At 65.9% G+C, this 57,671-nt stretch carries 48 protein-coding genes and 1 tRNA gene (1 of these 49 running past the window's edge); 28 read left to right on the forward strand and 21 right to left on the reverse strand.

Translation table 11 applies throughout. From position 1 onward, the window contains the following. Positions 1–469: 469 nt before the first annotated feature. The 4 genes from IFT87_RS17125 to IFT87_RS17140 all read right to left on the reverse strand — a co-directional run bounded on the left by IFT87_RS17125 (position 470) and on the right by IFT87_RS17140 (position 6,251). Positions 470–1,714 (reverse strand): multidrug effflux MFS transporter, encoded by a 1,245-nt coding sequence (locus IFT87_RS17125; RefSeq protein WP_446740635.1) that lies wholly within the window; start codon positions 1,712–1,714, stop codon positions 470–472. Between the two features lie 318 nt (positions 1,715–2,032). Then, a complete protein-coding gene (locus IFT87_RS17130; RefSeq protein WP_192191362.1) occupies positions 2,033–3,277 on the reverse strand; it encodes a PQQ-dependent sugar dehydrogenase in 1,245 nt (414 codons plus the stop codon). Positions 3,278–3,440: 163 nt separating this feature from the next. Continuing rightward, positions 3,441–5,198, reverse strand: coding sequence for a GH39 family glycosyl hydrolase (locus IFT87_RS17135; RefSeq protein ID WP_249403424.1), 1,758 nt, complete (start codon positions 5,196–5,198; stop codon positions 3,441–3,443). 183 nt (positions 5,199–5,381) lie between these two features. After that, positions 5,382–6,251, reverse strand: coding sequence for an alpha/beta hydrolase (locus IFT87_RS17140; RefSeq protein ID WP_342211187.1), 870 nt, complete (start codon positions 6,249–6,251; stop codon positions 5,382–5,384). A gap of 607 nt (positions 6,252–6,858) precedes the next feature. Here IFT87_RS17140 and IFT87_RS17145 point away from each other — a divergent pair. The 8 genes from IFT87_RS17145 to IFT87_RS17180 all read left to right on the forward strand — a co-directional run bounded on the left by IFT87_RS17145 (position 6,859) and on the right by IFT87_RS17180 (position 14,171). Beyond that, the gene (locus IFT87_RS17145; protein ID WP_192191364.1) at positions 6,859–7,662 is read left to right on the forward strand and encodes a hypothetical protein; all 804 of its coding nucleotides are present in this window, start codon (positions 6,859–6,861) and stop codon (positions 7,660–7,662) included. A 255-nt stretch (positions 7,663–7,917) separates the two neighbouring features. After that, positions 7,918–8,157, forward strand: a complete 240-nt coding sequence (locus IFT87_RS17150; RefSeq protein ID WP_192191365.1) for a hypothetical protein — start codon at positions 7,918–7,920, stop codon at positions 8,155–8,157. Continuing rightward, on the forward strand, positions 8,154–8,390 hold the full coding sequence (locus tag IFT87_RS17155) for a helix-turn-helix transcriptional regulator (protein WP_192191366.1): 237 nt from the start codon (positions 8,154–8,156) through the stop codon (positions 8,388–8,390). The genes IFT87_RS17150 and IFT87_RS17155 overlap by 4 nt, the downstream gene beginning before the upstream one ends. 330 nt (positions 8,391–8,720) lie before the next feature. Further along, positions 8,721–9,734 carry a sigma factor-like helix-turn-helix DNA-binding protein gene (locus tag IFT87_RS17160; protein WP_052149008.1) on the forward strand — a complete coding sequence of 338 codons (1,014 nt, stop codon included), beginning with the start codon at positions 8,721–8,723 and terminating at the stop codon, positions 9,732–9,734. Between the two features lie 33 nt (positions 9,735–9,767). Beyond that, positions 9,768–10,226, forward strand: coding sequence for a hypothetical protein (locus tag IFT87_RS17165; protein ID WP_042467030.1), 459 nt, complete (start codon positions 9,768–9,770; stop codon positions 10,224–10,226). Between the two features lie 41 nt (positions 10,227–10,267). Further along, positions 10,268–10,660 carry a hypothetical protein gene (locus IFT87_RS17170; RefSeq protein ID WP_042467029.1) on the forward strand — a complete coding sequence of 131 codons (393 nt, stop codon included), beginning with the start codon at positions 10,268–10,270 and terminating at the stop codon, positions 10,658–10,660. A gap of 404 nt (positions 10,661–11,064) precedes the next feature. Beyond that, on the forward strand, positions 11,065–12,798 hold the full coding sequence (gene mqo, locus IFT87_RS17175; RefSeq protein ID WP_342211188.1) for a malate dehydrogenase (quinone): 1,734 nt from the start codon (positions 11,065–11,067) through the stop codon (positions 12,796–12,798). A gap of 221 nt (positions 12,799–13,019) precedes the next feature. Continuing rightward, on the forward strand, positions 13,020–14,171 hold the full coding sequence (locus IFT87_RS17180) for an acyltransferase family protein (protein ID WP_192191367.1): 1,152 nt from the start codon (positions 13,020–13,022) through the stop codon (positions 14,169–14,171). On the opposite strand, the gene IFT87_RS17185 is transcribed toward IFT87_RS17180, so the two are convergent. Next, positions 14,168–15,010, reverse strand: coding sequence for a glycosyltransferase family 4 protein (locus IFT87_RS17185; RefSeq protein ID WP_206757236.1), 843 nt, complete (start codon positions 15,008–15,010; stop codon positions 14,168–14,170). The two genes, IFT87_RS17180 and IFT87_RS17185, sit on opposite strands and share 4 nt — an antisense overlap. A 517-nt stretch (positions 15,011–15,527) precedes the next feature. After that, positions 15,528–15,601, reverse strand: a tRNA-Gly gene (locus tag IFT87_RS17190). Positions 15,602–15,761: 160 nt separating this feature from the next. Here IFT87_RS17190 and IFT87_RS17195 point away from each other — a divergent pair. Then, entirely contained in the window at positions 15,762–17,066 is a 1,305-nt protein-coding gene (locus tag IFT87_RS17195) for a methyltransferase family protein (RefSeq protein WP_192191369.1), read from the forward strand. 11 nt (positions 17,067–17,077) lie between these two features. Here IFT87_RS17195 and IFT87_RS17200 read toward each other — a convergent pair whose 3' ends face one another. From IFT87_RS17200 to IFT87_RS17210, 3 genes are all read right to left on the reverse strand, one after another. Continuing rightward, on the reverse strand, positions 17,078–18,466 hold the full coding sequence (locus IFT87_RS17200) for a glutamate--cysteine ligase (protein ID WP_037532766.1): 1,389 nt from the start codon (positions 18,464–18,466) through the stop codon (positions 17,078–17,080). Positions 18,467–18,530: 64 nt separating this feature from the next. After that, entirely contained in the window at positions 18,531–19,304 is a 774-nt protein-coding gene (locus tag IFT87_RS17205) for a 16S rRNA (uracil(1498)-N(3))-methyltransferase (protein WP_192191370.1), read from the reverse strand. Between the two features lie 79 nt (positions 19,305–19,383). Further along, positions 19,384–19,539: a hypothetical protein gene (locus IFT87_RS17210; RefSeq protein WP_166746254.1), complete on the reverse strand. Its 156-nt coding sequence runs from the start codon at positions 19,537–19,539 to the stop codon at positions 19,384–19,386. 84 nt (positions 19,540–19,623) lie between these two features. On the opposite strand from IFT87_RS17210, the gene ubiA reads away from it, so the two are divergent. From ubiA to IFT87_RS17225, 3 genes are read left to right on the forward strand one after another with little or no spacing between them, the layout of a single operon-like run. Beyond that, positions 19,624–20,547 (forward strand): 4-hydroxybenzoate octaprenyltransferase, encoded by a 924-nt coding sequence (gene ubiA, locus IFT87_RS17215; RefSeq protein ID WP_192191371.1) that lies wholly within the window; start codon positions 19,624–19,626, stop codon positions 20,545–20,547. Positions 20,548–20,562: 15 nt separating this feature from the next. Further along, on the forward strand, positions 20,563–21,909 hold the full coding sequence (locus IFT87_RS17220) for a TldD/PmbA family protein (RefSeq protein WP_192191372.1): 1,347 nt from the start codon (positions 20,563–20,565) through the stop codon (positions 21,907–21,909). Beyond that, complete coding sequence (locus IFT87_RS17225) at positions 21,902–22,699, forward strand: 3'(2'),5'-bisphosphate nucleotidase CysQ (protein ID WP_342211189.1); 798 nt, start codon at positions 21,902–21,904, stop codon at positions 22,697–22,699. The genes IFT87_RS17220 and IFT87_RS17225 overlap by 8 nt, the downstream gene beginning before the upstream one ends. A 151-nt stretch (positions 22,700–22,850) precedes the next feature. Here IFT87_RS17225 and typA read toward each other — a convergent pair whose 3' ends face one another. Continuing rightward, entirely contained in the window at positions 22,851–24,695 is a 1,845-nt protein-coding gene (typA, locus tag IFT87_RS17230; protein WP_031441243.1) for a translational GTPase TypA, read from the reverse strand. A 260-nt stretch (positions 24,696–24,955) separates the two neighbouring features. Here typA and IFT87_RS17235 point away from each other — a divergent pair, with 260 nt between their 5' ends. The 4 genes from IFT87_RS17235 to IFT87_RS17250 all read left to right on the forward strand — a co-directional run bounded on the left by IFT87_RS17235 (position 24,956) and on the right by IFT87_RS17250 (position 27,779). Continuing rightward, complete coding sequence (locus IFT87_RS17235) at positions 24,956–26,179, forward strand: toxic anion resistance protein (RefSeq protein ID WP_192191373.1); 1,224 nt, start codon at positions 24,956–24,958, stop codon at positions 26,177–26,179. Positions 26,180–26,182: 3 nt separating this feature from the next. Beyond that, positions 26,183–26,896 (forward strand): hypothetical protein, encoded by a 714-nt coding sequence (locus IFT87_RS17240; RefSeq protein ID WP_037529683.1) that lies wholly within the window; start codon positions 26,183–26,185, stop codon positions 26,894–26,896. A gap of 155 nt (positions 26,897–27,051) precedes the next feature. Then, positions 27,052–27,426: a hypothetical protein gene (locus tag IFT87_RS17245; protein ID WP_031393114.1), complete on the forward strand. Its 375-nt coding sequence runs from the start codon at positions 27,052–27,054 to the stop codon at positions 27,424–27,426. Positions 27,427–27,515: 89 nt separating this feature from the next. Beyond that, a complete protein-coding gene (locus IFT87_RS17250; protein ID WP_037529686.1) occupies positions 27,516–27,779 on the forward strand; it encodes a DUF3297 family protein in 264 nt (87 codons plus the stop codon). Between the two features lie 181 nt (positions 27,780–27,960). Here IFT87_RS17250 and IFT87_RS17255 read toward each other — a convergent pair whose 3' ends face one another. The 7 genes from IFT87_RS17255 to IFT87_RS17285 form a co-directional block, all read right to left on the reverse strand. Next, a complete protein-coding gene (locus IFT87_RS17255; protein ID WP_037529689.1) occupies positions 27,961–29,829 on the reverse strand; it encodes an ABC-F family ATP-binding cassette domain-containing protein in 1,869 nt (622 codons plus the stop codon). Between the two features lie 158 nt (positions 29,830–29,987). After that, entirely contained in the window at positions 29,988–30,785 is a 798-nt protein-coding gene (locus IFT87_RS17260) for a LytR/AlgR family response regulator transcription factor (RefSeq protein ID WP_031393111.1), read from the reverse strand. After that, on the reverse strand, positions 30,782–31,924 hold the full coding sequence (locus tag IFT87_RS17265) for a sensor histidine kinase (protein WP_056407257.1): 1,143 nt from the start codon (positions 31,922–31,924) through the stop codon (positions 30,782–30,784). Before IFT87_RS17265 ends, IFT87_RS17260 begins: the two co-directional genes overlap by 4 nt. Positions 31,925–32,085: 161 nt before the next feature. Further along, positions 32,086–35,439 carry a TonB-dependent receptor gene (locus IFT87_RS17270; RefSeq protein WP_031440650.1) on the reverse strand — a complete coding sequence of 1,118 codons (3,354 nt, stop codon included), beginning with the start codon at positions 35,437–35,439 and terminating at the stop codon, positions 32,086–32,088. Between the two features lie 216 nt (positions 35,440–35,655). Then, complete coding sequence (gene ligA / locus IFT87_RS17275) at positions 35,656–37,800, reverse strand: NAD-dependent DNA ligase LigA (RefSeq protein ID WP_192191374.1); 2,145 nt, start codon at positions 37,798–37,800, stop codon at positions 35,656–35,658. Positions 37,801–37,841: 41 nt separating this feature from the next. Beyond that, positions 37,842–39,506 carry a DNA repair protein RecN gene (gene recN / locus IFT87_RS17280; protein WP_192191375.1) on the reverse strand — a complete coding sequence of 555 codons (1,665 nt, stop codon included), beginning with the start codon at positions 39,504–39,506 and terminating at the stop codon, positions 37,842–37,844. Between the two features lie 218 nt (positions 39,507–39,724). Then, entirely contained in the window at positions 39,725–40,693 is a 969-nt protein-coding gene (locus IFT87_RS17285) for an outer membrane protein assembly factor BamD (RefSeq protein WP_056407265.1), read from the reverse strand. Between the two features lie 236 nt (positions 40,694–40,929). Between IFT87_RS17285 and IFT87_RS17290 the strand changes: the two genes are divergently transcribed. Beyond that, positions 40,930–41,754, forward strand: coding sequence for a phosphoheptose isomerase (locus tag IFT87_RS17290; RefSeq protein WP_192191376.1), 825 nt, complete (start codon positions 40,930–40,932; stop codon positions 41,752–41,754). On the opposite strand, the gene IFT87_RS17295 is transcribed toward IFT87_RS17290, so the two are convergent. Beyond that, positions 41,730–43,310, reverse strand: coding sequence for a glycerol-3-phosphate dehydrogenase (locus tag IFT87_RS17295; protein WP_249403425.1), 1,581 nt, complete (start codon positions 43,308–43,310; stop codon positions 41,730–41,732). The genes IFT87_RS17290 and IFT87_RS17295 overlap by 25 nt on opposite strands. Before the next feature lie 92 nt (positions 43,311–43,402). Between IFT87_RS17295 and glpK the strand changes: the two genes are divergently transcribed. Next, positions 43,403–44,896, forward strand: a complete 1,494-nt coding sequence (gene glpK, locus IFT87_RS17300) for a glycerol kinase GlpK (protein WP_192191378.1) — start codon at positions 43,403–43,405, stop codon at positions 44,894–44,896. Between the two features lie 17 nt (positions 44,897–44,913). Here glpK and IFT87_RS17305 read toward each other — a convergent pair whose 3' ends face one another. Both IFT87_RS17305 and IFT87_RS17310 read right to left on the reverse strand, forming a co-directional pair. Further along, a complete protein-coding gene (locus tag IFT87_RS17305) occupies positions 44,914–45,294 on the reverse strand; it encodes a hypothetical protein (RefSeq protein WP_031395863.1) in 381 nt (126 codons plus the stop codon). A gap of 317 nt (positions 45,295–45,611) precedes the next feature. Beyond that, positions 45,612–46,940 (reverse strand): MFS transporter, encoded by a 1,329-nt coding sequence (locus IFT87_RS17310; RefSeq protein WP_031395864.1) that lies wholly within the window; start codon positions 46,938–46,940, stop codon positions 45,612–45,614. A 319-nt stretch (positions 46,941–47,259) separates the two neighbouring features. Here IFT87_RS17310 and IFT87_RS17315 point away from each other — a divergent pair, with 319 nt between their 5' ends. The 10 genes from IFT87_RS17315 to IFT87_RS17360 all read left to right on the forward strand — a co-directional run bounded on the left by IFT87_RS17315 (position 47,260) and on the right by IFT87_RS17360 (position 56,743). After that, entirely contained in the window at positions 47,260–48,372 is a 1,113-nt protein-coding gene (locus IFT87_RS17315) for a ubiquinol oxidase subunit II (protein ID WP_426290845.1), read from the forward strand. A 10-nt stretch (positions 48,373–48,382) separates the two neighbouring features. Beyond that, positions 48,383–50,383: a cytochrome o ubiquinol oxidase subunit I gene (gene cyoB, locus IFT87_RS17320; protein WP_031395866.1), complete on the forward strand. Its 2,001-nt coding sequence runs from the start codon at positions 48,383–48,385 to the stop codon at positions 50,381–50,383. Positions 50,384–50,387: 4 nt separating this feature from the next. After that, the gene (gene cyoC, locus IFT87_RS17325; protein ID WP_042467557.1) at positions 50,388–51,032 is read left to right on the forward strand and encodes a cytochrome o ubiquinol oxidase subunit III; all 645 of its coding nucleotides are present in this window, start codon (positions 50,388–50,390) and stop codon (positions 51,030–51,032) included. Next, positions 51,029–51,430, forward strand: a complete 402-nt coding sequence (cyoD, locus tag IFT87_RS17330) for a cytochrome o ubiquinol oxidase subunit IV (RefSeq protein ID WP_031395868.1) — start codon at positions 51,029–51,031, stop codon at positions 51,428–51,430. The genes cyoC and cyoD overlap by 4 nt, the downstream gene beginning before the upstream one ends. After that, positions 51,430–52,146, forward strand: coding sequence for an SURF1 family protein (locus IFT87_RS17335; protein WP_192191379.1), 717 nt, complete (start codon positions 51,430–51,432; stop codon positions 52,144–52,146). The genes cyoD and IFT87_RS17335 overlap by 1 nt, the downstream gene beginning before the upstream one ends. A 36-nt stretch (positions 52,147–52,182) precedes the next feature. Continuing rightward, the gene (locus IFT87_RS17340) at positions 52,183–53,532 is read left to right on the forward strand and encodes an ATP-binding protein (RefSeq protein ID WP_107045234.1); all 1,350 of its coding nucleotides are present in this window, start codon (positions 52,183–52,185) and stop codon (positions 53,530–53,532) included. Next, a complete protein-coding gene (locus IFT87_RS17345) occupies positions 53,529–54,077 on the forward strand; it encodes a response regulator transcription factor (protein WP_197975339.1) in 549 nt (182 codons plus the stop codon). Before IFT87_RS17340 ends, IFT87_RS17345 begins: the two co-directional genes overlap by 4 nt. Before the next feature lie 66 nt (positions 54,078–54,143). Next, positions 54,144–55,181 (forward strand): spore photoproduct lyase family protein, encoded by a 1,038-nt coding sequence (locus IFT87_RS17350; RefSeq protein ID WP_320481400.1) that lies wholly within the window; start codon positions 54,144–54,146, stop codon positions 55,179–55,181. Positions 55,182–55,314: 133 nt separating this feature from the next. Next, the gene (locus tag IFT87_RS17355) at positions 55,315–55,881 is read left to right on the forward strand and encodes an NADPH-dependent FMN reductase (protein ID WP_192191380.1); all 567 of its coding nucleotides are present in this window, start codon (positions 55,315–55,317) and stop codon (positions 55,879–55,881) included. 1 nt (position 55,882) lies between these two features. Next, positions 55,883–56,743, forward strand: a complete 861-nt coding sequence (locus IFT87_RS17360) for a pirin family protein (protein ID WP_037529717.1) — start codon at positions 55,883–55,885, stop codon at positions 56,741–56,743. Positions 56,744–56,865: 122 nt separating this feature from the next. Here the strand turns inward: IFT87_RS17360 and IFT87_RS17365 are convergent, their stop codons facing one another. Continuing rightward, positions 56,866–57,671 carry the end of a CocE/NonD family hydrolase gene (locus IFT87_RS17365; RefSeq protein WP_031439855.1) on the reverse strand. The gene runs 1,138 nt beyond the window's last position, so 806 of the gene's 1,944 nt are visible here — the last part of the coding sequence; the start codon falls outside the window, past its right edge; its stop codon occupies positions 56,866–56,868.

Genomic DNA, 57,671 nt, shown 5'->3' on the forward strand with positions numbered 1-57,671 from the left:
CATGGCCTCGGCCGGTTACGTGAACGAACGGCCGATTCTGGGATGCCGCGTTCGGGCACTGAACGATCGCTCGTGGGTCTAAAGGCCCGCCGGTCGCCAAGCAGAAAGCGTCGGTATGAAGGCAAGCCGCGATCACGGCAAAAGGGGCACCATCGACATAATTGAGCATTTCGCACCTGACTCTTATGGCCTCCTTATCCTAGCACCTGCGGTTGCGCTTGGCAGTGGCTGGCTTGGCGGCGATAGGGTTGTTGGTCGTGCAGCCATACGTGGCCTAGTGAAAAAGGCTGCTCGCTTTAAGGAAGCTGAACGGCAGAGACTAACCATCCATTTGCCCAGCAGAGCACTTACGCGCCGGTTGGATTAGATCGAACGATATTGTAGAGCGCAGCACTGCTCTGCAATGTCCGTTAAATGGGGGTCTGGCTTAAAATGGAAATTCTATTAGGCCTAGTGGCCGGAATTTAGTCTATTCGTGTCCCGAATTCTGTGTGCCACTAGCATGTCGAGCCTGGAACAGCCTTCGTCCTTCCGTGAAGTACACGACGCACAGAACTGCAACGCCGATCGCCAGGTAGCCGAAGGCCAGCGGATAGGTTGTTCCGTCATAGGCCTGCCCGATGATGGAGCCGACGATCACCGCACCGACGCTGGTGATAAAACCCTGTATCGAGGACGCGGTACCGGCGATGTGTCCGACAGGCTCCATCGCCATCGCACCGAAATTCGACCCGCATAGTCCGATGCAGGTCATGCTGAGCGCTTGGAACAGCATGTACGTCTCCAGCGACTCCCGTCCGACGCCGATTACGACGAGGTGGAGAAGCGACAGCATGATCAACGCGAGCAATGCGGACTGGGAGATGAGGCGGGTGCCAAGCCGCTCGACGAGGCGGCTGTTGGCAAAGGATGCACAGCCCATCGAGAAGGCGCAGACGGCGAACAGAATCGTGAAGCGTTCACCGGCATGGAATTCATCGACGAAGATCTGCTGCGCGGACGAAACGAAGGCGATGATGCCGCCGAATGTCATCGACGCCGCCACGGCATAGCCCGCGGAGAAGCGGTTCGTTAGCGTCAATCGGTAGGCGCGGCCGAGCGACGCCCGCGACAAGGGCGACCGACGTTCCACCGGCAGGGATTCGCGTAGACGGACCGTCGACCAGGCAAGGACGACAGCCGCAAAGGCCGCCAGCGCATAGAAGATGAACCGCCAGGGTCCGAAAGCCAGCAGGACCTGGCCGAGACTGGGCGCCATGATCGGTACCAGGAAGAAGATCATCTGGGCGACGGAGAGCGTGCGCGCCATCTGGCGACCCGAATAGCGGTCACGCACGATCGCGACCGCAAGTACACGCGTCGATGCCGACATGAGGCCCTGGAGTGCGCGTGCGCCGAGAAGGGCGGGGAATGTTTGCGAACCTGCGGCGAAGATGCTGGCTGCCACGAAGCCCGCAATGGTGACGAGCAAGATCGGCCTGCGGCCAAATCTGTCTGCAAGCGGGCCGTAGACGAGCTGTCCAGCACCGAAGCCAAGCATGTAGACCGTGATGATCCACTGTCGGTGGTTGGCCGTCGTGACGGCAAGCTGATGGCCGATGTCGGCGAGCGCAGGCAGCATCAGGTCCACGCCCAATGCGTTGACCGCCATCAGCGCGGCGACGAACGCGACGAATTCACCGGGGGGCATGGAGGAGGTCCGCTTATCGATCATCGCCGCCATCTAGGTCGACAATCTGCTGATGACCATGCCCACCAGTACGCTTAAACGGCGGCTCACGAGCAGTGATTTACGGGGAACCTTGGCTTTTCGCAGTGCCGACAAGTTTTGAAGAATTTTGGCGCAACTCTCGTTCGTTGGCAGTGGCCGCGGGCCTCTTGGACAAGCGTCTGAAGTTGCAGAGCGCCAAGGACCAGCTGACCGTCCATTCGGGCGTCCGTGCGGCGTTAACATGGCTTCTCAAGCCATAAGCCACGCGTCGGAGCTGGCGCCTCTTAGCAGATTTGGTTCTGCTCCCCCCCTGTCGAACTCTCAACCCGCGCGATTGGAATGCAGGCGGAGCAGCCGCCCGCCAGGTCCGTCTTCCAGCAGCCATAGCGCCCCGTCCGGGCCGGCCATGACCGCGCGGATCCGCGCACCCATGCTCCACCGCTCGACTTCGCTGGGGACCGCGCCGTCGAACGCGATGCGGATCAGCGCTTCCGATGCGAGTCCGCCGACAAAGGCGGAGCCTCGCCACTGCGGAAACATCGTGCCGTCATAGAAGGTGAGCCCGGCCGGCGCGATAATCGGGCTCCAGTACAGCGCCGGCTGCTGGAATTTCGTCTTGCCGGCGGGCGAGGCGATCGGCGTGTCGTCGTAGTTCTTGCCGTAGGATACGATCGGCCAGCCATAGTTCCTGCCGGGCTCGATCAGGTTCAGCTCGTCGCCGCCCTGCGGACCCATTTCAGTCGACCAAAGGCGACCCTTGGCATCGAACGCCAGTCCGTAGGGGTTGCGATGACCCGTCGTCCAGGTCTCCGCCCGAGTCAGGTTCGGGCCGGGAATCGTGACCTGGCGTACCGGCGCGGTGGCGGCGCCGCCGGTATTTTCCGGCGGATCGATGATGCCGATCGTGGTCGCGCCGATCTTGCCGGCGCCGGGATTGCCGGGCGCTGGCGTGCCATCCAGCGTCAGCCGCAGGATCTTGCCGAGCGCCTGATCAGGGTCCTGCGCGGGCGTGAAACGCTGGCGTTCGCCGGAGGTGAGGAAAAGATAGCGGCCGTCGGGCGAGAATGCGATGTAGCCGCCGAACTGCCCGCCATTGCCGCGGGGCAGTTGCCGCCACACAACCCGAAGGTCTCTCAGCACCGGTTGCGCCGCGCCGGGATCGAGCGTCGCGCGCGCCAACGCCAGACCGTCGCCACCCGCGCCGGGTTCGGCATAGGTGAGGTAGACGTGCCCGCTCTGCGCGAAGTCGGGCGCGGCGGCGACGAATAACAGACCGCCCTGTCCCTCGAAGTGGACGCGCGGCACCCCGCCGACCGGCGTCTTCACGCCCGCCGCGCTGACCAGCCACAGCCGGCCGGGCTTTTCGGTCACCAGCATCCTCTGGTCCGGCAGAAAGGCCAGCGCCCAGGGGGAGTCGAACGCGGCGACGGGATCGACCTTGAACGGCTTGGACGACGCGGGGGTCGCCGCGCCGTAGTTCACCGGTGGCGCGGGCGCCTCCGAGCCGGCCGGTGGGGCGGCGCGGTCCGTCGGTCCGCAGCTGATCAGCAGCGACAGCGCAGCCATGGACAGTCTAGGATAGGCAGGCACAGGCGATCCTCTCAATACAGGCGGCCGGTGTGTCGCAAACGCGATCGAGCGACCAGCCGATTATCGCGTCGAACGCGTGATGCGTCGGCGTTGGACGTCCGTCCACATTGCCGGGCTCGGATAGCATTTGCGCGGCGTCTCATTGGCTGCTGCCACCGGTCCGCCGATGCCCGGCGTCGCGTGACGTGGGCGTGATGACCAGTAGCGACACGCCCTGCCGCGGCAGATCGAACGCCAGCGTGGCGTCACCCCTGCGAGCCGTCAGGCGGGTCGGCGCGGCATCCATGGTCGTGAGTTCGGCGGCCTTCAGCAACGTGGCACGCTGTTCGTTCGTCGGGGCGAGCGGCGATCCCATGGCGCGCCATGCGGCGAAGCTGTTCGAGTGGCTGGCGTCGATCCGGTAGTGGGTCACTGTCGCGCCCTTGGCAAAGGCGCGCGGTAATCGGCGCAGCTGCAGTCGCACCGCGGCTTTCGGCCCCGGCAGATCGTCGTCATGATAGTGCCAGACGAGCACAGCAAGCTTGTCGCCGTCGAGGCTGGCGACGCTGCCGACGTCCGCGGTGCCGCGCACGCCCTCGGTCATCACTGTGTCTAACGCGACTTGATGGTCGGACATGGCGGGGACGTAGCGACCCTTCATCTGCGCGAACATCTTGAACATGTTCATGACGGGCAGGTCGATGCCGTTTGAGGTGAGTTGGCGAAAGCCCGCGAACGGTGCCTGATCCTCGAACTCGAACGCCCACGACAGGATGCCCTCCAGATCGAGGCGATGGCGGTCGGCAAGCGCCAGCAGGCGGGGAAAGGATGCCGCGGTGTAGCTCGAGTACATGGTACCGTTGCGGTACGCATTGGCCGGCCCCTGACAGGCCGCGCAGCCTTCCGGATCGGATTCGCCGATTACGATGGGCTTGTTGCGGAATGCCGGGTTGGCGCTAATCGCTGTGAATTCATGCTCGGCGGCTTTGAGGTGGGTGTTCAGGCCCATGCGCACATGGCCACCCTTCGCATCCTGGACCAGCTCGGGCTGGCCCTTGGCATGGAAGGAGAGAAAGTCGGTCGGTGTGCCCGCCGCCTGTACGTGAGCCATGAATGCCGTCAGGAAGTCGTCACCGGCGCCGGCATTGTCCGGTCCTCCGACCCGCGCGCCGGGTAGCGCCCGCCGGACACCGCGCACCGCGGCATCGTGCAAACGGAAGAACTCCTCGCGCGTCCCGCCCCAGTAATATTGCGGCAGATTGGCTTCGTTCCAAGTCTGGAAATACCAGCTCGCGACGTCTTCGCGGCCATAACGGTCGACGCAATGACGCACCCACTGGTAGATCAAGTCTTCCCAACGCCCATAGTCGCGTGGTGGATAGGCCCAGCCGGTGCGCAACGCGCCGCTGCCCGGCCGCCAGTCATGCTGATAGGGGACCGGCCTGGTCGACATTGCCTCGGGCATGAAGCCGAGCTCGACATAGGGTTTGACGCCGCGCGCGCGGTACGTGTCGAAAATCCGGTCTATCACGGTCCAGTCGTAGAGCGGGCGACCGCTCGCATCTTCCGAATAGATACCAGTGGACCCCCATTTCAGCGCAGGGGTGCCATCGCCCGAGGTCAGAAGGTTATGGGTGCGGAAATACACGTGGTCGGGCGCGAGTTTGCCCAAGGTCGACAGCGTGGTTCGTCCGTCCTTCATCGTCGCATAGTTTGGCTCGTCAGCGCCGAAGAACCGCCACACAGTTTCCACGGGCCGTTCTGGGCGACCGGCATCGACCTCTACGACCACGGAAAACGCGTCGGCATCAGGGGTCGGCTCAGCTCTTGCGGGAGCGAGAACGGCGATCGCCGCAAAACCGATCATCATCAACCGCATCATGATGCCGTCACCTGCTCCGCCGGAGACGAACAGCATGCGGACGATGTCGTCTTTGACCACGCTCGCAGCGCGACGGCGGACATCATGACCCGAACAGGAAATTCGCATGGACAGCGGATCTCACGCGGGTTGCTGAAGTCCGACAATGCCAGTTGGTGAGTGGAGACTGCGGATCGCAGCGCAGGATGGTCAATCCGATCGAGCGGTACCATCTGCACTTCACTTCGTCACTCGTGGCGAAAGCCAGCCGCTGTCAGCCAGCCAGTCTTGCAGGCGATCAGGCCAGTGCAGGATCGATATCCGATCCGACTCGTCGAGGTTGAACGCATGGCCGCTGTCCGCATACATGTGCAACTCAGCCGACACGCCGCTCTTCCTCAGCTGTTCGTAGAGCGCGACGGTGGGTGCTGCACAGCAGGGATCGCGGCTTCCGGCGACCAGGAAGGCCGGCGGCGCGTTCTTGACGGCGGTGGCTGGGATGCCACGCGGTCCGGGGAAGACAAGCACCTGGAAATCAGGGCGTGCGGATTGTTTGTCGACGGCATCAAGGGCGCTGCGTCGTGCTGGCTCTGGATTGTCCGCGATCAGCGACACGAGTTCGCCTCCGGCTGAAAAGCCCATCGCACCGACGCGCGTCGGGTCGATGCCATAGTCGGTGGCATGCGCGCGAACCCAGCGCAGCGCGCGCCGCGCATCGTCCGCCGCATCGCCCTCGACCGAGTATTTCGACCCAGGCTCGTTCGCGAGCCGGTATTTGAGCACAAACGCGGTGACGCCCATGCGATTCAGTGCGGTCGCGACCTTGGTTCCTTCATTGGTCCAAACGAGCAGTTTGTGGCCGCCACCAGGCATGATCACCATCGCCGCCCCGTTGCGGTGCGCAGGCGCGGCGGGGAAGGCGATCAGCGACGGATCATGGATGTTGCGTACCCAATAGTCGCGGGCGATCTCGGCCTCGCCACGGTGCGCAGCCGATCCCGGCGCGCCGTTGGGCCAGAGCTTGATCACAGTGTATTGCGGAGGTTGCTCGGGCGCGGGATCCTGCGCCCCCAGCGGAACGGCCACCAGCAGCGCAAGTGCCGTGAGCACGGCCCGTTTCACTTGGCTTGCACCATTGCCGCCACTGCTGCGCGCGCGGTCAGGATGGAAGCTGGGCGTGCGCTTGCTCCTGCAAGATTACCCGTATCACTGACGGCCGGGCTCGTTTGCGCCCCGGTGGCGATAGGAGCCATGACATTGGTCTGCGCCAGCGCGGGGGAGATTGCGCAAATCGTCAAGCAGGAGAGGTACGAAAAAGGGCGCCGAACCCATCGAGGGGTGGCTTTCAAGCGGGATCCGAATCCCATGGTCGCTCTCCCGATCTTATCGTTCTTTTTCTAAGGATATCGATAGCGCTACCATAGTCCAACGATTTCTAATCGGTTGCGGACAGCGAGGACTTCACCGTCAACGAATGCCAATCGAGATCCAGCGCCCGGGAGGGGCGCCTAGGCTAGTGGAAATCTGCAATGACAGGTCTCGTCGCGCTTCCGCTTTTACAGCGAGAAGAACGTACGCTGCATCGTGTCGGGATCGCCTTTTTGACGCAGAGCACAGCGAGTCGGCTAAGGCGCGGACGAAGCCCTTACTAATCACGGCTTGCAGAGTGACCTATTGTCACTTAATGCTGAGCGTCAGTTGTTCATAAGGAAGGCCGATGCCTACCCAAAAGCCGATTCTACGCGGCGATATCATGGTCAAGGCGGCAATTCCTCGGGACGTCATGACGTTCTGGGTTCGCGGCGGTGTGCTGCGTCCGATGGAAGCCCCTACGGGAACCGGCTTTAAGCTCCGCTTCTCCTGGTATGAGGCAAATATCGCCGCGATCATGAACCAGCTTCGCATACTCGGGGTAAAAATCGAGGGTATGCTGTCGATTGGTCGCGTCTACCGCGAGGCCATTGCTTACTTCGACGGGTTGGGGCTGAACCGTAACCAAGTTTATGGTCTGTGGTCGCTTTTCATTGTCGAAGATAGCTTTGTCGCGAGAATGCTGAGGCAGGCGGAGTTACGGAACCTCGTAAACTCACCCGGCTTCGATCGTGACAAGAACCCGAGCATTGTCGCAGCTTTCGTCGATCTTTCCGAAGATGAACAGGAGGAAGAGCTTAAAGAGGCGATGCTTGCGGCGGCAGGAGAAGCGCATGGAGAAAAGCGCCTAACTCGTGAAATTGCCGAAATCCGGGAGAATGTAGAGCGCGAGGACTTTTACCGGCACCTACACGCTTACCTAACCGTCACCGAGCAACCAAAGGCCGATGATCCCGCTGGCCACAGCGCCAATCTTGAGGAAATGACCTATTTCTGGCGCACCGGCGAGGGCGACGAATATCGCTTTGCATGGGGTCCGAAAGCGAGCGGCGAGGCCACCAAGGATGGCGCAAAGGCCATGATCGCGGTCGACGTCACAGCTGTACTCTATGAGGTCTGGAATCGGCCGGAACACGGTACCTTTCCATGATCGTGAGCCCTGGCGACCCGGCTGCCGGTACACTTCGTCCGAAACCGTGCCGAGGCCCCACCCGATTGGGGAGGTTTTTCCTGTCTTATTGGTCCGCTGGTGACTGTCGCTACTGGCCGAGGCGCGCCGCGTGACCAGCAAGCCGCGCCTGCGACCGCCCAAGGCTAAGCGGATCCGCTAATTTCGACACGTCCTTTCTAGCCATCTCTCGGAGCGCGCTTCCGAGAACGCCACCGCCTTGCCGGAACGCATTCGATGACAAACCCCAAGTTTTCAGCCGCCACATTAACGGCTTCCATTGCAAAGAACGACAACCGGCAAGCTCCGCACGTCGTTCGCACTACGCCGCCCGTCGATGGCAGGACGCGATATCGCAAGTCGAAGCGTCCTGTTCTGAACGCGGACGGCACGCCGAAGATGGAGCTGAAGATCCATAACGCGCAGCCCAGCTTCGCGGGGTTGCACGACGCCGAGCGCCTCGAGGAAGCCGCATGAAGAACGTCGCCCAAGCGAAGCAAGATGGTCATGCCAGTGCAGCGGGTCGTTTCCTGCGTATCGACGACGTGATTGCGAGCACCGGACTAAGCCGTGCGACGATTTACCGGATGGTCGCGAACAACGACTTTCCCGCCCAGCACCCCCTCACGAAGCGCTGCATCGGCTGGTGGCAATCGGACGTCGATACGTGGCTAAAAGCGCGTCTGGCGAAGCCTCCTGTCCCAGCATGACACTGGTCAAACTTGCTCCTTCAAATTTCCAGGGGGGATCGATTGGGGGCACGCAAGGGGGCACTAGACGATGCGAAAATTCGAATAATGCACATATTACAGGACCTTAATGGAATGTACGCAGTAGCAGCCCTGTCCACCAAAGCTTTGCGGTATCACCGCCCAAGCTTTGGTCCTTCGCCGGTAGCAAGGCCAGGCGCGAACCTTACAACCTTCAGATCTGTGCCGGGATGTCGTGCGGACATCGTGCGCGAAAACGCGTCCCGCGACGGCATTCGGCGCGCTTCAAACAGGGATGCCTAACCGCAGAATTGCGGTTAATGTAGGTCTATGTCTGCCAGCCGCATTGATCTCCTGACCGAAGCGCAAAGGGCCTGTCTTCGACTGGTCCTGACGCATCACAATTCGAAGGAGATCGCAGCGCTGCTCGGCGTGTCGCCGTCGGCGATCGACAAGCGGATCGAACGCGCGGTTCAGGTGCTGGGCGCGGGGTCGCGGTTCGAGGCTGCGCGGCTGTTGCAACGGCACGAAACCGCCGGGGATTTCGATGTGCCCGCAGAGCCCCGCGTCATGCCCTCCGCCACGCCCGCGCCCCGCGCCGCGAACGACAGGACGGAGGACGGGACGTCGCCAATGCCGTCGTCGGACCTGCTGGTCGCGACGTATGATCGGCTCCCATCCGAACCAATCGACGTAGCGCGCGCGCCGTCGCATCCGCCACAGGTCGGCCAGGACGATCCATGGGGGCTCGTCCGCCGCTTCATAGGGATGACGCCCAGAGGCGGACCGGAGGGAGCGGCGCGGAACCGCCTGTCCAAGGGGGACAGGCTGATCCGGCTGGTCGGGCTCATGGCGTTGCTGGCGATCACCACGGTGGCGCTGGTGACGATGACGATGACCATGACGAGCCTGTTCAGGCAGGTTCGCGGCAGCGCCGCCTCTCCCCGGGTCGAGCATTCGTCGCGCTGGGGTGGGAAATTCGACATGTTGAAGGAACGTCGTCAGGCAACCGACAGGGTCACCGCAGACTTTCTGAAGGCGGAGGCGGCGGTCGACCAGGCCGCGTCGCTCGCCGCATCGTGCGTCGCGACCTTGTTGCAGCAGCGTGCGGCGGCAAAACTGCCGGTCGCGACCGGGATCGCCGCGCTGCAACTCGTCGCGGATGCATCGTCCGATCTGATCAAGGCCCGCCAGCGCTTCGTCGACGCGCACCATGCGCTGGTCGCGGTACGCAGCGAAATCGGCCTCGGTGCCTTCTATGCCTATGGTGACGAGGGCGAGTGTCCGCCCAACGAAGGGGCTCTGCGCGACGATGCGTTGCTGCACCTCGTCGTTGCCGCCTGACGACGCGGCCGGTGGATCGCTTGACCCGATAACGTGGACCGCGTCTGGATCTTCAACGCGCTGCAACTGGCGGCGACCGGCTATGCATTCTGGCGTGGCGGTGCCCCCGAGCGGCTGACCGGGCTTGCCCTGCTGCTCGCGGCACTGGCCACGCGGATGTTTCACCAGCTTGGCGCAGGCGAGTTCGTCGACGTCGAGATCGGCATCATGACCGTCGACATCGTCCTGCTCGGCGTGATGATCGCCATCACGCTGCACGCCGATCGGTTCTGGCCGGCCTGGGTCACCGCGCTCCATGCACTGGGAACCGGGGCGCATCTGGCCCGGGCGATCAACCCCGACGTGATCCGGCTCGCTTATGCGGTCCTGTCGGTCATGTGGAGCTACCCCATCGTCCTGCTGCTCGCCGTCGGAACGATGCGGCATGCCAGACGGGTCCGGTCGCGAGGCTGGGATCTCGACTGGAGCCGCCAGGACCCGACCCTTCCTTAGCCCTGCATCTGAGGCTTTAAATGTCTTATGCCATTCCTTTCATGCGACTCTTGAACGGCGCACGGCCCGGGCCGGCTCTTGCACCCGCCGCCGTCGATCCCGCCCGCCTGGTGAGCGCTGCCAAGCATCTGTACGAACTGCGTCGCCAGCGCGACGCGGCATTCGGCGCGGACCTGTTCTCCGAACCCGCCTGGGACATGCTGCTCGACCTGTTCATCTCGCATCACGAGGGGCGTCAGCTCAGCGTGTCCGCGGTGTGCATCGGCGCGCGGGCGCCCTCGGCGACGGCGCTGCGCTACCTTGCGATCCTGCAGGAGGCGGGTCTCGTCCTGCGGACCCGCGACAAAAATGACGGTCGACGATCGCATATTCAGCTGTCGGTCGTCGGGCGTCAGCGGATGAGCGATCTGCTCGCGGGTCTGGTGGATTGCTGATCCGCAAGCTGGCCGGGTGACCGGTCGAGCTTGGCGGACGGACGAACAAGATCCCTGCGGCCGGCGCCGACCGGGCGTCTTCGCGGCTGCTGCCGCGCGGCTCGATACGCCGCGCATGGCGGGCCCCGATCCGGCCATCCGCCATCCAAAGCTTGAAAAATTGCGCCTGCGATGGCATGTAAGTCTCGGATACCCGTCAATTTTACTGGTTTGCGGGCCTCCCAATAAATTCCGGCAAATGGGCGAGGACTTTGAGCAACGGTTGTGCTCGGTCGATCGCTTCTGTGCGTCTTTCGGCCGATCCTGCGCAGCCCATCCATCATCCGGCGATGCGCCCTTAGCCGTCTCCGCCCCTCGGGGGCCGGGATCGGGGGCGGGCAGGCGGTAACGAAAAAGGCATCATAGTGCGAATTGGATCGAACGACGACACGCGGACCGCCGAGCAGTCAGGCGAAGCTCCAGCGGCCGGCACGGGCGTAACGCGCCGCAATCTTCTAGGCTCGGCGATCGTTGCGGGCGTCGCAGGGTCCTCCGCCATGGTTCCCCTGTCGCCGGCGCAGGCCGCGACGACGGAACGTTCGGTCGACGTGCTGCTGATCGGCGGCGGCATCATGAGCGCGACGCTCGCCGTGCTGCTGCGCCAGCTCGAGCCGAGCTGGACGATCGAGCTGGTCGAACGTCTCGACAAGGTCGCCGAGGAGAGCTCGGGCGGCTGGAACAACGCGGGCACCGGCCATTCGGCGCTGTGCGAACTCAACTACACGCCGGTCAACGCGGCCGACGGCCGTGTCGAGATCGCCAAGGCGGTCGAGATCAACGAGCAGTTCCAGGTCACGCGCCAGTTTCTCAGCCACCAGGTCAAGGCCGGCATGCTCGGCGCACCGCGGACGTTCATCAACTCGACCCCGCACATGAACCTCGTCTGGGGCGACGCCAATGTCGCCTTCCTTCGCAAGCGCTGGGAAGCGCTGGGCGCCAGTCCGCTCTTCTCCGGCATGGAGTTCTCGACCGACCGCGCCCAGATCGCCAAATGGGTGCCGCTGATGATGCAGGGCCGCGATCCGGCGCTGCCGCTTGCGGCGACCCGCTCGCCGCTCGGCACGGATTGCGACTGGGGTGCGGTGACGCGGCAATATATCGCCGCGCTCGACAAGCAGGCGAACTTCACGCTGACGACGGGGCATGAGGTCCGTTCGCTCGAGCGCAATGCCAAGGGCGGCTGGGAAGTCACCGCGCGCGACATGAAGACCGACGACAAGCAGGTCATCAATGCGCGCTTCGTCTTTGCCGGCGCGGGTGGCGGCGCACTGCCGATCCTGCAGAAGTCGGGCATCCCCGAGGCGGACGACTATGCCGGCTTTCCGGTCGGCGGATCCTTCCTGGTCGCGGACAAGCCGGAGATCACGCACCGCCATCTCGCCAAGGTTTACGGCAAGGCCGCGGTCGGCTCACCGCCCATGTCGGTGCCGCATCTCGACACCCGCTATCTCGACGGCAAGCAGGCGCTGCTGTTCGGACCGTTCGCGACCTTCTCGACCAAGTTCCTGAAGCAGGGGTCCTATTTCGATCTGCCTGCATCGGTGACGATCGACAATTTCCGGCCGATGGTCGCGGTCGGCTGGGACGATTTCGCGCTGGTCGAATATCTCGCAGGGCAGCTGATCATGTCGGATGCCGACCGGATGGAGGCGTTGCGCGAATATTTCCCCGGCGCCAAGGACGGCGACTGGCGCCTGTGGCAGGCGGGCCAGCGCGTGCAGATCATCAAGCGTGATCCTGAAAAGGGCGGCGTGCTGAAGCTGGGCACCGAGATCGTCGCGTCGAAGGACGGCTCGATCGCGGCGCTGCTCGGCGCGTCGCCGGGTGCGTCGACCGCGCCGTCGATCATGCTCGACCTGCTCAAGAAGGTGTTTCCGAACCGGCTGTCGACCGCCGGCTGGCAGGCCAAGATCCGCGAGATCGTCCCGAGCTACGGCATCAAGCTCAATGAGCATCCCGAACTGCTCGCCGATCACTGGCGCAATACCGCCGATACGCTGCAACTCGCCATCGCCTCGCCGGCGGTCCATGTCGCGACCAAGCCCCGCCCCGCCGCGATGCGCGTCAAGGCGGACCGCAGCCCCGACCTCGCCCTCTGACAGCTGTCCTCGACCGCGCCCTCCCCGGCATTGCCGGGGAGGGGTAAGCTATGGCACGCACGCGGGCCCTGCTGGCGGGAAATGCCCCATATCCGATCCGCCCCGCTAACGAAGATCGGCCACCTTGCGGTCATGCGTGAGCGAACATCAGAACGCCAGAATAGTAAAGCCGTCGAAATCATGTCGACCTGGGACGGTCTTGGTCAAAAAACACGATAGACTTGTCTGTCGATGCCCCCGACAGTTCTCCCGATATTTGTGTTTTGCCCCGCCTAATCGGGATAAGCGCTGGGGGAATGTATATGCAGCCTGTCCGGGCCGCCGAACACTCGAAACGTCGCTTTGTCGCATTAGATGGGTTGAGGGGGGTCGCGGCGCTGATGGTCGTGGCATATCATATCGGCATCTTCCTGAAGTTTCCGAGCGGAATGACGGTCCATGGCACTATCGCGGTGGACTTTTTCCTGTGTCTTAGCGGTTTCGTCCTCGCCTTCGCGCATGAGCGGCGGTTGCGCGAGGGCGGCGGTGAGTTCGCTCGCTTTCTGATGTCACGGGTGGTTCGGCTCTGGCCGAGCGTGCTCGCCGGATCGGTGGCGGCCTTGCTCGTGGCGCTCGGCATGGCGGGCGGCCCGGGGGCGTCATCCGCCTATCGGGCGTTTGCCCTGTCCCTCATCGTCCTGCCGCGGCTCGAGGGGCAGAATCTGGTCTGGTTCAACGGCGTCTACTGGTCGCTTTTTGCAGAGATCCTCGTCAATCTGCTTTGGGCGGTATCCGTCAAGGCCCTCGGCAATCGCGGGCTGATCACGATCGCCTTCGTCCTTTCGGTCGCGATCACCTGGGTCGCCATCGACCATAATAGCGTCCATTTCTTTTATCAGTCGGTCGATATGATCGTGCCAACGACGGTCAGGGCCTTGGCGTCCTTCTGCATGGGGGTGGTCGCATACCGGATCTACGAGGCGCGTCGCGTGAAGGCGGATGTTGCGCCCGTGATCCTGATCGCCGCACTCCTCTTTCCGATGATCGTGCCCGGCGTCTCCTGGTTTGGCATCCCGCTGTCGCTCTTCTACATCCTGTGCGCCAACCCGATGATCGTATTGCTCGGCGCACTTGGGCAACGAGAGCAGTCGCGCGTGCTGACATGGCTGGGGAATGTCTCCTTCCCACTATATGCCACGCATCTGCCGGTCGTCATGCTGCTCTCTCGATTGATGGCGGGCCAGCCGCTCGCCGAGCGACTGATCGCAGCGGTCGGTATCGTGGGGGCTGCGCTGATCGTGGCGGAGATCGTCCGCCGTTTCGTCGAAAAGCCGGCGCTCGCCTTTCTGGGCGCGCGCCTGCTCCTCCCGCGTCGCGCCGTTTCGGTCGGCTAGCGCGATGCGACGAGCGGCGCCGGCCGATGCTCGGCCTCGGCACCCAGAAAGGCCCTCCACGCATCGACGAAGGTCGGCATTGAGAACGCGTCGAGACGCGCCTCGAGATCGACCCGCCGTGCCGCGATCTGGTCCGGGCGGAGTTCGGCGAGCTGTGTCATTCCCGCGGCGATGGCCTCGACGGAGTGCGGATCGACCGCGATCGCACTTGGTCCCGCGACCTCTTCGAGGACGCTGTTGGCGCTGATCAGCGGCACCAGTCCGTTGCGCATCGCTTCCGCGACGGGGACGCCGAATCCTTCGAGAAGGCTCACCAGCACGAACCCCCGCGCATGCGCATAGAGCCAGCGCAACTGCTCGTCCGAGACATAGGGCAGGAGGATGACGCCGGGGGTTTGCTCCGCCTCGGCGATGACGGCCTCGGATCCCGGTTCGCGGCTGCCGCAGATGACATAGTGATAGCCCGCATCGGCAAGGCCCGCGCGTGCGAATGCGCGGATGCTGGCCAGCTGGTTCTTGCGGCGCCCGATGCTCCCCACGGTCAGCAGAAACAGGCCTTCAACGCCGTCCACGGCGTGTTGCGCGCCACCCGCCACGCCCGTGCGGATCGGTGGATAGATCACGGTGGCGGGGGACCCGGTGCCATAGAGGCGGTGAAATGCCGCCTTGGATGCCTGGCTGACAAAGGCCATGCGGGGCTGGCGTTCGGCGATGCGTGCATAGACCCGCTCGTAGAGCGCGGTGACGGACGGGGCGAAGAGTTCGGGATGCGTCAGGGGGCCGAGATCGTGGCACAGCACGGCATCATGCGACGTGACGTGCCAGCCCAGCACGGTCATCGGATCGAGATGAAGGACCGCGCGTCGGCTCCGCTGTCGCGGCAGCAGCCTGGGATACCGGGCTCTGAGGCGATCTTCTTCGGCCCATAATCGACCGATGACTTTGCGGGACAAGGCATTGACGCCGACCCTTTCGGGAAGTCTCCATATCTTCACGCTGCGAAATACATCCGGCAGCGTGTCGATGATATCCCTGCCGATAAAGTACTTTCCGGTTCGATTGTGAAGCGAAAGGGTGAAGTCGACGTCCCATCGTTGAAAAGACTTGCTCATAGTATTTCATCCCGAAATTATCAGTAATATGCGCCATAGAGCTACCAGAAATCAGCAAACGGGTCATGTCGAAATCGGAATGGGGAGCCCGACTTCTAATAATCAGAAAATGCGGCGGGGCGGGTGTTGTAAGGCAGAGAGTTCGCCATGCCGGCTATCGCCGCTTATAACAGCGCATCTCACGGCATAGTCAGGCAATGATCGGGTCACGCCCATCGTGACTGGTCGGCGCTATTGGAAACGATGGAGCGGGTAACGGGAATCGAACCCGTGTATTCAGCTTGGAAGGCTGCTGTACTACCATTGTACTATACCCGCGAAGCCGGCGTTGCCGCGGCCTGCGCCCCCGCTCTGACCGTCGCGAAGGCGAGACGGGCGGCAGAAGGTGTAGGGTCGCGATAGCGCGGGTCGTGGGGTGGTGCAAGCCGGGGCAGGATGGTTCATGGTTTGCTGACGAAAATCGGCTACCCCTGGCGCCATGTCCGACGCGCCTGTGCTTCCCGAGACGACGAGCCTGACCCTGCAGCGTCGCCGCGCCGCGGATCCGCGCCCCGCGTCCGCCGTCAGTCACGGCGCCGGGCTGGCGGGGCTGGCGGGGGTGCTCGGCTGGGTGGCGTGCGCGCGCGGCTGGGGGATGGACGGGCCCTATGCCGCGCTGGTCAATTTGCTCGCCTGCGCGGTCCCGATGGTCCTGTGGTCGGTGCTGATCGACAAGGTCCATCGCCGGCCGAGCACCGGGCTGGACTGGTCGCGGCCCCGGCCATGGCGCGAGACGATCGACGTCAGCCTGACAAAGCTCGCCGCCTTCTGGGTGACCTGGGCGGGGATCGCGGTGATCTATGGCACCGGGCGATTCTATTGGGAGGGCAATTTCGCGTTTGCGATGTGGTGCTTCACCAACGCCGCGCCGATCCTCGTGCTCGTGTCGATCCCCTATGTCCTCTGGCTCGACCGCTATCTGGTCGCGCCGAAGGACGGCGCGTGGTCGCTCGGGGCATGGCTGACCGGGCAGCCGGGGGTCGACCGCGCGGCGGTCCACAACCACCTGCGCAGCTGGGGAGTGAAGGCGTTCTTCCTCGCCTTCATGCTCGCGATCGTGCCGGGCCGGTTCGGCGACTTCGTCCGCGGTGACACGACCGCGATCCTGCGCGACCCGGTCGCGCTCGCCAGGTGGCTGATCACCTTCATGTTCCTGATCGACGTTGCGTTCGCAACGGTCGGCTATGTCCTGACGCTGCGACCGCTCGATTCGCATATCCGCAGCGCCAATCCGTTTGCGGCCGCGTGGATGGCGGCGTTGATGTGCTATCCGCCGATCATCCTGATGAGTGACGGCGGGCCGATGGACTATCACCCGGGCACGCAGGAATGGGACGTCTGGTTCCAGTATCACCCCGTCCTGCTGGTGCTGATCGGCGCGGTGCTGGTCGCGCTGACCGCCATCTATGCGTGGGCGACGATGGCGTTCGGCTTGCGATTCTCCAATCTCACCAACCGCGGGATCCTGACGCACGGGCCCTATGCCTGGTCGCGGCACCCCGCCTATCTGTCGAAGAACCTGTTCTGGTGGCTGTCGACGATCCCCGTGCTGACGACGGGGACGCCGATCGACGCGATGCGCGCGACCCTGCTGCTCGCGGCGGTCAGCGGGGTCTATTACTGGCGTGCGCGGACCGAGGAGCGGCATCTCGGCCTCGACCCCGATTACCGCGCCTATAGCGACTGGATGGCGCGCAACGGACCGGTACCGCGCCTCCTGGCGTGGGTGGCGGGATCGCGCTGAGCGTCAGGCGCCTAGAAGCTTTCCACGCCGTATACCTTGGCGATATCGCCGCCCCAGACACCGTTGTATTTGTCGAGCAGCAGCTCGGCGGGGACCTTGCCCGAGCGGACGATCTCGCGCAGCGGATCGAGGAAGCCGGTCTCGTTGTCGCCCGCCTTGTTCAGGCGCGCGCGCGACGACAGGCCGGCACCCGCGATATCGAGCACATGTGCGGCGATGTCGCGCAACTGGCCGCCACCTGCGATCGGCGCATTCAGCCCGAGCTTGGGCACCGAATCGCGCAGCGACTGGCGTTCGTCGATCGTCCAGTCCTTCACCAGATCCCATGCCGCATCGAGCGCACCCTGATCGTAGAGCAGCCCGACCCAGAGCGCGGGCAGGGCGCAGATCCGGTTCCACGGCCCGCCATCGGCGCCGCGCATCTCGAGGAAGGTCTTCAGCCGCACCTCGGGGAAGGCGGTCGAGAGATGATCGGTCCAGTCGTCGAGGGTCGGCTTCTCGCCGGGCAGGACGCTGAGCTCGCCCTTCAGGAAGTCGCGGAAGCTGAGCCCCGCCGCGTCGATATATTTGCCGTCGCGGTAGACGAAGTACATCGGCACATCGAGCGCATAGTCGGTATAGCGGTCATAGCCGAAGCCGTCCTCGAACACGAAGGGCAGCATGCCGGTGCGGTGCGGGTCGGTGTCGGACCAGATATGGCTGCGATAGGACAGCATGCCGTTGGGCTTGCCCTCGGTAAACGGCGAATTGGCGAACAGCGCGGTCGCGAGCGGCTGAAGCGCGAGGCCGACGCGGAATTTCTTCACCATGTCCGCTTCCGACGCGTAATCCAGGTTCACCTGGATCGTGCAGGTCCGCAGCATCATGTCGAGCCCCATGCTGCCGACACGCGGCATGTGCCGCAGCATGATCGCATAGCGACCCTTGGGCATGATCGGCAGCTCGGCGCGGGTCTTGTCGGGCCACATGCCGAGGCCGAGGAAGCCGATGCCGAGCTTTTCGCCCGCGGCCTTGACCTGTTCGAGATGCCGGCCGGTCTCGGCGCAGGTTTCGTGCAGGGTCTCGAGCGGCGCGCCCGAGAGTTCGAACTGGCCCGCGGGCTCGAGGCTGATGCTCCCGTCCGCACCGGTCATCGCGATGACGTTCTCGGTACCGTCGGGGCCGCGCTCGAACACGGGGGCCCAGCCATATTGCTCGAGCTCGCCGAGCAGTGCGCGGATGCCGCCCGCCTCGGTGTACGAAGGCGCGCGATGGTCGTCCTTCGCGTACACGAATTTCTCGTGCTCGGTGCCGATCCGCCAGCGGTCCTTGGGCTTTTCACCGCGCGCGAAGCTGGCGATCAACTGGTCGCGCGACTCGATCGTCGGGCTGGTCTTTGCAGGGGCGGTCTTGCTCGTCATCGCCGCGCCTTACGCGGCGATGAACGAGGGTGCTAGAGGGGATTCGGACCGGTCGGTAGCAATGTCACGCGACGGGTGTCGGGACGGGCGGTTCGGCCGCCCAATCGCCCGCCGCAGCCATCCACAGCGCGACCGCCGCCGCCGCGGCGGTTTCCGCGCGGAGGATGCGCGGGCCGAGCCCGATGCCGACCGCCTGCGGGTGCGCGCGAATCGCCGCACGCTCGTCGGCGTCGAAACCGCCTTCGGGGCCGATCAGGATCGCCGCGGGACCGGCATGCGCACGCATTGCCGCGAGCGCGGGCGCGCCGCCCGTCTCGTCGGCGAAGAACAGGATGCGGTCGGCGGGCCAGTCGCGGAGCAAAGCTGCGAGCTTCACCGGTTCGGCGACCTGCGGCAGCGCGGTGCGGCCGCATTGCTCGGCCGCCTCGATCATGTGCGTGCGCAGGCGGTCGGTATTGGGCTTGTCGACGACGGTGCGGCGGGTGACGACGGGGACGAGCCGGTCGACGCCGAGCTCGCACGCCTTCTCCGCGAGCCAGTCGACCCGGCCCTTCTTGATAGGCGCGGCGCAGAGCCACAGATCGGGCACCGCCTCGCGTTCGCGGAGCCGTTCGGTCACGTCGAGGACGAGGTCGCGCTTGCCGACGCTGGCCGCGGTGGCGAGCCATTCGCCGGTGCGGTCGTCGAACAGCTTGACCGGGTCGCCGATCTTCAGCCGCATGACGCCGGCGAGATAATGCGCGGCGGGGCCGTCGACCGGGAGTGGGCCGGGGCTGAGCGGGGTGTCGACGAACAGCCGCGGCGTGGATTGCGGCGGCCAGGCTGGGGTTGCAGGCATTGCGGGGGCCTAGCAAATCCCGCCGCATGCGGGGAGGGCGTTTCGCTCGTTCGCGATCCTCCGCCGTCAGGGGGATTGGTTAGCGGCGGTTCCAGAGTTTGCGGGCGACGATCCATACGATGATCGCGACCGCGATGCCGAGGATCAGCGCGCCCGCGACCGCGCCGGCGACGCGGAAGATGCCCCAGAAGAGCGCCTCGACGAAACGGCCGACCGCGACCGACAGGCCGATCATGCAAAGGGGCTCGAACGCGACACTGACGCTATCCTAGCCGCTGCGGGCTTGCGCGCCAAACGCCGTCTTCCTACGCCCCGCGTCATGCAGACCACACCGAGCCCGATGGACATCGTCCCCGACAGCGAACATCGCGGCCTGGTCGCGCGGCTGCCGCCGACGCTGCGCGGGCTGGCGCTGCTCGCGCGGTTCGACCGGCCGATCGGCTGGTGGCTGTTGTTCTGGCCCGGCGCCTGGGGGATCGCGCTGGCGGGCGGGGCGTGGGCGCGCTGGGATCTGATCGCGTGGTTCCTGCTCGGCAGCATCGCGATGCGCGGCGCAGGCTGCGTGTTCAACGACATCGTCGACCGCGATCTCGACGCGCAGGTCGCGCGGACGCGCGCGCGACCGATCCCGAGCGGGCTCGTCTCGCTACGGCTGGCGTGGATCTGGCTGGGCGCGCTGGCGCTCGTCGGGCTGGTCGTGCTGCTGCAGCTGACACCGCTTGCCGCGATCGTCGCGCTGGCGAGTCTCGCGCCGGTCGCCGTCTATCCGTTCATGAAGCGGATCACCTGGTGGCCGCAGGCATGGCTCGGGCTGGTGTTCAGCTGGGCGTTGCTGGTCGGGTGGAGCGACATCGCCGGCGCGCTGACGTTGCCGATGTGGCTGCTCTATGCGGGATCGATCGCGTGGGTGATCGGCTATGACACGATCTATGCGCTGCAGGACCGCGAGGACGATGCGATGATCGGCGTCCGGTCGTCCGCGCTGCGCATGGGGCGGCATGTAAAGGCGGGGGTCGGGATTTTCTATGCGATCGCGGTCGGGTTCTGGGCGGCGGCGTTCTGGACGATGCGGCCCGATCCGCTCGCGATCGCCGCGCTGGCGCCCGCCGCGCTGCATCTGGGGTGGCAGGTCGCGACGCTGCGCGCGGACGACAGCGCCGGTGCGCTCGCCCGATTCCGCGCCAACCGCTTCACGGGGTTGCTGATCTTCCTTGCCTGCGTGGTTGTCGGCACGAGCCTGTGACCCTAGATCGGCGACATGCTCACACCCGATCAAGCCCGCGACCGCGCCCATGACATCGTAGCGCGCGCCAAGGCCGCCGGCGCGGACGCCGCCGATGCGGTCTTCGCCGCCGATGCCTCGCTCGACGTTTCGATCCGCCTCGGCAAGCTCGAGGATATCGGCCGGTCGGAAAGCGAGGACCTGGGCCTGCGTGTGTTCGTCGGCAAGCGATCGGCGAGCGTCTCGACCTCCGACCTGTCGTCCGCGGCGATGGACGCACTCGCGGCGCGCGCGGTGGCGATGGCGCGCGAGGCCCCCGAGGATGCCTGGGCCGGCCTCGCCCCCGAAAACCGCCTGTTGCACGGCGTACCGCCGATGCTCGGGCTCGCCGATCATGGTGAGGTCTCGCCCGAGCAGCTGCGCGATGCGGCAACCGCGGCAGAGGATGCGGCGCGCGCGGTGCCCGGCGTGACGAACAGCGAAGGCGGCGGCGCGAGCGCGTCGAGCAGCGTCTGGGCGCTGGCCACCAGCCATGGATTCGCGGGTGCGTATGCCTCGACCGCCTATGGCGTGTCGGCGAGCGTGCTGGCGGGCGAGGGCGGCGCGATGCAGCGCGACTATGCCTATCACAGCGTGCGGCACCGCCAGCATCTCGAATCGCCCGAGGCGATCGGACAGCGCGCGGGCGAGCAGGCGGTCGCGCGGCTCAATCCGGGGCGGCTCGCGAGCGGGCCGATGACGGTGGTGTATGATCCGCGTGTCGGCAGCTCGCTGCTCGGCCATCTGATCGCGGCGATCGCGGGGCAGGCGATCACGCGCAAGACGAGCTTCCTGCTCGATTCGCTCGGCTCGCAGGTGTTTGCGCATGGCATCACGATCCGCGACGATCCGCATCGGCCTTACGGATTGCGGTCGCGGCCGTTCGATGGCGAAGGCCTGCCGGTGTCGCCGACCGCGATCATCGAGCATGGCATGCTCGAAAGCTGGCTGCTCGACTCGGCCTCGGCTCGGCAGTTGGGACTCGAGCCAACCGGCCATGCCGCGCGCGGCGTCAACGGCGCGCCGAGCGTGTCGACGAGCAACGTCTTCATGGAAGCGGGCACGATGCCGCCCGAGACGCTGATCGAGGATATCGTGTCGGGCGTCTATGTCACCGAACTGATGGGCGGCGGCGCGAACGGCGTCACCGGCGACTACAGCCGCGGCGCGGCGGGCTTCAGAATCGAGAATGGTGTCATCACCGGGCCGGTCGCCGAGTTCACGATCGCGGGGAATGCTAAGGACATGTTCCTGGCGATGACCCCCGCCAACGACCTAGAATTCCGCTACGGCATCAACGTGCCCACGTTGCGTGTGGAGGGGATGACGGTGGCGAGTGGCTGAACCGCCGCCGAGTCCGGTCACGACGTTGCGCGCGGCGGTCGAATCGATCGCCGCCGAAGCCGGTCAGATGGCGCTCGCGCGGTTCGGGACCGATTTCCACCGCTGGGAGAAGACGCCGGGCAGCCCGGTGTGCGAGGTCGATATCGATATCGACCGGATGTTGAAGGTGCGGCTGTCCGCACTCTTGCCCGATGCCGGCTGGCTGTCGGAGGAAACCGCCGACAATCCCGCGCGGCTCGCGCGCGACCGGCTCTGGGTCGTCGACCCGATCGACGGCACGCGCGACTATATCCGGGCACGTCCGGGCTGGTGCGTGTCGATCGCGCTAGTCGAGCGCGGGCGGGTGGTGATCGGCGTGCTCGATGCGCCGGCACGGGGCGAGATCTGGTCGGCGGCGCTGGGCGAAGGCGCGACGCTCAACGGTGCAGTGCTGCGCGCCGGATCCCGCACTGACTTTCCCGGATCGCGCGTGCCGACCGATGCGCTGCCCAAGGCGGACCGCGATCTCGTGGTGGTCGAGAAACCCAATTCTATCGCGCTCAGGATCGCGATGGTCGCGGCGGATCGGGCGGATCTGGTCGCGACGCTGCGCTGGGGAAATGAGTGGGACATCGCCGCCGCCGCGCTGGTCGCGAGCGAGGCGGGCGCCGCAGTGACCGACGCGGTCGGGATCCCGCTGGTGTTCAACAAGCCGCGCCCGCAGGCGTTCGGGGTCGTCGCGAGCACGCGCGGGATCCACCGCGCGGCGATCGCGCGGCTGGCGGATCGGGCGGCGGCTATTCTAGGGTAGGGCTGGGCGCTTCGCTGGACACGAAAAAGGCCGGAGGTTTCCCTCCGGCCTTTTTCGTTTTGGGGAGCGCCGCGGCTAAGCCGCGTCGTCGGACCTCGCGTGAGCGAGGCCGGCCGAGCTTGTAAGCCTGGCCGGCTTCGCCATGCCAGGCTTACGCGCTCTGCTTAGCCCGGCTCGCGCGCTTGCGCTCGTTCGCGTCGAGGAAGCGCTTGCGCAGACGGATCGACTTCGGCGTGACTTCGACCATCTCGTCGTCGTCGATGTACGCGATCGCCTGCTCCAGCGTCGCACGCTTCGGCGGGGACAGGCGGACCTGGTCATCCTTGCCGCCGCTTGCGCGGAAGTTGGTCAGCGCCTTGGTCTTCATCGGGTTGACCTCGAGGTCGTCCGGCTTCGCGTTCTCGCCGACGATCATGCCCTCATAGAGAGCCTCGCCGTGGCCCACAAACAGGATGCCACGCTCTTCGAGCGGACCCAGTGCGTAGTTGTTCGCTTCGCCCGAGCCGTTCGAGATCAGCACGCCGTTCTTGCGGCCTTCGATCTGGCCCTTGTGCGGACCATACTTCTCGAACAGCCGGTTCATGATGCCCGTGCCGCGCGTGTCGGACAGGAATTCACCATGATAGCCGATCATCCCGCGGCTCGGCGCCGAGAAGGTGATGCGGGTCTTGCCACCGGTCGACGGACGCATGTCGGTCATCTCGGCCTTACGGATGTTCATCTTCTCGACGACGGTGCCCGAATGCTCCTCATCGACGTCGATGATGACGGTCTCGTACGGCTCGGTCTTCTTGCCGTCCTCGTCCTCGCCGAACAGCACGCGCGGACGCGAGATGCCGAGCTCGAAGCCCTCGCGGCGCATCGTCTCGATCAGCACGCCCAGCTGAAGCTCGCCACGACCGGCGACTTCGAAGCTGTCCTTGTCGGCCGCCTCGGTCACCTTCACGGCGACGTTCGACTCGGCTTCGCGGAACAGACGCTCGCGGATCATGCGCGACGTCACCTTGGTACCCTCGCGGCCCGCCATCGGCGAGTCGTTCACGGCAAAGCGCATCGACAGCGTGGGGGGATCGATCGGCTGCGCGTGCAGCGGCTCGGTCACCGTGATGTCGGCGATCGTGTCGGCGACGGTCGCAACCGAAAGCCCTGCGAGCGAGATGATGTCGCCGGCCTTGGCTTCGTCGACCGGCACGCGGTCGAGACCGCGGAACGACATGATCTTCGACGCACGACCCGTCTCGATGATCTTGCCGTCGTTATCGAGCGCGTGGATCGCTTGGTTGGTCTTCACGGTACCCGAATTGACGCGACCGGTGAGGACGCGGCCGAGGAACGGATCGCGGTCGAGCAAAGTGACGAGGAAGGTGAAGGGCACGCCGGCGACTTCCACGGCGGGAGGCGGCACGTGCTTCACGATCGTCTCGAACATCGGGATCAGCGTGCCTTCGCGCGCGTCCATGTCGGTCGAGGCATAGCCGTTGCGGCCCGAGGCGTAGAGCACGGGGAAATCAAGCTGCTCGTCATTCGCGTCAAGCGACACGAACAGATCGAACACTTCGTCGAGCACTTCCTGGATGCGTGCGTCGTTACGGTCGACCTTGTTGACGACGACGATCGGCTTGAGGCCGAGGGCCAGCGCCTTGCCGGTGACGAACTTGGTCTGCGGCATCGCGCCTTCCGACGAATCGACCAGCAGGACGACGCCGTCGACCATCGACAGGATGCGCTCGACTTCGCCGCCGAAATCGGCGTGGCCGGGCGTGTCGACGATGTTGATGCGGATGCTCTCGCTCTCGCCCGGGGGCGTCCAGTCGACCGAGGTCGGCTTGGCGAGAATCGTGATCCCGCGCTCCTTTTCGAGGTCGTTGGAATCCATTGCGCGCTCTTCGACACGCTGGTTGTCGCGGAAGGTGCCGGACTGGCGGAAGAGCTGGTCGACCAGCGTCGTCTTGCCGTGATCGACGTGCGCAATGATCGCCACGTTGCGGAGGCTCATGGGAATGCTTTCGGTTTGGACGGAATTTGCAGGCGCGCTTAGCGTTTATTCCGCGATGCGGCAAGTTTGGCGTTTCGATTGCCGCCCGAATGGTTCCCCGCTGCCGGAAAAATCGCTGATCGCGAGCCTGTTTCGGGGTGGCCCGCGCCAGTCTCCGGGCGAGCCGCCAAGACGATTGCGTGGCTTGCGTGTATTATCTAGACACCACAGTTGAATGCGGGTGTCGTTCCCCTAGGATGCGGCACCGATTGGAGGATTGCATGGCGACGACACCCGAGACGCTGACGACCGAGCCCGGCCTGGTCCTGACGCCGCCCGACCCCGTGCCGACTGTCTCCGCGACGAAAGCCGCGGGACTCGTGCCGGTCGATGCGGGGGTGAAGTCGCAGCTCGATGACCGGGTCGCCGGCTTTGTCACAGATTTGGTCGCGCAGGACGTCAACAGCCCCGAATTCGGCAAGCGTGTCGATGCGATCACCGCGATGGGGGCGAAGGAAATCCGCGAGGCGGCGGGCCAGTCGAACCGGTTCCTCGATCGCCCGGTCCGCGCGATGGATCAGGAAACCGGCGTCGGCAAGGATCTGGCGGAGCTGCGCCGCGTCGTCGAGGATCTCGATCCCGGCAAGAAGGGTAACCTGACCGCGCCACAGAAACTGTTCGGGATCATCCCGTTCGGCGGCAAGATGCGCAATTATTTCGACGGCTACAAATCGTCGCAGACGCATATCGCGCAGATCCTGAAGAGCCTGTCGTCGGGCAAGGACGAGCTGCTGATGGACAATGCCGCGATCGATACCGAGCGCGCCAATCTGTGGGCGGCGATGGGGCGGCTCGAACAGATGATCCACCTGTCGAAGACGATGGATGCGAAGCTCGAGGATGTCGCGAACGATCTCGACCACAGCGATCCGGCCAAGGCCAAGGCGATCCGAGAGACCGCGCTATTCTACACCCGCCAGCGCACGCAGGACCTGCTGACGCAGATGGCGGTCACCGTGCAGGGCTATCTCGCGCTCGATCTCGTCAAGAAGAACAATGTCGAGCTGGTGAAGGGCGTCGATCGCGCCTCGACCACAACCGTGTCCGCGCTGCGCACCGCGGTGACGGTCGCGCAGGCGCTGACCAACCAGAAGCTGGTGCTCGAACAGATCACCGCGCTCAACACGACGACCGCGAACATCATCGACTCGACCGGCAAGCTGCTGAAGTCGCAGACCGCGCAGATCCATGAGCAGGCGGCATCGGCGACGATCCCGCTGGAGACGCTGCAGCGCGCGTTTCAGAATATCTACGACACGATGGAAGCGATCGACGTGTTCAAGCTGAAGGCGCTCGACAGCATGAAGACCACGGTCGGCGCGCTGTCGAACGAGGTCGTCAAGTCGCGCGGCTATATCGCGCGGGCGGAGGGCGCCACCCAAGGTCAAAATGGGGGGCAGCTGGGCGGCCCGTCGCCGAGCGCGTTCAAGCTGGAGGCGATGTAAGGCGTGAGCGAAGTCGACGACGCCATCGCCAGCGCGCGCGCCTCCTGGTCGCGGATCTCGGACGACCGCGGCGCCGTCGGCGCGGCCCGGCTGCCGACGCGGGCCCGTGCGCGCAATACGCAGGCGATCGGCAAGCGGCTGACGCGGATCGTCGTGGCGGATGCGGTGATCCTGATTGCCGCCATGGTGATCGGCTGGGTGGTGCCACTAGGGATCGGCGGGGCGATGCTGGTGATGGCGTTGCTGGTCGCGGCGACCTTGCTGTTCGCGATGTGGCCCGCCGAGCGCGCGCCGACGCCCGAGCGGCTCGCATCGGTCGATATCAAGGCACTGCCGCGGCAGACCGAACGCTGGCTGGAGGCGCAGCGCCCCGCCTTGCCCGCGCCCGCGGTGACCCTGGTCGACCGGATCGGCGTGCGGCTCGAAACGCTCGCGCCGCAGCTCGCGCGGTTCGCCGACGACGCGCCCGAGGCGATCGAGGTGCGCAAGCTGGTCGGCGAGCAGCTGCCCGCGTTCGTCAAGGATTACGAACGCGTGCCCCAGGCGCTGCGTACGACGCCGCGCAATGGCCGCACGCCCGATGCCGAACTCGTCGCGGGGCTGTCGCTGATCGAGCAGGAGATTGGCGAGATGACACAGAGGCTCGCGCAGGACGATCTCGACACGCTGGCGACGCGCGGTCGCTTCCTCGAGATGAAATATCGCGACGAGACCTAGCAGGCGGTCATGGCGGGGCGGGGATGCTCTCCATGCCGTTAAACCTCAGCTTAACAGCACATTCCGCTTCGGTTCAGACCGACTCGGATAGAGCGGGACCACGGTCGCGGTTCATGCGTTTGCTTCATGCGGACCGGACGTAGAGGAGGTTCTCGATGAACGGATTGATGAAGAAGGCAGGTCTCGGCATCGCCCTTGCGGCGACCGCGCTGACGGCGGCAGCGCCAGCCGATGCGCAGCGTTGGGGTCGCGGCTATCGCGGCGGCGGCTGGGGTGGGTATCACCATCGCGGCGGCGGCAATGTCGCGGGTGCGGCAGTGCTCGGCGGTATTCTCGGGCTCGGCGTGGGTGCAGCGATCGCGAGCAGCAACCGCGACCGCTATGTCGATCGCGGCTATTATAATGGCGGCTATTACGACGGTCCGCCGGTACGGACCTATTACCGCCAGGATTATCGCCCGCGGTGCTGGAGCGAGTGGCGGGTCGATCCCTATTATGGCGATCAGGTCCAGGTGCAGGTCTGCAGCTGATCTGATCTGACGGAAAACGCGGCGTCGGGAGCAATCCCGGCGCCGTTTTTTTGTGGCGCCACCCGCCCGCTTGCGGCTAAGCGCGCGCGATGACCGACACGCCCCCAGATCGCCTTTCGACCAACCATCGCAGCCCGTTCTTCCAGCAGGAGCTGCTGGAGCGCGGGATCGGCATCCGCTTCAAGGATGGCGTGCGCCACGACGTCGAGGAATATTGCATCTCCGAAGGCTGGATCCGCGTCGCGCTCGGCAAGAAGGTCGATCGCAACGGCAACCCGTTGACGCTGAAGCTGTCGGGGCCGGTCGAGGCATGGTTCGAGCGGCCTGCGGCGAGCGACGCCGACGAGGGCTGATTTCACCGAGTTTCGCCGGTCTCATCGGCCGGCGCTTCTGACAGACTTCGTCACCCCAGCGGAAGCTGGGGTATCCCCGTTGTCGGGTGCCGTGGCTCGAACCGGGAGATCCCGGCTTTCGCCGCGATGACGGGGGAGGGGGCGGCACCCGGATGGTGCAACGCCCGTCAGACGATGACCGTCAGGCCGCCACGCCCTCCAGCGCCTCGCTCGCCTCCAGCCACTTGGCTTCGCTCGCCTCGAGCTTCGCATTCACCTCGGCGCGACGCTTGCTGAGATCGCCCATCGACATCCGCGAGAAGCGCGGCTCGGCATTGGCCGGGTCGACCATCGCGCGGTCGATCGCGTTGCGTTCCTTGGTGAACTTCGCGGTCTGCTCTTCGACCTCGCGCAGCGTCTTGCGCAGCGCCGCGTCGTTGCTCTTGGCCTCCGCCGCGGCTTTCTTGCCCGCCTTCTTGTCGGCCTTCGACGCCGCATCGCCCTTGCCTGCATCGCCCTTCAGGACGAACGCGATGTAATCGTCGAGGCTGCCGTCGAATTCCTTCGCCGTGCCGCCATCGACCAGCACGAGCCGGTCGGCGGTGAGTTCGAGCATGTGACGGTCATGGCTGACCAGCACGACGGCGCCGGTATAGGCGTTGAGCGCCTGCACGAGTGCCTCACGCGCGTCGACGTCGAGATGGTTGGTCGGCTCGTCGAGGATCAGCAGATGCGGCGCGTCGCGCGTGATCAGCGCGAGCGCGAGGCGGGCGCGTTCGCCACCCGACAGCTTGCCGACCTTGGTCGTCGCCTTGTCGCCGGAGAAACCGAACCGGCCGAGCTGGCCGCGTACCGCGGCGGGCGTCGCGCCCTTCATCAGATGCGCCATATGCTCGATCGGCGTATCGTGCGGATCGAGTTCCTCGACCTGATACTGGGTGAAATAGCCGACCTTCATCTTGTTCGACGACGCCATGTCGCCGTCCATCGGGGTCAGCTGCGCCGCGAGCAGCCGAGCGAGTGTGGTCTTGCCGTTGCCGTTGCGCCCGAGCAGCGCGACCCGGTCGTCGGGATCAAGCCGCATGTTGAGCCGCTTCAGGATCGGCACGTCCGCATAGCCCACGGTCGCCATGTCGAGCGTGATCAGCGGCGGGCGCAGCTCGGTCGGGTTGGGGAAGCCGAACGACAGCGTCGGATCATTATAGCTCTCGGCGATCGGCTGCATCTTCGCCAGCATCTTCTGGCGCGACTGGGCCTGCTTGGCGGTCGAGGCACGCGCGGAATTCTTCGCGATATATTCCTGCAGCTTCTCGCGCTGCACCGCCTGGTTGGCGCGCGCCGCCTCGATCTGCGCGAGGCGCTCGGCACGTTGGCGCTCGAACGCGTCATAGCCGCCGGGATACAGCGTGATCTTGCCGCCCTGCAGATGCAGGATGTGATCGACGACGTTGTTAAGGAAATCGCGCTCGTGGCTGACGACGACGATCGTCGCCTTGTAGCTCTTGAGGAAGTCCTCGAGCCACATCACCGCTTCGAGATCGAGATGGTTCGAAGGCTCGTCGAGCAGCAGCAGGTCGGGCTGCGAGAACAGCAGCGCGGCGAGCGCGACGCGCATCTTCCAGCCACCCGAGAAGCTGTCGAGCGAGCGGGCCTGCATCTCCTCGTCAAAGCCGAGGCCGAGCAGGATCTGCGCCGCACGCGCGGGCGCGGTATAGGCGTCGATCGCGATCAGCCGCTCGTACACGTCACCGAGCCGGTCGGGATCCTCGCTGGTCTCGCTCTCGAGCATCAGCGCGGCGCGTTCGAGATCGGCCTCGAGCACGGTCTCGAACGGGGTCTTCACGCCGTGCGGGGCTTCCTGCGCGAGATAGCCGATGCGCGCACCCTTGGGCATGTCCGCCGAGCCGTCATCGGGCTCCAGCTGGCCTGCGATCACGCGCACCATCGTCGACTTGCCCGCGCCGTTGCGGCCGATCAGCCCGACGCGGCTGCCCGGCGGCAGCGCCGCACTGGCGCCGTCGAGGATAACGCGTCCGCCGAGGCGCACCGTGATATTGTTCAGGTTCAGCATGGCCGCGGGCGTTAGCAGATGCAGCATGGTTTTGCGAGGGGGCGGGCGAGGCGGGGCAGCGCCGATCGCGGGGCGGCGCCTCTCGCCCCGCCGTCATCCTGACTTTCGTCAGGATGACGGCGGGGAGTATGGAGCGGCGGGAGACGACCCGCCGCGTTCTAGTGAACGAAGCGCGCCACCACGTCGCGATAGGAGCGCGACACCTTCACGCTCGCACCTGAGTTCAGCACGAGGAAGCATTCGCCATTGGTGTGGGGCTTTACCTGCTTGACGAGGTCGAGATTGACGATCGTCGAGCGATGCACGCGCTGGAACCGGCGCGGGTCGAGGCGCTTCTCCAGATCCTTCATTGTCTCGCGCAGGATCAGCGTGTTGTCGCCGGTGTAGATGCACATATAATCGCCGGCCGCGTCGATCCGCTCGATCGTGTCGACATCGACGCGGAAGATCTGGCCGCGATCCTTGATGTTGATGAGCTTTTCGAAGCGGTTGGCGGACACCGCATCGCCGTCCGGCATGTCGGCCGCCGCATCCGGCGCCACGTCGGCAAGCACTTCGCGCAACCGGTCGACCTCCTCGACGCCGCGCTTTTCCGACAGGCGCTGGCGGACGCGTTCGATCGTGTCGGCAAGCCGCGATTCCTCGACCGGTTTCATCAGATAATCGACCGCCTGCGCCTCGAACGCGCGCAGCGCGTGGTCCGAATAGGCGGTGACGAAGACGAACAGCGGTGGTTCGACCTCCATCAGCCCCTGGACGACGGAGAAGCCGTCAAAGCCGGGCATCTGGATATCGAGGAAGACGAGATCGGGCTTGTGCGTCTTGATCGCGCGAATCGCCTCGCGGCCGTTCGAGCATTTTTCGATGATCTCGACGTCTTCATGCGCCTGGAGGCGGAGTTCGAGCCCCTGGATCGCCAGCGGCTCGTCGTCGACGAGAATGGTACGGATGGTCATGCGGCCTCTCTGTTCACGTCTTCAAGCTGGTAGGGAATCTCGATCTCGACCGAGAAGCCGCCAGCGGGCGTGGAGCGGGTTTCAAAACGATGGTCGGGGCCATATGCCTGCGCCAACCTGTCTCTAATATTAGCGAGCCCGACGCCTGTTGAAAGGCTTGGACTGATCCGGCCATCGATCAAGCCCGGTCCGGTATCGGATACGGCGATCTGCACCCGTTCCCCGGCCAGCCGCACCGTGACGCAGATTTCGGCACCTTCCTCCTGCGGCGTGACCGCATATTTGATCGCATTCTCGACCAGCGGTTGCAGCAGAAGCGAGGGCAGGCGGGCGCGTTCGGCGCGGGGGTCGATGTCGAATTTGGGCCGCATCCGGTCCTCGAACCGCATCTTCTCGATCTCGAGATACAGCTTCAGCGTCTCCATCTCCTGCGCGACGGTGACGTGCGCGGTCGGCTCATTGGCCAGCGTGTAGCGCAGGAACGACGACAACCGCGACAGCATCGCGTTCGCGCGCTCGGTCTGTTTGAGCAGCACGAGCGTCGAGATCGAGTTCAGCGTGTTGAACAGGAAATGCGGGTTCAGCTGATAGCGCAGCATCGCGAGCTGCGCCGAGGAGGCCTGATTCTCCAGATGCTGCATCTGATCGATCTGCTCCTCGACGATCAGGTAGAAGTTGATCCCGAAATACAGCGCCGACCAGCCTGCCAGCGTGACGAAGTTGAGGAACACGAAGCCGAGCATGCGGGTGATCGTGATTCCCGGCGTCGCGGTCTGGATGAACGAGAAGGAAAAGGCGTCGAGCACCGCATAGAGAAACGTCGCCGCCGCCAGCGTCGCGATCGTCAGGAACAGCCCGATCACGCGCGGGATCCGGCGGTAATAGCCATAGAGCGTCGAGAGCAGCAGCGTGATGCAATAGCCGACGATCGCCTCGATGATGACCGGGATGATCGAGGTGAGCGTGAGGCCGTTCGACACCGACGACACGCCGCGCAGCATCAGATAGCCGCTCCAGCCCACCGCCTGCAGCGTCCAGAACGCGCGCGCCTTGTTCTCGAAGAACGGCCGCGCGGAAAAGGGCAGGCGGGGGGGCGTGCCGGGGGGCTGGGTGGAAGACGGGGCGGGGGAACTGGCCATGGTTGCTCGCGGTCTTACACGCGGGCGGCGGCGGGCGCAAAAGTGGTTGCGGCTCCAGGAGATTTTCGTGCCGGCGGCGAAGGGCCGGTGACCGGACGCGAAAGGGCCGCCGTTTCCCATCTGGAAACGGCGGCCCGGTCGTCACGTCGAGGCGATAGGGCTCAGAAGCTGAACCGTGCGCCGACGCGGATCGAGTAGAGCGACTGACGCGAATAGATCGTGTCGCTCGGCGCCGATGCGGGCGCGCTGTACCGATATTGTGCGCAGGCCTGGCTCGAATTCGCCGTGACCGCTGCGCCCGGCGCCGTGCCGGTCGCGACCGCCGTCTGGAGGCACTGAACGCGAACCGCCGGGATCGTGTACGGGAACTGGTATTCGCGGATCTGGCCCCAGTTCTTGTTCAGGAAGTTGGTGACGTTCTCGATATCCGCGAACAGCTGGACGCGGCTGGCGCCGACGAAGGTCGGGATTTCCTGCGACAGATGAAGGTCGAAACGCGTGAACCACTTCGAGTTGAAGCCGTTGCGCGGCGTGATCTTGCCACGATACTTCTTCAGGTCAGTCGAGTTGATCAGCGCCTCGAACGTGTCCCGCGTTGCCACGCTGTCATACGACACCAGCGCATCGGTGGTCGAGGTCGGCACGTAGAGGAGGTAGCGCGATGCGCTGCCGATCGTGCCGAACACCGGCGACCGGTTCGAGGACAGATCCTGCATCGTGTAGCTGTACGGGCGACCGATACGCGTCTCGCCGAACAGCGTGAAGTTGGTCTTGTAGTCGCCGAAGAACGCGTGGTTGAAGCTGACGTTATACTTGATGTTGTGCTTCACCTGGTCGTTCGAGATGCCATAGGCGGCGCCGTTGGCATCGAGGAACGCGCCGTTGCCGTAGTTGGACGACGCGGTCGACGACGTTGCCGGCGCCTGATCCTTGATGTCCTGATAGGTGTAGCTGACGCCCAGGTTGAGGCCGAAATCGAAGTCCTTGCTGACGCGCGCGACGCCGATGTAGCTGCGGCCACGCGTGGTGTTCGTCAGATACAGGTCCGAATTGGTGTCGGCGAACGTGGTCCGCGAGGCATAGCGTACGCGGCCATCTGGCGTCCGCAATGCCGTCGGCGCGACGCGCAGATCGGTGAAGAACACCTGGTTGCGGACGTCGGACCACAGGAAGTCGGCGCCGAAGTGCCAGCCATCGCCGAACGTGCCACCCCAGTTGGGATCATAGTCGGCCGACAGCGTGCCACGCCACTGCGACGGCACCTTGAAGTTCGGATCGAGCGCGTTGGTCGGCGAAAGCGTGTTGACCGTCGCGTTGGTAAGCACGCCATTGGCCGCCGCCGGGACCGCCGTGCCGTTCACGTTGGTCAGGATCGCGCCGCCGTTGGTCTGCGCGTCCGCCGCGGACAGCCCGGCGATCGTGTAGCTGTTGTTGTTGTTCTGGCGGACGTCGATCGCGTTGGTCAGGAAGCCCGTGTTCGAGAAGCTGTTCGAGACATAGACGTCGGGCGCGCCGCCCGAGAAGATGCCGATACCGCCGCGCAGCGACACCGCCGACACCGGCTTGAAGTCGAACCCGATGCGTGGCTGGAACACGCCGCGGCCCGAGATATAGGCGGTGTTCGGGAAGTTGTAGCGCGACAGGAATGCCGAGTTCAGCTCGGGACGGCTATGGCCGCCGAAAGTGTCGTAGCGTGCGCCGTAGGACAGCGTGAACAGGTCGCTCACGCGCCACGTGTCCTGAACACCGAAGCTGTAGGACTGGTAGCGGAAGCGCGCAGCACCGTTGACCGGGTCGAGCGACGGAACGGCATTGCCATAGCGGAAACGCTGCGCATTGCCGGCCTGGAAATCGGCGATCGAGTCGAAGTAGTAATCGCCCGCGGTCCGCTGGACGAACAGGTTGTTGATCTTCGAATCGGTGAACTCACCGAACACGCGGACGTCATGATTGTCCCGCGTCAGGCGCCCCTGCACCAGGCCACCGAAGCTGCGGCTGGTCAGTTCGTTCGACTGGCGCGAGATGTCCGGTCCGAACGAGACGTTGCCAAAGCCCGACTGGCAGGTGTTGGACAGGTCGTTGTTGGTGGCGGTGCCGGTGCTGCGATCCGAGGTCGGCGCGGTGCAGACCTGCATCTGGGCGAAGCCACGGCCGAGAATCGGGTCCTGACCGCGCTTATAGTCCTTGTAGAAACCGCGGATTTCGGTCGAGAATTCCTCGCTCCAGTCGCTGTTCAGCTGCGCGACGCCGGTGTGGAGGCGGTTCGACGAGATATAGCCGTTCGACTCGAGGCCAAGCCCGGGCGTGCCCGTGACGAAGGTGTTCTGACCGAGCTGGATCGAATCCTTCGTGTAGAGATAGGTCAGCGACGCGCGCTGCGTATCCGACAGGTTGGCGTCGATACGGGCGACGAGGCGATCGTCGCGATCGTTCGAATCCTGCAGCACGCCGCCGGTGTCATAGCCGTAGCGCGAGTCCGCGATCTGTTGGATCAGGCCGACCTGTGCGTCGGTGATGTTGGGGACGACCGTACCGGCGTTGGTGCCGGCGGTACCCTCGACGATCGGGGTGTTCGCACGGATGCGCTCGCCCGCGATCATGAAGAACAGCTTGTCCTTGATGATCGGCCCGGACAGCTCCGCGCCGAAATTCTCGTACTTGAAGTCGGGAATGTTGACGCGGCCGGTGGGAACGCCGGGGCCTGCCTTCGTGCGGTTGCCGGTCAGGCTGTCGTCCGAATAGGCATAGAAGCCCGTGCCGTGGAATTCGTTGGTGCCCGACTTCAGGATTGCGTTGATCGCGCCGCCCTGGAAGTTGCCTTCGCGGACGTCATAGGGCGCGACCTTGGTCTGGAACTGGCCGATCGAATCGAACGGGATAGGCGCGCGGCGGGTCGGCAGGCCGTCGGGGTTGAGGCCGAAATTGTCGGTGACCGGCACGCCGTCGACCGAGAAGCGGTTGAAGCGCGCATTCTGGCCGGCGAACGAAACGGCACGACCGCCCGAGGGGGTGTCGTCGAGACGCGCGAACGGATCGCGGCGCATCAGGTCGCGGACGTCGCGGTTCACCGATGCGACCGAGCCGATCTGCTCGGCGTTCAGGACCGTTGCCGGGCCCTGGCTGACGTTGCGCGCGCGGGGCAGCGACGACGCGGTGATGACGATGTCCGCACCACCAGATTCGGCGGCGGCCAGCTCGATCGGCAGTTCATAGGTCTGCGCGACGGTGGTCTGGATGTCGGTGATCGACGTTTCGGGATAGCCCGCCGCGGTGACCGTGACGGTGAACGGACCACCCACGCGCAGGCCGCCGGCATTGAAGCTGCCCGAGGCGTCGGTCGTCTGCGTCGAGCGCGAACCCGACGGCACGTTCAGGATCACCACCGTCGCGCCGGCTACGGGCGCGCCATTGGCTGTAACAGTGCCGCGGATCGAGGAGGTCGTCTCCTGCGCGGACGCGGCCATCGGCGCGATCAGCGCAATCGCCGCCGCACCCAGGAAAAGGTTGTTACGCATTTGAAATGTCCCCTTTGAGCTTATGCTCGAGATCCGCGACTTGATCGTTCGGTCAGCCGCGCCCCTGCGCTCCAAATATTTCGGTTCCATGACATTGGCGAGTCGCGTGTTGCGCCGGACGCACTCCGTCATATTGCGTTGCAAAAAAGCCACGGCCCGGCATCGACTGGTCCACGACGGAACCAATCTCGATCAAGTGCGTGGCACGCTGCGCGTTCAGCTCGCCGCGACGATCGCCGCCCATTCCGCCTCGGTGATCACGCGAATCCCCAGGTCGGTCGCTTTCTTCAGCTTCGACCCCGCGCCGGGGCCGGCGATGACGAGGTCGGTCTTGGCCGAAACCGTGGCTGCGACGCGAGCGCCGAGCAGCTCGGCCTGTGCCTTGGCCTCGTCGCGGCTGAGCGTCTCGAGGCTGCCGGTGAAGACCAGCGTCTGGCCGCTGACGTCCGAATCGCGGGTTTCGTGGACGACGTCGGCGGGCGTCACTTCGCGCAGCAGGTCGAACACGACCGCGCGGTTGTGCGGCTCGGCGCAGAAGCCGATCAGCGCGTTGGCGACCTCGGGGCCGACGCCCGCGGTCTCGATCACGCCGACGAGCAGCTTGTCGCGGCGCAGGACATATTTGCGTTCGGGCTCGCCGAGTACCGGCGTGATGCTGTGATACAGGAACACCGCGCGGCGCAGCATGCTGCCGAGCGCCTTGGCCGAGCGATAGCGGCGGGCGAGGTCGCGTGCGGTGATCTCGCCGACATGGCGGATGCCGAGCGAGAAGAGGAAGCGGTCGAGCGCGATGCTGCGTCGCGCGTCGATCGCCGCGATCAGCTTGGCCGCCCAGACGCGGCCATCCTTCTTGCGCGCGACCAGCTGTTCCTCGGTGAGGCGGAAGATGTCGGCGGGCGACTCGATCAGGCCATCGCGAAAGAACGCCTCGACCAGGGTCTGGCCGAGCCCGCCAATGTCGAAGGCGTGGCGCGAGGTAAAATGGATGAGCCGCTCGACGCGCTGTGCGGGGCAGATCAGCCCGCCGGTGCAGCGATAGACGACCTCGCCCTCCTCGCGCTCGGCGGCCGACCCGCACTCGGGACAGAGCCGGTCGAAGACATAGGCGGGGCGATCCTCGGCGGCGGTCAGGCTCTCGACGATCTGCGGGATGACGTCGCCCGCGCGCTGGACGAGGACGCGGTCGCCGACGCGGACGCCGAGCCGCTCGATCTCGTCGAAATTGTGGAGCGTCGCGTTGGTGACGACGACGCCGCCGACGGTGACGGGGTCGAGTCGCGCGACCGGGGTCAGCGCGCCGGTGCGGCCGACCTGGATGTCGATCGCGTTGAGCGTGGTCTGCGCGCGCTCCGCGGGGAATTTGTGCGCGATCGCCCAGCGCGGCGCGCGCGCGACCTGGCCGAGCCGCGCCTGCCAATCGAGCCGGTCGACCTTGTACACGACACCGTCGATGTCGAAGGGCAGCTCGGCCCGGCCGGCCTCGATCGCACGGTAGATTCCGAGCGCGCCCTGTTCGTCCTCGACGCGCGCGAAGCCGTCGGCAACCGCGAAGCCCCAGGCGCGGAACTGGTCGACGATCGCGGACTGTGTCTCCGCGGGGACGGTGCTCGCCTCGCCCCAGCCATGTGCGAGGAATCGCAGCGTGCGCTCGGCGGTGATGCTCGCGTCCTTCTGGCGGAGCGAACCGGCGGCGGCGTTGCGCGGGTTGGCGAACTGGCGCGCCTCCTTGCCGGTCTGTGCGGCGTCCGCGAGCAGGCGGGCGTTGAGCGCGGCAAAGTCGGCCTTTGCCATATAGACCTCGCCGCGGATTTCGAAGACCGCAGGGTAGGGGGGCTCGCCGGCCAGTTGCTGCGGGATGTCGGCGATCGTGCGGACATTGGCGGTGACGTCCTCGCCGACCTGGCCATCGCCGCGGGTCAGCGCCTGGACCAGCCGGCCGTCCTCGTAGCGCAGCGAGCAGGACAGGCCGTCGATCTTGGGCTCGGCGGTGAGCGCGACAGGGGCGTCGTCGGCGAGCTTGAGGAAGCGACGGACCCGGCCGACGAACTCCTCGACCTCCTCGTCCGAAAACGCGTTGTCGAGGCTCATCATCGGCTTGGCGTGCGCGACCTTCGACAGGTGCCCGGCGGGGGCGGCGCCGACGCTGCGGCTCGGCGAATCGGCGCGGACGCTGGCGGGGAAGGCGGCCTCGATCGCGGTGTTGCGGCGGACCAGCGCGTCATACTCCGCGTCGCTGATCTCGGGCGCGTCGTCGGTGTGATAGCGCGCATTGTGATAGGCGATGCGCTCGGCGAGCGTCGCCAGCTCGGCGGCGGCCTCCGCTTCGGTGGCGGGAAGGGCGGACGTGGGCAGCGCAGTCATGATCGCGGGGTTAGGCAGCTGCCCCGCGCGCGGCAAGAGTGTCAGGCGGTTTCGAGCAGTCGTTCGGCCTGTGCGCGCGCTTCGTCGGTGATCGTCGCGCCCGAGAGCATCCGGGCGATCTCCTCACGGCGTTCGGCCTCGTCGAGCGCGCGGACGCCGGTGCGCGTGACGGTGCCGTCGTTGCTCTTGGCGATCAGCAGATGCTTGGCGCCGCGCGCCGCGACCTGCGGGCTGTGCGTGACGACGAGCAGCTGCGTGCTCTGCGCGAGGCGTGCGAGTCGCTCGCCGATCGCGCTGGCGACCGCGCCGCCGACGCCGCGGTCGATCTCGTCGAACACCATCGTCGTCGCGCCGCCTTCTTCCGCGAGCGCGACCTTGAGCGCGAGGATGAAGCGCGACAATTCGCCGCCGCTGGCGATCTTGGTGAGGCCGGCGAACGGCGCGCCGGGGTTGGTCGAGATTTCGAACTCGACACGGTCCTTGCCCGCGCCCGACCAGCCCTCCTCGCCGAGCGGGGCGCAGACGGTGCGGAAGCGGGCGGCGTCGAGTTTCAGCGGCGCGAGTTCGCCCGCGACCGCGGTGTCGAGTCGCAGCGCAGCCTTGGCACGGCGGGCCGAGAGCGCGTCCGCAGCCTTGTCGTAGGCGGCACGCGCCTTGGCGAGCGTCGCCTCGAGCACCGCGATCCCGCCTTCGCCCGCGTCGAGTCGTTCGAGCCGGGCACGCATCTCATCGGTCAGCGCGGCGAGGTCGTCGGGCTGGACGCGGTGTTTGCGTGCCATCGCGCGAAGTTCGAACAGCCGCGCCTCGTCGTCCTCGAGGCTGCGCGGGTCATAGGCGAGGTCGATCCGCGCATCGCGCATCCGTTCCTCGGCGACCGATCCCTCGATCACCGCGCGGTCGACCGCGGCGAGCGCGTCGGCGAGCGCGACATGATCGCCCGAGATCCGCTCCAGCACGCGCGCCGCCTGGCGCAGCTTGGCGAGCCCGCCGTCCGAGCCTTCGAGATAGTCGTCGATCGCCGACAGGTCGTCCGCGATCTTCTCCGCGCGCTGCATCGAGCGGCGGGTATCGGCGAGCGTCTCCTCCTCACCGGGTTCGGCCCCCAGCGCGGTCAGTTCGGCGACGGTGTGTTCGAGCCAGTCGCGATCACGCGCGGCGCTCTCGATATCCGCGCGGGCAGTGGCCAGCGCGTCCTCGGCCTCGCGCAATGCGGTCCACGCGCGCGTCGTCGCGGCGGGTTCGGTACGGCCGAAAATGTCGAGCAGCGCGCGGTGGCCGCGCGGGTTGAGCAGGCCGCGCTCGTCATGCTGGCCGTGGATCTCGACCAGCGTCGGCGCCATCTCGCGCAGCAGCCCGGCGGAGGCCGGCTGGTCGTTGACGAAGCCGCGGCTGCCGCCATCGGCCTTGACGATGCGGCGGATGATGAGCGGTTCGCCCGCCTCGATCGTCAGCCCGTTCTCGTCGAGCAGCGCCATCAGCGGCGTGCCGGGGGCGGGCGGATCGAAGGTCGCGGTGACGACCGCCTGCGCCGCGCCATGCCGGACCAGTCCGCTGTCGCCACGGCCGCCGAGCGCGAGCCCGAGCGCATCGAGCAGGATCGACTTGCCCGCCCCGGTCTCGCCGGTCAGCACGCCGAGCCCCGGGCCGAAGCCGAGGTCGAGCGCCTCGATCAATACCACGTCGCGGATGGAGAGTTCTGTCAGCATCGGTTCGTCCCTTAGACGATCCGGATGCGAAAATGATCCCCCAATGTTCTGGTTCGTCAGCGGGGCTAGGGGCCGTCCGTTCTTTCCAAGCGCGCGACGCCAATCGTCATCCTGACGAACGTCAGGACCCAGGGTAACGCGCGTGCCGTTAATGGCTCTGGGTCCTGACTTTCGTCAGGATGACGTTGCTCGGGGGACGGGGCCGAGCCCCTAGGTCCTCAGTTGCCGGGCGTGGTGCGCGTGGTGCCGGCGGGGCCGACCGGGCCCGACCCGCCTGCCGCAGCGGAACCAGAGCCGCCATTGCCGGGCGAGCCCGGGATTGCCGGGGTCTCGCCGAGGCCAGCGGCGGGGAGCGCGCCGGGGGTGCCGGCGGGGACGATCTGCGCGCCCGTCGCGATCGGCGCCAGCGGCTTGACCGGATGCTCCTGCATGAGCTTGTACGCGCGCTGATACCAGGGCGTGCCCGGATAGTTGCGACCCAGCACGGCCGCGGCCTTTTCGGCCTCGATCGGTACGCCGAGCGCGAGATAGGTTTCGGTCAGACGCATCAGCGCCTCGGGGGTGTGCGTGGTCTGCTGATACTGGTCGATCACGGTGCGGAACCGCCCGTTCGCCGCGAGCCACTGGCCGCGCGTCTCGTAGAAGCGACCGATCTCCATCTCCTTGCCGCCAAGGTGATCGTTGACGAGATCGATTTTCAGCCGCGCATCCGACGCATAGCGCGTGTTCGGATACCGCCGTGTCAGCTCGCCCAGCGCGTCGAGCGCCTGGCGCGTGATCTTCTGGTCGCGCGTGACGTCGGTGATCTGCTCGTAATAGCCGAGCGCGATCAGGTAATAGGCATAGGGCGCGTCGCGGTTGCCCGGGTGGACCGCGATGAACCGCTGCGCCGACTGGATCGACTTGGTATAGTCGGTGTCGAGATAATAGCTGAACGCGCTCATGATCTGCGCGCGGCGGGCCCAGATCGAATAGGGATGCTGGCGCTCGACCTCGTCGAACAGCTGTGCCGATTCCTTGTAGCGCCCCTGGTCGAGCCGCTTCTTCGCCAGCGAGTAGAGCGTGCCCACGTCGCGCGCGACATACGGGATGTCGGTGGAGGTGCGCGAACTCGCGCACCCGGCCATGGGGAGCGCTATGGCGGCGAGGAGCGCGATCGAGAGCGCGCGAGACTGGGGGATACGCATGGACGTCGTCCTTAGCGTAACCGGGGGCACGCGAACAATCCCCCCTAGCGAGGGGGTTTGGAGGCGTCTGAAGCAGCGGCCTTCGAGGCGGTCTATTCAGCCACAATTCACCGGTCGACGGGCGGGATACGCCTGGCGCGATGCCGCGTCGACGACGGGACATTCCCGGCGTCTCGCCAGTTGGGCCGCGGGGCGCTATGTCGCGCCAGTCCGCCAGCCTTGAGAAGGAACGTTTGATGCCCGCCACCCTGCTTCACACCCATCGTGTCGAGAAGCCCTGGGGACGCCACACACTGTGGCCCGGCTTTGACGATCCCGCCCCGGATGCGCCGGCGATCGGCGAGGTCTGGTTCCAGGAACCCGGCGACACGACCCCCGATCTGCTGATCAAATATCTGTTCACCAGCGAGAAGTTGTCGGTGCAGGTCCATCCCGACGACGACCAGGCGCATGCGCTCGGCCTGCCGCGGGGCAAGGACGAATGCTGGACGGTGCTGGCCGCCGAGCCCGATTCGACGATCGCCGTCGGTACCAAGGCGCCGATGTCGCGCGACGACCTGCGCGCGGCCGCGATCGACGGCACGATCGAGGACAAGCTTTACTGGAAGCCGGTCAAGGCGGGCGATTTCATGTACTGCGCCTCCGACACGATCCACGCGATCGGCGGCGGCCTGACGGTGATCGAGGTTCAGCAGAACTCGGAAACCACCTATCGCCTCTATGATTATGGCAGCGACCGCGAACTGCACCTCGACGACGGCATCGCGGTCTCGGATCCGGTGCCCTATCAGCCGATCGTGTCGCCGGGCGTCGTCTCCGAAGGTCGGACGATCCAGGTCGAAGGCCCCAAGTTCGTGCTCGAGCGCTGGACCGGTGGCGAGCATGCGGTGACCCTGCCCGAGGGGCGGACCGCCTGGCTGATCCCGATTACCGGATCGGGCAGCGTCGCGGGTGTCGCGTTCAAGGCGGGCGAATGCGTGACCGTGACCGGGTCCGAGCGGATCGAGGCCAGCGACGATGCCGACCTGCTGTTCGCCTATGCGGGCGACACGCGGATCTGATCGGGTGCTGCGGCGGGGGGCGGTGCGCCTCCCGCCGCCCCATCGATGCGACCGGCCAGATATACGTCGATCCGTGCGGCGGCGTCGGCGGGTACGTGCAGCCCGAGCTTGCTGCGGCGATAGAGGATGTCGGCCGCCGACCGCGCCCATTCCTGATCGACGAGATAGTCGATCTCGGCAGCATGAAGCCCCGCGCCGAAATCCTCGCCAAGCTCGGCGGTGGTGCGCGCCGCACCGAGGATCCGGCCCACCCGCGTCCCGTAGGCGCGGCCGAGTCGGCGCAGCAGTTCAGTCGACAGGTCGGGGTACGCCCGGATCAGCGCTTCGAGATACCGGTCGAAATCGCTCTCGGGCAGATCTCCACCGGGCAGCGCGACCGTCGCGGTCCAGCTTTTTGTCAGGTCCGTGTTTCGATCGGGGAAGAAGGGGGCAAGCTGGATCATCGCGTGCTCGGCGAGCTTGCGATAGGTCGTGATCTTGCCGCCGAAGATGCTCACCATCGCGGCGCGATCCTCCGCGGCGTCGAGATCTAGCACATAGTCGCGTGTCACCGCCGACGCACTGGCCGCGTGATCGTCGTAGAGCGGGCGGATCCCCGAATAGCTCCAGACGATGTCGGCGGGGGTGATGCCACGCTGGAAATACCGGTCGATGGTGTCGCACAGATAGGCGGTCTCGGCGGCGTCGATCGTCGCGGGGCCGGGGGCGCCCTGCCAGGCCTCGTCGGTGGTGCCGATCAGCGTGAAGCGACCTTCATAGGGAATCGCGAAGACGACGCGCTTGTCCGGGTTCTGCAACAGCAGGGCGTGATCGCCCGCATAGAGGCGCGGGACGACGATGTGGCTGCCCTTGATCAGCCGGACCCCGCGGTCGCGGTGCGAATCGGGGATCTTCCCCAGGACATCGGCGACCCAGGGTCCCGCCGCGTTGACGAGCACGCGGGCGGTGACGGTCCGCTCGCCCTGCGCATCGGCGATCGTCGCGGACCAGCCGCCGTCCCGTCGGGTCGCCGCGACCAGCCGGGTGCGCGTCAGGATCGTCGCGCCGCGCTCGGCCGCATCGCGCGCGTTGAGCACGACCAGCCGGCTGTCCTCCACCCAGCAATCCGAATAGACGAAGGCGCGCGTCGCGCCGGGTTTCAGCCCGTCGCCCAGCGGATCGCGGTCGAGACGCACGGTCCGCGTCGCGGGCAGGATCTTGCGGCCGCCCAGATGGTCGTAGAGGAACAGCCCGAGCCGGACCATCCAGGCGGGACGCGGCGAATGCGTCTGCGGCAGGACGAACTGCAGCGGCCAGATGATGTGCGGCGCGATCGCCAGCAGCCGCTCGCGTTCGATCAGCGCCTCGCGCACCAGCCGGAGTTCGCCATATTCGAGATAGCGCAGCCCGCCATGGATCAGCTTGGTGCTGGCCGACGAGGTATGGCTGGCCAGATCGTCCTGCTCGACCAGCAGGACCGACAGTCCGCGCCCGGCGGCATCGCGCGCGATCCCGGTGCCGTTGATGCCGCCACCGACGATCAACAGGTCGACGTCGAATTTCGCGGGCGTTTTCATCATCGTCTCCCGTTTACCACCGCGGGCCGACCGGTGGCTAGCCTCGACGCGGGGTGGTGGGGCGGCCTAGAGCGGTCGCAAAGGAGAGCCGCATGGGCCAAGCCACGCACGTCCTCGCGATCGATCAGGGTACGACATCGACGCGCAGCATCCTGTTCGATGCGACGGCCAGACCGGTCGCGACGGCGCAGCGCGAATTCGCGCAGCATTATCCGCGACTCGGCTGGGTCGAGCATGACCCCGAGGACATATGGCGCGACACGCTGGCGACCGCGCGCGAGGCGATCGCGCGCGGCGGCGTGCCCGCGCGCGACATCGCGGCGATCGGCATCACCAACCAGCGCGAAACCGTCGTCGTCTGGGATCGCGCGACGGGCACGCCGATCTACCCCGCGATCGTCTGGCAGGACCGCCGCACCGCGGATGTGTGTCAGAGCCTGAAGGCCGAGGGCGCGGAACAGATGGTCCGCGACAAGACCGGCTTGCTGCTCGATCCCTATTTCTCCGCGACCAAGATCGCGTGGATCCTCGACACCGTGCCGGGTGCGCGTGCGCGCGCGGACAAGGGGCAGCTCGCCTTTGGCACGATCGACTGTTTTCTGCTGTGGCGGCTCACCGGCGGCGCGGTGCATGCGACCGACGTGACCAATGCCGGGCGCACGCTCCTCTACGACATTCGCCGGCAGGACTGGGACGATGTGCTGTGCAGATTGCTGCGCGTGCCACAGGCGGTGCTGCCCGAGGTGCACGACAACAGCCATGTGTTCGGCACGACCGCACCGGGGTTGTTCGACGTCCCGATTCCGATCGCGGGAATGGCGGGGGATCAGCAGGCGGCGTTGTTCGGCCAAGCCTGCTTCGCGCGCGGCATGGTCAAGTCGACCTATGGAACAGGATGTTTCATGCTGCTCAACACCGGTGACACGGCGATCGCGTCCGACCACCGGTTGCTGACCACGCCCGCCTATCGGCTGAACGGGCAGATGACCTATGCGCTGGAGGGATCGATCTTCGTCGCCGGCGCGGCGGTCAAGTGGCTGCGCGATGGGCTCGGCGTGATCGCCAGCGCGCACCAGACGCACGACATGGCGACCGAGGTTCCCGACAGCCACGGCGTCTACATGGTCCCCGCCTTTGTCGGGCTGGGCGCGCCGCACTGGGATCCCGACGCGCGCGGGCTCATCACCGGGCTGACGCTGGGCGCGACGGGCGCGCATCTCGCACGCGCCGCGCTTGAGGCGGTCGGCTATCAAACGCTCGATCTGGCGCAGGCGATGGTCGCGGACGGCGGCGCGGCGCCCGCGACGCTCAGGATCGACGGCGGCATGGCGGCGAACGACTGGCTGTGTCAGTTTCTCGCGGACATGCTCGAGACACCGGTCGAGCGGCCGACGCATCTCGAGACGACCGCGCTTGGCGCAGCGTTCCATGCGGGGCTGGCGACCGGCGTCTGGCCCGATCTCGATGCGTTGTCGCAGACGTGGCGGCGGGGGGCGTGTTTCGAGCCGCGCATGGCGACGAACGACCGCGCCGCGCTGATCGCCGGCTGGCACGCCGCGTTACGCAAGGCGCTCAGTACGGACTGACGATCGGCCGGGCCGCCTCAGGATGCGACGCGCAGACCCGTCACGCGCTGGACCAGGACTTCGATCTGGCCGCGATGGAACCCGGCGGCGAGGAACCGCTCGATCTCGGCGACCGGCAGCGCGAAGCCGTGGCGCCACGCATGGACCGAGAGCCGACGCAGCGCCTCGAGCCGCGGGTCGGCCAGCGGCGAGCGCTCGGACAGGCCGAAGATCGTCCGCAGCGCGCGGTCCAGCCGTCCCGGCACCGCCAGGCTGCGCAGGCCGTCTTGCTTCGCAAGCATGATGACATGCCATTCGAGCTGCGTGAACCCGGCCCGGCCTTCGGTCTGCGCGGCGCTGATCGTCGGCCGGCTGGCGACGGGGGCGGCGAACAGGTTGTCGAGGTCGAGATAGGCCATGGTCGGGTCTCTTCGGATGGACAAAGGGGCACGCGGCGAAGGTGCCGCGTGGGAAACAGGTCGAATTGTGGTGCAGCGCTTCGGGGCGGCAGCAAAATCATCGTTAGGTGAAGACCGGAGCAGGATCCCTGGACCCCGATCGTCTTCGATACCGCTCGGTATAGTAAGCGCAGGCGGGCGTCAATCGCCTTTTGTACCGACGGGTAGGGTTTCGACCGGGCCTGAAAACCGTAACGTCACCCGCCGCGGGTGCGGCGGGTGACGTCAGTCGTGTAGTCTGGATAGGCGGGCAGCTGTAAGCCGGCCCGCCGGTCAGCTCAGCCCTCGTTGGCGCGCTTCGCCAGTTCCTTGTTCACGCCAAGCGCGATCAGCGTGCAGACCGCACCCGAGAACAGATAGGCGCCGCTGGCCGCGAGGCCGAGCTTGCTCGACAGCAGCAATGCGGCGAGCGGGGCGAAGCCCGCACCGAACAGCCAGGCCAGATCGGTCGTCAGCGCCGACCCGGTATAGCGGTGCGTCTTGCCGAGGCTGGTCGCGAGCGAGCCCGACGACTGGCCGAAGGACAGGCCGAACAGCGCGAAGCCGACGATCATGAACACCCACTCACCGGTCGCGCCGCCGTCGAGCAGCATCGGCGCACCGATCGCGAACAGCGCGATCAGCACCGCGGTGCTGCCGAGCAGCGTGCGGCGACCGATGCGATCGGCGAGCAGCCCGGAAACGAGCGTCGCGCACAGGCCGATCGCCGCGCCGATCACCTCGATCGTCAGGAACCGGCCTGGCGTCTCGCGCGTGAACAGCACGATCCACGACAGTGGGAACACCGTCACCATATGGAACAGCGCGAAGCTGGCGAGCGGGGCGAAGGCGCCGAGCACGATGGTGCGGCCTTCGGCGCGAATCGTATCGAGCACGGGCGCCGGCTGTAGCGCACGCGATTCGAACAGGGTGGTGAACTCGGGCGTGACGACGAGGCGGAGGCGGGCGAACAGTGCGACGACGTTGATCGCGAAGGCCACGAAGAACGGATAGCGCCAGCCCCAGTCGATGAAGTCGGCGGCAGGCAGCGTCGCGACGAAGAAGGCGAACAGGCCGCTGGCCACCAGCAGGCCGAACGGCGCGCCGAGCTGTGGCAGCATCGCGTACCAGCCGCGGCGACCCTCGGGCGCGTTGAGCGAGAGCAGCGAGGCGAGACCATCCCAGGCGCCCGCGAGCGCGATGCCCTGCGCGATACGCAGGATCGACAGCAGCACGACCGACCAGTTGCCGACCTGCGCATAGCCGGGGAGGAAGCCCATTGCCACGGTCGCCGTGCCGAGCAGGAACAGCGCGATCGTCAGCTTGGCGCTGCGGCCATAGAGCCGATCGACCGCAATGAAGATCACCGACCCGAGCGGGCGCGCGATGAAGGCGAGCGCGAAGACCGCGAACGAGTAGATCGTCCCCTGCAGCCGGTCGACATAGGGGAAGACCAGCGTCGGGAAGACGATGACCGAGGCGATCGCATAGACGAAAAAGTCGAAAAATTCGGACGTGCGTCCGATGACGACGCCGATCGCGATCTCGCCCGGCGACACCTTTTTCCCGTGATCGTGAAGATCGCGGGCATCGTCTTCGAAAGACGTCGATGCGGCGTGTGCACTCATTCTCAAACTCGCTTCCGTGAGGCGGCTCGCCGCCCAATGGCCTTTTCGGACGGCGCACCGATCATACGCCTTTTCGTCGACTGCGGGCAGGGCCTTTCGGAGTCACACCGAGAGACCTATCTCTGTCGCATCATGAGCGCCATGCCTTTGCTGCAGTGCGGCGCCCATTGGACAAATTGTCCACTATGGAATGATCTAACAGCGGCGTAGGGGCGAGTACATGACCGCCGAGCTATCGAATTCCAGGCCCCGATCCTGGCTCTTACGCGCAGCAGCCCTGCTGCCCGCGCTGTTGATCAGTGGATGCAACTGGGTCGTGATGTCGCCATCTGGCGATATTGCGGTGCAGCAGCGTGACCTGGTCCTCATCTCCACCGGGCTGATGCTCATCATCATCGTCCCGGTGATCGCGCTGACGCTGTTTTTCGCTTATCATTACCGGCAGGCGAACAAGAGCGCGAAGTACGAGCCGACCTGGGATCACTCGGTCGGGCTCGAGCTGCTGATCTGGGGCGTGCCGCTGCTGATCATCATCGCGCTCGGCGCATTGACCTGGACCAGCACGCATCTGCTCGATCCCTATCGTCCGCTCGGCCGCATCTCCGCGCAGAGCGGCGATATCGGCGAGAACACGCCGGTGGGGCAGCTCGCGGGCAACCAGCAGACGATCACGGGCGGCAAGCCGCTCGACGTCCAGGTCGTCGCGCTCGACTGGAAATGGCTGTTCATCTACCCCGAATACGGCATCGCCACGGTCAACGAACTGGCCGCGCCGGTCGATCGCCCGCTGCGCTTCAAGATGACCTCGTCCTCGGTCATGAACGCCTTCTACATCCCCGCGCTCGCCGGCATGATCTACACCATGCCCGGGATGGAGACGACGCTGCATGCGGTGATCAACAAGCCCGGCAATTACGAAGGCTTCTCGTCCAACTATAGCGGCGCGGGCTTTTCGGGCATGCGCTTCCGCTTCCACGGGGTGTCCGACGCGGGCTTCGATGCCTGGGTCGCGAAGGTCCGGAACGGCGGCGGCGGTCTGAACCGTGCCAACTACATGCAGCTCGAAAAGCCGAGCGAGAAGGTGCCGGTCCGCTATTTCGGCGGTGTCGAGAGTTCGCTGTTCAAGGCGATCGTCGAGCAGTGCGTGAAGCCCGGCAAGCCGTGCATGTCGGACATGATGGGCAAGAACCCGCATGACGGCATGGCGATGCCCGGCGTCAATGGCGGCAGCGGGCCGCAGGACGCCGGCCCCCGACCCGAGGGCGGCTTGATGAAGGACGGCGACGAAAAGGGGAGCGGGAAACACTGGTCTGCGCCAGCCGACATAAAACGCGACGGCGCCAACGCCGCGCCCGGCTCGCCTGCCAACCGCAATCACACCATGCTGACCCCCTCAACCATGCCGGGCTCGCGCCCCGTCGCGAACGGCTAGAGAAAAGCTCATGTCAGACTCCATATTGAAGACGATCTTCGGCCGACTGACGCTGGAATCGCTGCCGCTGCATGAACCGATCGTCGTCGCGACGTTCGGCATGGTGGCGATCGGCGGTGCCGCGCTGCTGGCCGCGCTCACCTATTTCAAGGTGTGGGGCTATCTGTGGAACCAGTGGTTCACCAGCGTCGACCACAAGAAGATCGGGATCATGTACATGATCCTCGCGATCGTCATGCTGCTGCGCGGCTTCTCCGACGCGATCATGATGCGCCTGCAGCAGGCGATGGCGTTCGGGGGTAGCGAAGGCTATCTCAACGCGCATCACTATGACCAGGTCTTCACCGCTCACGGCGTGATCATGATCTTCTTCGTGGCGATGCCGATGGTCACCGGGCTGATGAACTATGTCGTCCCGCTCCAGATCGGTGCGCGCGACGTGTCGTTCCCGTTCCTGAACAATTTCAGCTTCTGGATGACCGCGGCGGGTGCCGTGATCGTCATGATGTCGCTGTTCATCGGCGAGTTCGCGCGGACCGGCTGGCTCGCGATGCCGCCGCTGTCGGGGATCGCCTATTCGCCCGATGTCGGGGTCGATTATTATATCTGGGCGCTCCAGATCGCGGGCATCGGAACGTTGCTGTCCGGCGTCAATCTGGTCGCGACCATCGTCAAGATGCGTGCGCCCGGCATGGGCATGATGAAGATGCCGATCTTCACCTGGACCGCACTGTGCACCAACATCCTGATCGTCGCCGCCTTCCCGGTGCTGACCGCGGTGCTCGCGATGCTGTCGCTCGACCGGTACATCGGTACCGCGTTCTTCACGAACGACGCGGGCGGCAACCCGATGATGTACGTCAACCTGATCTGGATCTGGGGTCACCCCGAGGTCTACATCCTGGTCCTGCCGGCGTTCGGCATCTTCTCGGAAGTCACCTCGACCTTCTCGGGCAAGCGCCTCTTCGGCTACAGCTCGATGGTCTATGCGACGCTCGTCATCACGATCCTGTCGTACCTTGTCTGGCTGCACCACTTCTTCACCATGGGGTCGGGGGCGAGCGTCAACTCGTTCTTCGGCATCACCACGATGATCATCTCGATCCCGACCGGGGCCAAGATCTTCAACTGGCTGTTCACCATGTACAAGGGGCGGATCCGGTTCGAACTGCCGATGATGTGGACGATCGCCTTCATGGTGACCTTCACGATCGGCGGCATGACCGGCGTCCTGCTCGCGGTGCCGCCTGCCGACTTCGTGCTGCACAACTCGCTGTTCCTGGTCGCGCATTTCCATAACGTGATCATCGGCGGCACGCTGTTCGGCATGTTCGCCGGGATCAACTACTGGTTCCCGAAGGCGTTCGGCTTCAAGCTGGACGAGAAGTGGGGCAAGGTCTCGTTCTGGTGCTGGGTGTCGGGCTTCTACTTCGCCTTCATGCCCCTCTATGTGCTCGGCCTGATGGGCGTGACCCGCCGCATGCGCTATTTCGACGATCCGAACCTGCAGATCTGGTTCGTCATCGCCGCCTTCGGTGCAGCACTGGTCGCGGTCGGCATCGCTGCCTTCCTGATCCAGATCTTCGTCAGCATCCGCAACCGCGAGGCGCTCGCCGATCACACCGGCGACCCCTGGGGTGGCCGGACGCTCGAATGGGCAACCTCGTCGCCGCCGCCCGACTATAACTTCGCGTTCACGCCCGTCGTTCATGATCTGGACGCCTGGTACGACATGAAGGACCGCAAGCATCAGCGGCCGGTCAGCGGCTTCCGCGCGATCCACATGCCGAGCAACACGGGTACCGGCGTCGTGCTGGGCGTGCTCAGCATCGCCTTCGGCTTCGCGATGATCTGGTACATGTGGTGGCTCGCGGGTCTGACGCTGGTCGGGATCTTCGCCACGACGATCTTCCACACCTTCAACTACAAGCGCGACTTCTACATCCCGGTCGAGGACGTGATCGCCAGCGAGGACGCGCGCACCCGCATGCTCGCGACCCAGGGAGCCTGACGCGATGTCTTCGGTATCATTGAAGAAGGACGGTCTGGACGAGAAGGGTGAGCCCCTCTCGTTCTACCAGCTGGAAGAGCATCACCATCCCGAGGGCAGCAGCACGATGCTGGGCTTCTGGATGTACCTGATGAGCGATTGCCTCATCTTCGCGGTGCTGTTCGCAGCTTACGGCGTGCTCGGCACCAGCTATGCCGGCGGACCGACGCCCAAGGAGATCTTCGAGCTGCCGCTCGTCGCGGTGAACACCGCGATGCTGCTGTTCTCGTCGATCACCTATGGCTTCGCGATGCTGTCGATGGAGGAAGGGCGTCAGCGCATCATGCAGATGTGGCTGGCCTTTACCGGGCTGTTCGGCCTCGCCTTCCTGTCGATCGAAATGTACGAGTTCGCCACCCTCATCCATGAGGGCGCGGGTCCGACCCGCAGCGCGTTCCTGTCGTCCTTCTTCACACTGGTCGGCACGCACGGCCTGCACGTGACGATGGGCTTCATCTGGCTCGTCACGCTGATGGTGCAGGTGCAGAAGCACGGCCTGATCGCCGCGAACAAGCGCCGCCTGATGTGCCTCAGCATGTTCTGGCATTTCCTTGACGTCATCTGGATCGGCGTCTTCACCTTCGTCTATCTGATGGGTTCGCTGCGATGACCGACCGCCCCGCCACCGCGCACGACGCGCATGCCGACCACGCCCATGACGATCATGGGCATGGCGACGACCACGCGTCGCACGGGACGCGCAAGAGCTACCTCAAGGGGTTCTTCCTCTCGGTCATCCTGACCGCGATCCCGTTCTGGGCCGTAATGACCGGCGCGTTCAAGGATCCGTCGACCGCCGCGCTGGTGATCATGCTGTTCGCGGTGATCCAGATCGTCGTCCACATGATCTACTTCCTGCACATGAACGGAAAGTCCGAGAATGGCTGGACGATGATGGCGCTGATCTTCACGATCATCCTGGTCGTGATCACGCTCAGCGGCTCGATCTGGGTCATGTATCACCTCAACACCAACATGATGCCGATGCAGGCCGCGGTAGATATGTGATGTCAGGGCATGCCCGGCCGCGGCCGGCGATCTGGGTGGCGGGCTTCATCGCGCTGCTGCTGTTCGCCGGGTTCTGCGCGCTGGGTGTGTGGCAGGTCGAGCGTCGTGTCTGGAAGCTCGACCTGATCCGGCAGGTGGCCGCGCGGTCACAGGCCGCACCGGTCGCGCCGCCCGGCCCGGCGTACTGGCCGGCGATCACGGCGGGCAGCGATGCGTATCGCCGTATCCGGGTGAGCGGCGTCTTCGCGCATGACCGCACGACGCTGGTCCGCGCCGCAACCGCACTTGGCAGCGGCTATTGGGTGATGACGCCGTTACGGACCGCACAGGGCTTCGATGTCCTGGTCAACCGCGGCTATGTCTCGCCCGAACAGCGCGGCGCCTATGCGCGGCCGGTCGGGATGGTGACCGTGACGGGCTATCTGCGGATTACCGAACCTGGTGGTGGCTTCCTGCGCAAGAATGATCCCGCGACCGACAACTGGTATTCGCGCGACGTCGCTGCGATCGCGGGCGCGCGTGGCCTTGACCGCACGGCGCCCTATTTCATCGACGCGGACAAGGTCGGGGACGGCGCACCGGTCGGCGGCCAGACCGTCATCGCGTTTCCGAACAATCATCTCGTCTACATGCTGACATGGTTCGGCCTCGCCGCGATGACGGTGCTCGGCTTCGTCGTGTTCGTGCGACACGATCGTCGTCGTGATAGACGCTGATCGGCGACGTCGTGCGTTGAGAGCGTCGCAGGAGAGATGGACCGCGTGACGGCGCACGACACGATGAGATTGGCGATGGATTCCTCGCGGTGGCAGGCCTGGGTCAGCCGCGCGCGCGCGGATACCGATGCCGCGGGCAATGCGAACATGCGGCAGCTGGTCACGCTGCGCTGGATCGCGGTGGCGGGGCAGCTGGTCACCGTGTTGACGGTCCGCTTCCTGCTGGGGATCGACCTGCCGCTGGTGCCGATGCTGTTGGCGATGGCGGCGTCGGTCGCGCTCAACCTCGCGAGCATGCGGCTCTATGGCTGGCAGCGCGGGGCGAATGCGCAGCTGCTGCTCGCGATGCTGCTCGACGTCGGATTGCTGACCGTCCAGCTCTACCTCAGTGGCGGCGCGACCAACCCGTTCATCGCGCTGTACCTGTTGCAGGTCGTGCTGGGCGCGGTGCTGCTCGATCGCTGGTCGAGCTGGGCGATCGTCGGGGTGACGGGCGGGTGTTTCGCGCTGCTGACGATCCGGTATCGCCCGCTCGCCCTGCCGACCGATTATGCGGGCGAGTATTTCGCGCTCTACACGGTCGGGTCGCTGCTCAATTTCCTGCTCGTCGCGACGCTGTTGGTACTGTTCATGACGCGGATCACGGGCAATCTGCGCGCCCGTGACGAGCATCTGGCGGATCTGCGCCAGCAGGCGGCGGAGGAGGATCATATCGTCCGCATGGGCCTGCTCGCGTCGGGTGCCGCGCACGAACTCGGCACGCCGCTCGCGTCGCTAGCGGTCATCCTCAACGATTGGAAGCGGATGCCCGCGCTCGCCACCGATGCCGGGATGCTCGAGGAGATCGGCGAGATGCAGGCCGAGGTCCAGCGGTGCAAGACGATCGTCACCAACATCCTGCTCGCGGCGGGCGAGGCGCGCGGCGAGGCGCCCGAGGTCGTGCCGCTCCACGTCTTCCTCGACGCGATCGTCGAGGACTGGCGCGCGCTGCACGCCGGTGTCGAGTTCGACTATACCAGCCGGCTCGGCGACGATCCGCTGATCGTCTCGGATCCCGCGCTCAAGCAGGTGATCGCCAACGTGCTCGACAATGCCGCCGAAGCATCGCCCGCCTGGGTCGGGTTTTCGGGCGAGCGGTCGGGCGATCATCTGGCGTTGATCGTCCGCGATCACGGACCGGGGTTCACGCGCGACAAGCTGGCGAGCTTCGGCAAGCCCTATCAGTCGAGCAAGCGCGATCCCGGCCATGGCCTCGGCCTGTTCCTCGCGGTCAATGCAATGCGCAAGCTGGGGGGCAGCGTGGCGGTCGCCAATCGCGAGACGGGTGGTGCGGAAGTGACGTTGATGCTGCCGCTGGCGGCGATCGCCCTGGAGCGTGACGAATGAGCGAGCCCGATATCCCCCCGGTCAAGCGCCTCGTGATAGTCGAGGACGACGAGACGTTTGCGCGCACACTGAAACGCTCGTTCGAGCGGCGCGGCTATGCGGTCCGGCTTGCGGCGAGCCATGAGGATCTGGTCGTGCTGCTCGCCGACGACGTGCCGCAATATGCGGTGGTCGACTTGAAGCTCGGCGGCGCGTCGGGGCTGGTCTGTGTCCAGACGCTACACGCGCATGACCCCGATATCCTCGTCGTCGTTCTGACCGGCTTTGCGAGCATCGCGACCGCGGTCGAGGCGATCAAGCTCGGCGCCTCGCATTATCTGGTCAAGCCGTCGAACACCGACGACATCGAGGCGGCGTTCGACCGGACCGAGGGCAAGGTCGACACCGCGGTGACCGAACGCCGCGCGACGATCAAGACGCTCGAATGGGAGCGGATCCACGCGACGCTCGCGGAAACCGGGTTCAACATCTCGGAGACTGCGCGGCAGCTCGGGATGCACCGGCGGACGCTCGCGCGCAAACTCGAGAAGCGGCCGGTCAAATAGCCGCAACGCTTGTCGTCGGGCGGGCGTTATGGTGCGATGGTGTCGCCCTCTTCCTCCCGCCTCTGGGTGCCGCGGCGCCTCCTCGCGACGCCGTCGTCGCTCCTCTGGGACCATGGTGAACAGATCGTCGCGCGCGCACGGGCGCTGGACGTGGCGGTGACGACCCTGCCCAGCGATCGTCTTCGCCTCGACCTGCCAGACGATCCCCGGCAGCAATATGCACAGGCGAAGGCGACGCTGGCGCTCGTCGTCGCCCCGCCGTCGAAACGCCGGTTGCAGCCGATCGCGCCGAGCGCCGACTGGCGAATCGATCTGGCCGAAGGGTGCCCTGCGCATTGCGGCTATTGCTATCTCGCGGGGTCTCTGAAGGGGCCGCCGATCACGCGGGTCTATGCGAACCTGCCGGAAATCCTTGCCGAGCTTCCCGCGCATCTCGGCCAGGGGACGGTCACGTCGCGCTCCGCCACGCGCGCGCACGAGGGCACGACGTTCGAGGCGTCCTGTTACACCGATCCGCTCGCGATCGATCACGTCACGGGGTCGCTGTCCGCGCTGATCGCGCATTTCGGCGCGTGGGAGGCGGACGTGCAGCTGCGCTTCACGACGAAGTTCGACGCGGTCGAGCCGCTGCTCGCGCTCGATCACGCGGGGCGGACGCGGATGCGCGCCTCGATCAACCCGGCGGGCTATGCGCGGTTCGAGGGCGGCACGAGTCCGGTCGCGGCCCGGCTGGTCGCGCTGCGCCGGATGGCGGATGCGGGGTACAAGGTCGGGCTGACGATCGCACCGATCATTGCCGCCGAAGGATGGCGCGACGCCTATGCCGAGCTGATTGCGCAGGCGGGACAGGTGCTCGGCGATATCCCGGACCTCACGATGGAGCTGATCACGCATCGCTACACACCCGGGTCCAAGGCGGTGCTCCAGACTTGGTATCCCGGCTCCTCGCTCGATCTCGGCATGGCGAACCGCACCGAGAAGCGCACCAAGTTCGGCTCGGTCAAATATGTCTATGACGCGGACACGATGCGGGCGTTGCGCGCCTTCTTTGCCGACGAGATCGCGGCGCGCCTGCCCGAGGCGCGGATCCTCTACTGGACCTGATCGCCGTCCAACCGGGCAACACAGCGTTGCCGACCCTGCGCTGGTGGGCGCCGGTGCCGTCGCCTATCTGGATACCAAGATCTTGCGCGCCGCCGTCGCCCGGCGCTCGCGCGTGACAACAGGAGATTTCTGCATGCCCGTCCTTCTCGGTATTTCCGGCAGCCTGCGCCGCCAGTCGTTCAACGCCGCGATCCTCAATTCGCTCGCCGACGCGCTGGGGGACAAGGCGACACTGCGGATCTTCCCGCTCAACGCGATCCCGATGTACGATCAGGATGCCGATACCGACACGCCACCCGAGGCGGTCGCCGCGCTGCGGGCCGCGATTGGCGAGGCGGACGGGATCGTGATCGCGTCGCCCGAATATAATCACGGCATGCCCGGCGTGCTGAAAAACGCGCTCGACTGGGCTTCGCGGCCTTACGGCAAGGCGACGCTGACGGGGAAGCCGGTGTTCACACTGACCTCGTCGCCCGGTGCGGTCGGCGGCGCGCGCGCGCAGGCGCAGCTGAACGAGACGCTGGCGTCGATCGGCGCGCGCATGCTGCTGCGGCCGCAGTCGGTGATCGGGGCGGTGCACGAGAAGATCGCCGACGGGCGGCTGAGCGACAAGTCGACGCTCGAGTTTCTGTTGAGCGGTATCGACGCCCTGCTGGCGGAGATCGCGCGTCCGGCCTCGGCTGTGCGCGAGGCGAACTGAGATGCGGCGCGTGCTGCGGACCTATCCCGCCCAGCGTGACGACATCGCCGATCTCGTCACGCGGCGCCCGCTGCCGGGGCCGCAGTTGCCGCAGGTCGATCCGTTCCTGTTCCTCAACCATCATGGCCCGCAGACCTATGCGCCCGGTAACAACGGCCTGCCGTTCGGGCCGCATCCGCATCGCGGGTTCGAGACGGTCAGCTTCATCCTGACCGGCGAAATGGCGCATCTCGACAGCGGCGGGCACGAAAGCGTGATGCAGGCGGGCGGCGTGCAGTGGATGACCGCGGGGTCGGGGCTGATCCATGCGGAAATCTCGCCAGCGTCGTTCAAGCGCGACGGCGGGCGGCTCGAGATCCTGCAGCTGTGGGTCAACCTGCCGGGGCGGCTGAAGATGACCAAGCCCGCCTATACCGGGCTTCAGCGCGAGGATATTCCGGCGGTCGCGGTCGCGGTCGACGGCGGTGTCGTGAATGTCATCGCGGGGACGTTTGAAGGGCAGGCGGGGCCGGTTGAGTCGCTGACGGGAGTCGCGATGATGACGGTCGAGTTGGCGGCCGGGGGCAAGGTGACACTGCCTGCACCGCGCGGTCGCAGCGTATTCTTCTATGTGATCGAGGGGCGGCCCGAGGTCAGCGGGACGGTCGTCGAGCCGTGGCACCTCGTCACGTTCGACCAGGATGGCGACATGATCGAGGTCGCGGCGTCAGGCCCGGTGCGGCTGGTGTTCGGCCATGCCGATACGATCGACGAGCCGGTCGTTGCGCACGGGCCGTTCGTGATGACGACGCGCGAGGAGATCGGCGAGGCGATCCGCGATTACCAGGCGGGGCTGTTCGGGCCTGCGCCGGCTATCGCATAGGTCCTTTCCCGTCATCCCCGCGAAGGCGGGGATCCAGACTGGCTGGCCTTGCTAACAATGCCGTGAGGCCAGCCAGTCTGGGTTCCCGCCTCCGCGGGAATGACGGTGGTGGGGCGGGGGGCTTACTTCGCCAGCACGGCCGACTGGTCGACCGCGACCACCGGCAGCCACACCGCGCTCGCCGTCGCGCCGCCGCGTTCGATCGTTACCGTCGCCTTCTTGTAGTCCGCCTTCTTCGCAAGGAAGATGTTGGGGACGAAGGTCTGCGGGTTGCGGTCGTAGAGCGGGAACAGGCTCGACTGGACCTGCACCATGATCCGGTGCCCCGGCTGGAACACGTGGTTCACCGTCGGCAGGCGGAACTTGTAGCGCTGCGTCTTGCCGACAGGAATCGCACTCGGCTTGGCGAAGCTGTCGCGGTAGCGGCCGCGGAAGATGTCGAGGCTGATCGGCAGTTCATAGCCGCCCATCTTCGGATCGCTCGCGACCTCGTCGGGATAGACGTCGATCACCTTGACGACGAAGTCGGCATCGGTCCCCGTCGTCTTGGCATAGATGTCCGCGATCGGCGCGCCCGACACGCGGACCGGGGTCGTCAGTACGTCGGTCGTATAGGTCATCACGTCGGTGCGGCCATCCACCCCGCGCTGGTCGCTGACCAGCCAGTCGCCCCAGCGGCCGTCGCCGAAATTGACCGGGCGCGGCAGATGCGGGACGGGCTTGGCGGGGTCGGAGACATAGCTGTCGCCGCCGCTCGCGGCCTTGGTGAAGCCCAGCCCGCCCTCGGCACCGAGGTAGATCGGCTTGAGAGGCGCGGCACAGCCGCTCTCGCAGGCGAGTGGCCAGGTCGACAGCCTGTCCCAGTGATTCTCGCCGGTGTTGTAGATCGCGGCGGCGGGCAGCGTGACCGCGGGGCCGTCCTTCAGAT

Origin of the sequence: Sphingomonas sp. CFBP 8765 (assembly GCF_014841445.1) — a bacterium.
In the GTDB taxonomy this organism is placed as follows: domain Bacteria; phylum Pseudomonadota; class Alphaproteobacteria; order Sphingomonadales; family Sphingomonadaceae; genus Sphingomonas; species Sphingomonas aerolata.

What these genes read in the sequence shown, in the direction of transcription:
- IFT87_RS17285 (WP_056407265.1), bottom strand. Translation starts at nt 40,693, where the DNA reads ATGCGTATCCCCCAGTCTCGCGCGCTCTCGATCGCGCTCCTCGCCGCC.
- cyoC (WP_042467557.1), top strand. Translation starts at nt 50,388, where the DNA reads ATGTCTTCGGTATCATTGAAGAAGGACGGTCTGGACGAGAAGGGTGAG.
- IFT87_RS17250 (WP_037529686.1), top strand. Translation starts at nt 27,516, where the DNA reads ATGACCGACACGCCCCCAGATCGCCTTTCGACCAACCATCGCAGCCCG.
- IFT87_RS17305 (WP_031395863.1), bottom strand. Translation starts at nt 45,294, where the DNA reads ATGGCCTATCTCGACCTCGACAACCTGTTCGCCGCCCCCGTCGCCAGC.
- IFT87_RS17205 (WP_192191370.1), bottom strand. Translation starts at nt 19,304, where the DNA reads ATGCCTGCAACCCCAGCCTGGCCGCCGCAATCCACGCCGCGGCTGTTC.
- IFT87_RS17135 (WP_249403424.1), bottom strand. Translation starts at nt 5,198, where the DNA reads ATGCTGTTCGTCTCCGGCGGAGCAGGTGACGGCATCATGATGCGGTTG.
- IFT87_RS17185 (WP_206757236.1), bottom strand. Translation starts at nt 15,010, where the DNA reads ATGACCGTGCTGGGCTGGCACGTCACGTCGCATGATGCCGTGCTGTGC.
- IFT87_RS17295 (WP_249403425.1), bottom strand. Translation starts at nt 43,310, where the DNA reads ATGAAAACGCCCGCGAAATTCGACGTCGACCTGTTGATCGTCGGTGGC.
- IFT87_RS17265 (WP_056407257.1), bottom strand. Translation starts at nt 31,924, where the DNA reads ATGGCCAGTTCCCCCGCCCCGTCTTCCACCCAGCCCCCCGGCACGCCC.
- IFT87_RS17155 (WP_192191366.1), top strand. Translation starts at nt 8,154, where the DNA reads ATGAAGAACGTCGCCCAAGCGAAGCAAGATGGTCATGCCAGTGCAGCG.
- ubiA (WP_192191371.1), top strand. Translation starts at nt 19,624, where the DNA reads ATGCAGACCACACCGAGCCCGATGGACATCGTCCCCGACAGCGAACAT.
- IFT87_RS17220 (WP_192191372.1), top strand. Translation starts at nt 20,563, where the DNA reads ATGCTCACACCCGATCAAGCCCGCGACCGCGCCCATGACATCGTAGCG.
- IFT87_RS17150 (WP_192191365.1), top strand. Translation starts at nt 7,918, where the DNA reads ATGACAAACCCCAAGTTTTCAGCCGCCACATTAACGGCTTCCATTGCA.
- IFT87_RS17210 (WP_166746254.1), bottom strand. Translation starts at nt 19,539, where the DNA reads ATGATCGGCCTGTCGGTCGCGGTCGGCCGTTTCGTCGAGGCGCTCTTC.
- IFT87_RS17145 (WP_192191364.1), top strand. Translation starts at nt 6,859, where the DNA reads ATGCCTACCCAAAAGCCGATTCTACGCGGCGATATCATGGTCAAGGCG.
- IFT87_RS17130 (WP_192191362.1), bottom strand. Translation starts at nt 3,277, where the DNA reads ATGGCTGCGCTGTCGCTGCTGATCAGCTGCGGACCGACGGACCGCGCC.
- typA (WP_031441243.1), bottom strand. Translation starts at nt 24,695, where the DNA reads ATGAGCCTCCGCAACGTGGCGATCATTGCGCACGTCGATCACGGCAAG.
- ligA (WP_192191374.1), bottom strand. Translation starts at nt 37,800, where the DNA reads ATGACTGCGCTGCCCACGTCCGCCCTTCCCGCCACCGAAGCGGAGGCC.
- cyoB (WP_031395866.1), top strand. Translation starts at nt 48,383, where the DNA reads ATGTCAGACTCCATATTGAAGACGATCTTCGGCCGACTGACGCTGGAA.
- IFT87_RS17345 (WP_197975339.1), top strand. Translation starts at nt 53,529, where the DNA reads ATGAGCGAGCCCGATATCCCCCCGGTCAAGCGCCTCGTGATAGTCGAG.
- IFT87_RS17310 (WP_031395864.1), bottom strand. Translation starts at nt 46,940, where the DNA reads ATGAGTGCACACGCCGCATCGACGTCTTTCGAAGACGATGCCCGCGAT.
- cyoD (WP_031395868.1), top strand. Translation starts at nt 51,029, where the DNA reads ATGACCGACCGCCCCGCCACCGCGCACGACGCGCATGCCGACCACGCC.
- IFT87_RS17340 (WP_107045234.1), top strand. Translation starts at nt 52,183, where the DNA reads ATGGACCGCGTGACGGCGCACGACACGATGAGATTGGCGATGGATTCC.
- IFT87_RS17245 (WP_031393114.1), top strand. Translation starts at nt 27,052, where the DNA reads ATGAACGGATTGATGAAGAAGGCAGGTCTCGGCATCGCCCTTGCGGCG.
- IFT87_RS17290 (WP_192191376.1), top strand. Translation starts at nt 40,930, where the DNA reads ATGCCCGCCACCCTGCTTCACACCCATCGTGTCGAGAAGCCCTGGGGA.
- IFT87_RS17355 (WP_192191380.1), top strand. Translation starts at nt 55,315, where the DNA reads ATGCCCGTCCTTCTCGGTATTTCCGGCAGCCTGCGCCGCCAGTCGTTC.
- IFT87_RS17270 (WP_031440650.1), bottom strand. Translation starts at nt 35,439, where the DNA reads ATGCGTAACAACCTTTTCCTGGGTGCGGCGGCGATTGCGCTGATCGCG.
- IFT87_RS17235 (WP_192191373.1), top strand. Translation starts at nt 24,956, where the DNA reads ATGGCGACGACACCCGAGACGCTGACGACCGAGCCCGGCCTGGTCCTG.
- glpK (WP_192191378.1), top strand. Translation starts at nt 43,403, where the DNA reads ATGGGCCAAGCCACGCACGTCCTCGCGATCGATCAGGGTACGACATCG.
- IFT87_RS17125 (WP_446740635.1), bottom strand. Translation starts at nt 1,714, where the DNA reads ATGATCGATAAGCGGACCTCCTCCATGCCCCCCGGTGAATTCGTCGCG.
- IFT87_RS17170 (WP_042467029.1), top strand. Translation starts at nt 10,268, where the DNA reads ATGCGACTCTTGAACGGCGCACGGCCCGGGCCGGCTCTTGCACCCGCC.
- IFT87_RS17335 (WP_192191379.1), top strand. Translation starts at nt 51,430, where the DNA reads ATGTCAGGGCATGCCCGGCCGCGGCCGGCGATCTGGGTGGCGGGCTTC.
- IFT87_RS17160 (WP_052149008.1), top strand. Translation starts at nt 8,721, where the DNA reads ATGTCTGCCAGCCGCATTGATCTCCTGACCGAAGCGCAAAGGGCCTGT.
- IFT87_RS17315 (WP_426290845.1), top strand. Translation starts at nt 47,260, where the DNA reads ATGTCGCCATCTGGCGATATTGCGGTGCAGCAGCGTGACCTGGTCCTC.
- IFT87_RS17195 (WP_192191369.1), top strand. Translation starts at nt 15,762, where the DNA reads ATGTCCGACGCGCCTGTGCTTCCCGAGACGACGAGCCTGACCCTGCAG.
- IFT87_RS17260 (WP_031393111.1), bottom strand. Translation starts at nt 30,785, where the DNA reads ATGACCATCCGTACCATTCTCGTCGACGACGAGCCGCTGGCGATCCAG.
- IFT87_RS17360 (WP_037529717.1), top strand. Translation starts at nt 55,883, where the DNA reads ATGCGGCGCGTGCTGCGGACCTATCCCGCCCAGCGTGACGACATCGCC.
- recN (WP_192191375.1), bottom strand. Translation starts at nt 39,506, where the DNA reads ATGCTGACAGAACTCTCCATCCGCGACGTGGTATTGATCGAGGCGCTC.
- IFT87_RS17200 (WP_037532766.1), bottom strand. Translation starts at nt 18,466, where the DNA reads ATGACGAGCAAGACCGCCCCTGCAAAGACCAGCCCGACGATCGAGTCG.
- IFT87_RS17255 (WP_037529689.1), bottom strand. Translation starts at nt 29,829, where the DNA reads ATGCTGAACCTGAACAATATCACGGTGCGCCTCGGCGGACGCGTTATC.